General features: G+C 52.2%; 47 protein-coding genes and 1 CRISPR repeat array. Of the genes, 35 read left to right on the top strand and 12 right to left on the bottom strand.

Annotation, left to right across the window (positions count from 1 at the left end):
- Positions 1-25 precede the first annotated feature (25 nt).
- On the bottom strand, positions 26-1,219 hold the full coding sequence (locus BLV85_RS02240) for a pyridoxal phosphate-dependent aminotransferase (RefSeq protein ID WP_090411698.1): 1,194 nt from the start codon (positions 1,217-1,219) through the stop codon (positions 26-28).
- Between the two features lie 71 nt (positions 1,220-1,290).
- On the opposite strand from BLV85_RS02240, the gene uvrB reads away from it, so the two are divergent.
- Entirely contained in the window at positions 1,291-3,390 is a 2,100-nt protein-coding gene (uvrB, locus tag BLV85_RS02235; protein ID WP_090411742.1) for an excinuclease ABC subunit UvrB, read from the top strand.
- A gap of 190 nt (positions 3,391-3,580) precedes the next feature.
- Here the strand turns inward: uvrB and BLV85_RS02230 are convergent, their stop codons facing one another.
- Both BLV85_RS02230 and BLV85_RS02225 read right to left on the bottom strand, forming a co-directional pair.
- Entirely contained in the window at positions 3,581-3,925 is a 345-nt protein-coding gene (locus tag BLV85_RS02230) for an NrfJ (protein ID WP_245725046.1), read from the bottom strand.
- A gap of 45 nt (positions 3,926-3,970) precedes the next feature.
- A complete protein-coding gene (locus tag BLV85_RS02225) occupies positions 3,971-5,560 on the bottom strand; it encodes an alginate export family protein (protein ID WP_090411696.1) in 1,590 nt (529 codons plus the stop codon).
- Positions 5,561-5,859: 299 nt separating this feature from the next.
- Between BLV85_RS02225 and BLV85_RS02220 the strand changes: the two genes are divergently transcribed.
- The 15 genes from BLV85_RS02220 to cas2 all read left to right on the top strand — a co-directional run bounded on the left by BLV85_RS02220 (position 5,860) and on the right by cas2 (position 21,186).
- Positions 5,860-6,783, top strand: a complete 924-nt coding sequence (locus tag BLV85_RS02220; protein WP_090411694.1) for a carbohydrate kinase family protein — start codon at positions 5,860-5,862, stop codon at positions 6,781-6,783.
- A gap of 90 nt (positions 6,784-6,873) precedes the next feature.
- On the top strand, positions 6,874-9,045 hold the full coding sequence (locus BLV85_RS02215; RefSeq protein WP_090411691.1) for an HAD-IIB family hydrolase: 2,172 nt from the start codon (positions 6,874-6,876) through the stop codon (positions 9,043-9,045).
- A gap of 371 nt (positions 9,046-9,416) precedes the next feature.
- The gene (locus BLV85_RS02210) at positions 9,417-11,795 is read left to right on the top strand and encodes a sucrose synthase (RefSeq protein WP_090411689.1); all 2,379 of its coding nucleotides are present in this window, start codon (positions 9,417-9,419) and stop codon (positions 11,793-11,795) included.
- 122 nt (positions 11,796-11,917) lie between these two features.
- On the top strand, positions 11,918-12,109 hold the full coding sequence (locus tag BLV85_RS02205; protein WP_090411687.1) for a hypothetical protein: 192 nt from the start codon (positions 11,918-11,920) through the stop codon (positions 12,107-12,109).
- Positions 12,110-12,133: 24 nt separating this feature from the next.
- A complete protein-coding gene (locus BLV85_RS15065; RefSeq protein ID WP_176973896.1) occupies positions 12,134-12,388 on the top strand; it encodes a hypothetical protein in 255 nt (84 codons plus the stop codon).
- A gap of 33 nt (positions 12,389-12,421) precedes the next feature.
- Entirely contained in the window at positions 12,422-14,875 is a 2,454-nt protein-coding gene (locus BLV85_RS02200; RefSeq protein ID WP_090411685.1) for a CRISPR-associated helicase/endonuclease Cas3, read from the top strand.
- Positions 14,868-15,584, top strand: a complete 717-nt coding sequence (gene cas5c / locus BLV85_RS02195; protein ID WP_090411683.1) for a type I-C CRISPR-associated protein Cas5c — start codon at positions 14,868-14,870, stop codon at positions 15,582-15,584. The genes BLV85_RS02200 and cas5c overlap by 8 nt, the downstream gene beginning before the upstream one ends.
- A gap of 1 nt (position 15,585) precedes the next feature.
- Positions 15,586-17,472 (top strand): type I-C CRISPR-associated protein Cas8c/Csd1, encoded by a 1,887-nt coding sequence (gene cas8c, locus BLV85_RS02190; protein ID WP_090411681.1) that lies wholly within the window; start codon positions 15,586-15,588, stop codon positions 17,470-17,472.
- A 21-nt stretch (positions 17,473-17,493) separates the two neighbouring features.
- Complete coding sequence (cas7c, locus tag BLV85_RS02185; RefSeq protein ID WP_090411679.1) at positions 17,494-18,396, top strand: type I-C CRISPR-associated protein Cas7/Csd2; 903 nt, start codon at positions 17,494-17,496, stop codon at positions 18,394-18,396.
- 28 nt (positions 18,397-18,424) lie between these two features.
- The gene (locus BLV85_RS02180) at positions 18,425-18,592 is read left to right on the top strand and encodes a DUF433 domain-containing protein (protein ID WP_090411677.1); all 168 of its coding nucleotides are present in this window, start codon (positions 18,425-18,427) and stop codon (positions 18,590-18,592) included.
- 175 nt (positions 18,593-18,767) lie between these two features.
- Positions 18,768-18,974 carry a 2-oxoisovalerate dehydrogenase gene (locus tag BLV85_RS02175; RefSeq protein WP_090411675.1) on the top strand — a complete coding sequence of 69 codons (207 nt, stop codon included), beginning with the start codon at positions 18,768-18,770 and terminating at the stop codon, positions 18,972-18,974.
- The gene (locus tag BLV85_RS02170; RefSeq protein ID WP_090411673.1) at positions 18,971-19,219 is read left to right on the top strand and encodes a type II toxin-antitoxin system HicA family toxin; all 249 of its coding nucleotides are present in this window, start codon (positions 18,971-18,973) and stop codon (positions 19,217-19,219) included. Before BLV85_RS02175 ends, BLV85_RS02170 begins: the two co-directional genes overlap by 4 nt.
- Complete coding sequence (gene cas4, locus BLV85_RS02165) at positions 19,219-19,845, top strand: CRISPR-associated protein Cas4 (RefSeq protein ID WP_090411671.1); 627 nt, start codon at positions 19,219-19,221, stop codon at positions 19,843-19,845. The genes BLV85_RS02170 and cas4 overlap by 1 nt, the downstream gene beginning before the upstream one ends.
- A 13-nt stretch (positions 19,846-19,858) precedes the next feature.
- Positions 19,859-20,893: a type I-C CRISPR-associated endonuclease Cas1c gene (gene cas1c, locus BLV85_RS02160; protein ID WP_090411669.1), complete on the top strand. Its 1,035-nt coding sequence runs from the start codon at positions 19,859-19,861 to the stop codon at positions 20,891-20,893.
- A gap of 2 nt (positions 20,894-20,895) precedes the next feature.
- Complete coding sequence (cas2, locus tag BLV85_RS02155; protein ID WP_090411667.1) at positions 20,896-21,186, top strand: CRISPR-associated endonuclease Cas2; 291 nt, start codon at positions 20,896-20,898, stop codon at positions 21,184-21,186.
- Positions 21,187-21,366: 180 nt separating this feature from the next.
- A CRISPR array of direct repeats spans positions 21,367-25,782; the repeat unit is 37 nt; unit sequence GTAGCGCCCGGCCATTCGGCTGGGCGAGGATTGAAAC.
- Positions 25,783-26,182: 400 nt separating this feature from the next.
- Here cas2 and BLV85_RS02150 read toward each other — a convergent pair.
- On the bottom strand, positions 26,183-26,860 hold the full coding sequence (locus tag BLV85_RS02150; RefSeq protein ID WP_090411665.1) for an alpha/beta hydrolase: 678 nt from the start codon (positions 26,858-26,860) through the stop codon (positions 26,183-26,185).
- A gap of 89 nt (positions 26,861-26,949) precedes the next feature.
- Between BLV85_RS02150 and BLV85_RS02145 the strand changes: the two genes are divergently transcribed.
- Complete coding sequence (locus BLV85_RS02145; RefSeq protein ID WP_090411663.1) at positions 26,950-28,059, top strand: transglutaminase-like domain-containing protein; 1,110 nt, start codon at positions 26,950-26,952, stop codon at positions 28,057-28,059.
- Positions 28,060-28,426: 367 nt separating this feature from the next.
- On the opposite strand, the gene cysB is transcribed toward BLV85_RS02145, so the two are convergent.
- Positions 28,427-29,368, bottom strand: coding sequence for an HTH-type transcriptional regulator CysB (gene cysB / locus BLV85_RS02140; protein WP_090411661.1), 942 nt, complete (start codon positions 29,366-29,368; stop codon positions 28,427-28,429).
- A 394-nt stretch (positions 29,369-29,762) separates the two neighbouring features.
- Between cysB and BLV85_RS02135 the strand changes: the two genes are divergently transcribed.
- The 8 genes from BLV85_RS02135 (at position 29,763) to BLV85_RS02100 (ending at position 41,699) form a co-directional block, all read left to right on the top strand.
- Positions 29,763-31,862 carry a nitrite/sulfite reductase gene (locus BLV85_RS02135; RefSeq protein WP_090411659.1) on the top strand — a complete coding sequence of 700 codons (2,100 nt, stop codon included), beginning with the start codon at positions 29,763-29,765 and terminating at the stop codon, positions 31,860-31,862.
- A gap of 29 nt (positions 31,863-31,891) precedes the next feature.
- The gene (locus BLV85_RS02130; RefSeq protein ID WP_090411657.1) at positions 31,892-32,584 is read left to right on the top strand and encodes a phosphoadenylyl-sulfate reductase; all 693 of its coding nucleotides are present in this window, start codon (positions 31,892-31,894) and stop codon (positions 32,582-32,584) included.
- A gap of 32 nt (positions 32,585-32,616) precedes the next feature.
- Positions 32,617-33,522, top strand: a complete 906-nt coding sequence (gene cysD, locus BLV85_RS02125) for a sulfate adenylyltransferase subunit CysD (RefSeq protein ID WP_090411655.1) — start codon at positions 32,617-32,619, stop codon at positions 33,520-33,522.
- A 59-nt stretch (positions 33,523-33,581) separates the two neighbouring features.
- Positions 33,582-34,865 carry a sulfate adenylyltransferase subunit CysN gene (gene cysN, locus BLV85_RS02120; RefSeq protein WP_090411653.1) on the top strand — a complete coding sequence of 428 codons (1,284 nt, stop codon included), beginning with the start codon at positions 33,582-33,584 and terminating at the stop codon, positions 34,863-34,865.
- Between the two features lie 145 nt (positions 34,866-35,010).
- Positions 35,011-38,565, top strand: coding sequence for an FAD-dependent oxidoreductase (locus tag BLV85_RS02115; protein WP_090411651.1), 3,555 nt, complete (start codon positions 35,011-35,013; stop codon positions 38,563-38,565).
- Positions 38,566-38,831: 266 nt separating this feature from the next.
- Positions 38,832-39,953: a Re/Si-specific NAD(P)(+) transhydrogenase subunit alpha gene (locus BLV85_RS02110; RefSeq protein WP_090411649.1), complete on the top strand. Its 1,122-nt coding sequence runs from the start codon at positions 38,832-38,834 to the stop codon at positions 39,951-39,953.
- Between the two features lie 57 nt (positions 39,954-40,010).
- Positions 40,011-40,319 (top strand): NAD(P) transhydrogenase subunit alpha part 2, encoded by a 309-nt coding sequence (locus BLV85_RS02105; RefSeq protein ID WP_090411647.1) that lies wholly within the window; start codon positions 40,011-40,013, stop codon positions 40,317-40,319.
- On the top strand, positions 40,320-41,699 hold the full coding sequence (locus BLV85_RS02100; protein WP_090411645.1) for an NAD(P)(+) transhydrogenase (Re/Si-specific) subunit beta: 1,380 nt from the start codon (positions 40,320-40,322) through the stop codon (positions 41,697-41,699).
- A 63-nt stretch (positions 41,700-41,762) separates the two neighbouring features.
- On the opposite strand, the gene BLV85_RS02095 is transcribed toward BLV85_RS02100, so the two are convergent.
- The 3 genes from BLV85_RS02095 to BLV85_RS02080 all read right to left on the bottom strand — a co-directional run bounded on the left by BLV85_RS02095 (position 41,763) and on the right by BLV85_RS02080 (position 43,948).
- Positions 41,763-42,542 carry a tetratricopeptide repeat protein gene (locus BLV85_RS02095; protein WP_090411643.1) on the bottom strand — a complete coding sequence of 260 codons (780 nt, stop codon included), beginning with the start codon at positions 42,540-42,542 and terminating at the stop codon, positions 41,763-41,765.
- Between the two features lie 684 nt (positions 42,543-43,226).
- Positions 43,227-43,691 carry a bacterioferritin gene (gene bfr / locus BLV85_RS02085; protein WP_090411639.1) on the bottom strand — a complete coding sequence of 155 codons (465 nt, stop codon included), beginning with the start codon at positions 43,689-43,691 and terminating at the stop codon, positions 43,227-43,229.
- A 59-nt stretch (positions 43,692-43,750) separates the two neighbouring features.
- Positions 43,751-43,948: a (2Fe-2S)-binding protein gene (locus BLV85_RS02080; protein ID WP_090411637.1), complete on the bottom strand. Its 198-nt coding sequence runs from the start codon at positions 43,946-43,948 to the stop codon at positions 43,751-43,753.
- Positions 43,949-44,478: 530 nt separating this feature from the next.
- Here BLV85_RS02080 and BLV85_RS02075 point away from each other — a divergent pair.
- Positions 44,479-45,507 carry a hypothetical protein gene (locus tag BLV85_RS02075; protein ID WP_090411635.1) on the top strand — a complete coding sequence of 343 codons (1,029 nt, stop codon included), beginning with the start codon at positions 44,479-44,481 and terminating at the stop codon, positions 45,505-45,507.
- Positions 45,508-45,612: 105 nt separating this feature from the next.
- Here the strand turns inward: BLV85_RS02075 and BLV85_RS02070 are convergent, their stop codons facing one another.
- From BLV85_RS02070 to purE, 3 genes are read right to left on the bottom strand one after another with little or no spacing between them, the layout of a single operon-like run.
- On the bottom strand, positions 45,613-46,497 hold the full coding sequence (locus BLV85_RS02070) for a phosphoribosylaminoimidazolesuccinocarboxamide synthase (protein ID WP_090411633.1): 885 nt from the start codon (positions 46,495-46,497) through the stop codon (positions 45,613-45,615).
- 24 nt (positions 46,498-46,521) lie between these two features.
- Positions 46,522-47,658, bottom strand: a complete 1,137-nt coding sequence (locus BLV85_RS02065; protein WP_090411631.1) for a 5-(carboxyamino)imidazole ribonucleotide synthase — start codon at positions 47,656-47,658, stop codon at positions 46,522-46,524.
- Entirely contained in the window at positions 47,655-48,146 is a 492-nt protein-coding gene (gene purE, locus BLV85_RS02060) for a 5-(carboxyamino)imidazole ribonucleotide mutase (protein WP_218132757.1), read from the bottom strand. Before purE ends, BLV85_RS02065 begins: the two co-directional genes overlap by 4 nt.
- A 197-nt stretch (positions 48,147-48,343) precedes the next feature.
- Between purE and BLV85_RS02055 the strand changes: the two genes are divergently transcribed.
- From BLV85_RS02055 to purD, 9 genes are all read left to right on the top strand, one after another.
- Positions 48,344-48,775, top strand: coding sequence for an ExbD/TolR family protein (locus tag BLV85_RS02055; RefSeq protein WP_090411627.1), 432 nt, complete (start codon positions 48,344-48,346; stop codon positions 48,773-48,775).
- A gap of 66 nt (positions 48,776-48,841) precedes the next feature.
- The gene (locus tag BLV85_RS02050; RefSeq protein WP_090411625.1) at positions 48,842-49,480 is read left to right on the top strand and encodes a superoxide dismutase; all 639 of its coding nucleotides are present in this window, start codon (positions 48,842-48,844) and stop codon (positions 49,478-49,480) included.
- 9 nt (positions 49,481-49,489) lie between these two features.
- Complete coding sequence (gene hisG, locus BLV85_RS02045; protein ID WP_090411623.1) at positions 49,490-50,140, top strand: ATP phosphoribosyltransferase; 651 nt, start codon at positions 49,490-49,492, stop codon at positions 50,138-50,140.
- A gap of 22 nt (positions 50,141-50,162) precedes the next feature.
- The gene (hisD, locus tag BLV85_RS02040) at positions 50,163-51,464 is read left to right on the top strand and encodes a histidinol dehydrogenase (protein WP_090411621.1); all 1,302 of its coding nucleotides are present in this window, start codon (positions 50,163-50,165) and stop codon (positions 51,462-51,464) included.
- 108 nt (positions 51,465-51,572) lie between these two features.
- The gene (locus tag BLV85_RS02035) at positions 51,573-52,748 is read left to right on the top strand and encodes an FAD-dependent monooxygenase (RefSeq protein WP_090411619.1); all 1,176 of its coding nucleotides are present in this window, start codon (positions 51,573-51,575) and stop codon (positions 52,746-52,748) included.
- A gap of 153 nt (positions 52,749-52,901) precedes the next feature.
- Entirely contained in the window at positions 52,902-53,915 is a 1,014-nt protein-coding gene (gene dusB / locus BLV85_RS02030; RefSeq protein ID WP_090411617.1) for a tRNA dihydrouridine synthase DusB, read from the top strand.
- Positions 53,912-54,154: a helix-turn-helix domain-containing protein gene (locus BLV85_RS02025; RefSeq protein WP_090411615.1), complete on the top strand. Its 243-nt coding sequence runs from the start codon at positions 53,912-53,914 to the stop codon at positions 54,152-54,154. The genes dusB and BLV85_RS02025 overlap by 4 nt, the downstream gene beginning before the upstream one ends.
- A 13-nt stretch (positions 54,155-54,167) precedes the next feature.
- Positions 54,168-55,727 carry a bifunctional phosphoribosylaminoimidazolecarboxamide formyltransferase/IMP cyclohydrolase gene (purH, locus tag BLV85_RS02020; protein ID WP_090411611.1) on the top strand — a complete coding sequence of 520 codons (1,560 nt, stop codon included), beginning with the start codon at positions 54,168-54,170 and terminating at the stop codon, positions 55,725-55,727.
- 67 nt (positions 55,728-55,794) lie between these two features.
- Positions 55,795-57,105, top strand: coding sequence for a phosphoribosylamine--glycine ligase (gene purD / locus BLV85_RS02015; RefSeq protein ID WP_090411609.1), 1,311 nt, complete (start codon positions 55,795-55,797; stop codon positions 57,103-57,105).
- A gap of 233 nt (positions 57,106-57,338) precedes the next feature.
- Here the strand turns inward: purD and BLV85_RS02010 are convergent.
- On the bottom strand, positions 57,339-57,671 hold a 333-nt coding region (locus BLV85_RS02010), incomplete at its 5' end, for a helicase C-terminal domain-containing protein (protein WP_281245705.1).

The raw sequence follows: 57,671 nt of genomic DNA, 5'->3' as shown, positions 1-57,671 counted from the left end.
ATCTGGATTGGGTGATGTTGAAAGTTCAATTCAGCAAATTACCCAGACGCTCAATCGCTTTGCGCAGATTATCCATAGAAGTCGCAAAAGATAGCCGTACGTAGCCATCTGAACCGAAGGCCGAACCGGGAACCACGGCCACACCCGCCTTCTCCAGCAAATAAGCGCTGAAAGCAATGTCGCTATGATCAGGTAACAGTTGTTGAACGGTTAGCTTGTCGATTGCCTGGCGAACATCGGCGAAGGCATAAAAAGCGCCCTGAGACAGCAGGCAATGTATGCCCGGTATGGTATTCAGGCTGTCGGTCAGAAATTGATTGCGCTCTTTAAAGGCGGTGATCATGGGGATCATGCAGGATTGATCGCCATTCAGTGCGGCTTCGGCCGCCATCTGGGCAATGGAATTAGGGTTGGATGTGCTCTGCGACTGGATATTTTCCATGGCAGTAATGATCGCTGCCGGCCCGCCGCAATAGCCGATCCGCCAGCCGGTCATGGCATAGGCCTTGGAGACTCCATTGAGTACAATAGTGCGCGGTTTCAAATCCGGGCAGGCATCCAGAATATTGACGAAGCGATCGCCGGTCAGCAGGATATGCTCGTACATGTCATCGGTGGCGATCAGGATTTGGGGATGTTTGTGCAATATCTCGCCCAGCGCCTGCAGCTCTTGCACGCTGTAAACGCTGCCTGAAGGGTTGCTGGGGCTATTGATGACAAACATCCGGGTGTTGGGTGTGATCGCTTTTTCCAGCTGCGCCGGGGAAATCTTGAAATTATCCTCGATCCCGGTTTGAATAAAGACCGGTTTGCCTTGAGCGATCAGGACGATGTCGGGATAGGAGACCCAGTAAGGGGCTGGGATGATGACTTCATCGCCGGGATCGATGGTGGCCAGCACCAGATTGAAGAAACTTTGCTTGCCGCCAGAAGACACCAGAATTTCTCCTGGGGTGAAGTCCAGTGAATTGTCACGCTTGAACTTGGCAATGACTGCCTGTTTCAATGAGGCAGTGCCACCGACGGCCGTATATTTGGTAAATCCATTCTGAATGGCCGTCATCGCAGCATCCTTGATATGCTGCGGAGTGTCGAAATCGGGTTCACCCGCGCCAAGACCGATGATATCCTTTCCTTCTGCCTTGAGTTTGGCGGCTTTGGCGGTGACTGCCAGAGTAGGCGAGGGCTTGATGGCTTGAACACGTTGCGAGAGTTTCACGAGATGGCTCCTGAAGTTTGCGGTTTCCGCATGTTAAAATCAATTGTATAAATTTTGTGGCAATCAAACCCGTGATTATTACCTTTCCCGGCAGCCCTTACAAGCTCAATCAAGCATTTCAGCCCGCAGGCGATCAACCGGAGGCAATTGCCAGACTGGTGGACGGTGTGGAAGCGGGCTTGTCCTTCCAAACCCTGTTGGGCGTAACCGGTTCCGGCAAAACGTTCACGATTGCAAACATGCTGGCCCGCCTGGGGCGGCCAGCCATTATCATGGCGCCCAATAAAACCCTGGCTGCCCAGCTTTATGCAGAAATGCGCGAATTCTTTCCGGAAAACGCGGTGGAATACTTTGTTTCCTATTACGACTATTATCAACCGGAAGCCTATGTACCTGCCCGTGACTTGTTCATAGAAAAGGATTCAAGCATCAACGAGCATATCGAGCAAATGCGCTTGTCCGCCACCAAATCCCTGCTCGAGCGGGAAGACGCGATCATCGTTGCAACCGTATCCTGCATTTATGGGATCGGTGATCCGGTCGATTATCACGGCATGATTCTGCATGTGCGCGAACATGAAAAAATCAGCCAGCGCGAGATCATCCAACGGCTGGTAGAAATGCAATACCAGCGCAACGAGTTTGAATTTGCCCGTGGAACTTTTCGCGTGCGGGGAGATGTCCTGGATGTCTTTCCGGCGGAAAATTCCGAAACCGCGCTGCGTATCGACTTGTTCGATGACGAGGTGGAGGGACTGGCGCTGTTTGACCCCTTGACTGGCCGTGTGCTGCAAAAAGTGTCCCGCTATACGGTATATCCCTCCAGTCATTATGTGACGCCGCGCAGCACCACCCTGCGTGCAATCGAAACCATCAAAGCGGAATTGGCCGGGCGGATGGACTATTTCTATGAAAACCATAAACTGGTGGAAGCTCAGCGTCTCGAGCAACGGACCCGTTTCGATCTGGAAATGCTGAACGAACTGGGTTTTTGTAAAGGCATCGAGAATTATTCACGCCACCTTTCTGGCCGCAGCCCTGGCGATCCGCCACCGACATTGATCGATTATTTGCCGGACAACGCTTTGATGATTATCGATGAAAGCCACGTGACCGTGCCCCAGGTTGGCGGAATGTACAAAGGGGACCGTTCAAGGAAGGAGAATCTGGTTGCCTATGGCTTCAGACTGCCTTCGGCGCTTGACAACCGGCCGCTCAAGTTCGAGGAGTTTGAGAAATTGATGCCGCAAACGATTTTTGTTTCGGCCACCCCTGCGGATTATGAAATACAGCGCAGCGGCCAAATTGTGGAACAGGTGGTGCGGCCTACCGGCCTGGTGGACCCGACCATCATTGTGCGGCCCATTGCCACGCAGGTGGATGATTTGATGTCGGAGGTTTCAATCCGTGCCGCCAAGGGAGAGCGGGTGCTGGTCACCACGCTGACCAAACGCATGGCGGAAGACTTGACCGACTACTTTTCCGACCATGGTGTCCGGGTGCGCTATCTGCATTCCGATATCGATACGGTCGAACGGGTTGAAATCATCCGGGATCTGCGCCTGGGCAAATTTGATGTGCTGGTCGGCATCAATCTGCTGCGGGAAGGGCTGGATATACCGGAGGTGTCACTGGTCGGCATTCTGGATGCGGACAAGGAAGGGTTCTTGCGTTCGGAACGCTCGCTGATCCAGACCATGGGCCGGGCCGCGCGCCATGTCAACGGCACGGTGATTCTCTATGCAGACCGGATCACTAATTCGATGCGACGCGCCATGGACGAAACAGAGCGGCGGCGCGGTAAACAGACGTTATTCAATCAGCAGAACGGCATTGTACCGCGTGGCATCAACAAGCGTATCAAGGATTTGATCGACGGCGTATACGACAGCGAGAATGCTGAAACACATCGCAAGGTGGCACAAATTCAGGCGCGTTATGCTGCCATGAGCGAGACCCAGCTTGCGAAAGAAATTCAGTCGCTGGAGAAACGCATGCTGGAAGCGGCAAAAAATCTTGAATTTGAACTGGCCGCTCAGTGCCGCGATGAAATCAAAAACCTCAAGAACAAGTTGTTTATAGGCATGGTCGATCCGGAAGCGAGCGGGGCAATACCGGAAACTGCCGCCAAAAAGCCCAGCAGGAAATCGAGTAAACGATTGCGAGCCTAAGGAGTCGCTCATAAATAACTGCAACACTTGGATCGCATCTGGCGGGCGCACTGCGGCGTTACTCGTCGTCGCCATAGCCTTGCTATGACTCCTCCTCTCGCCTTGCATTGCATCCCACCAGACGCGCCCAATTGTCACACTTATTCCTTCACGGCTCCTAAGCGGTTTTGGCGGACTTGTTGGGGGTGGCTTATTGCGCGACTTTGACCTGTGTGGACGTGACAAAGATCAATTTGTCAAAGGTCCGGTTCAGCGTTTTACTGGTGAAGTTGTGCATGGTCATGTTTTCCACGAAACGGATGTGGTCGCCATTTTTGACTTTGGTGGCCGGTGCGGCAATCCAGAATTTTTTCGCGCCATTGGATAGCTCGATATAGGTATAGCCGGTGGTGTCCATGGAGGAAACGACGATTCCTTCATTCGAGGGCAGGGCGGCAGCGTTCGCCGAGTGGTTGTCGGCGTGTGCCACGAGCGGGTTCAGGCTCGCAAGAAAAGTGACCAATGCCGTAGCAAGTATCATTCGAAGCAATTTCATAGTTTTCCTTTGTTGATTGAATATAAAGACCCGATTTGACCGTGCCTAAAAGCGGAAATTGTATTGCGCGTAGAACAGATCGGGAGACACGCCGGGCCGCTGGTTTTTGACGAATTTTCCGGTAAAAAGTTTGGAATAACCCAATAATAGGTCTTGATGGCGGCTTACGTGAAAGTTGATTCTAAAATCGATTTCATCGCCGACATGGCTGCCTGATTGACCGGTGATATCGCGCAGCGTTCCGGCACCTGCCGCGTTGTAAAGATAATCGCGCTTGTTGGCCAGGTAGAAACGGTGGTACTGCCCGATGAATGTAAACCATGGCTGTGGATGCAGGGTCAGCTGGGCATTGAAATCATGAATGTTCTGCCGGCCTACCCGATCCATGAATCCCAGATAGTAATGACCAAATGGGAACAGATGATGAAAAGTGGTGCTGCGCCCATCCTGATGGTTCCTGTCACCCGAGGCAAAATCATAGCGCAACCAAAGCTGTGGATTCATCGGCCAGGTGAAATGATATCCCAGACCGGAGGCGATGGAAAATGCCGAGATGTCGAGCCCGGAACGCTTACCGAACTGATACATGCCTTCCAGCTCGTAGCGATAGCGTTGATATTCACCCGCCCAGCGTCCGCCGAGGGTATGCAACTCCGAATCACCATTCAGAATGTTGCCTTGCTGGATATTTGCCGGTGAGACGGTGCGGTTATCGATCAGGCTGAGATAATAGAGATCGAGCGTCTGGCCCTGCAAGGCTTTGTAGGTTCCCCACAAACCGAAGAAGTTGCGATCTGTGTCCCAGTTGTCGAATTGGTTGGGCTCGGTGATCATCGGACGAACCCAGAAAGCGTCGACATTGAAGACCGGGTTGTGCCAGAAAGTTTTGACGCCCTGAAAGGTGCGGCGCGTGTTTGCCCAGTCCAGTGTCGAGATCAGCCGCTGCGATCCGTATAGCAATTCCTGGCGGCCGACCCGCAAGTAAGCGGGGCCGTTCTGGAATTGTCCCAGTTTGACATCCGCGAACAGGTTGAGCATGTCGGTATGATTCTTGTCGATCCCGAGCGCTGGCAGATCCAGCCCCAGTGCGCGTGCGTCCAGAAATTCCGCAAACAATCTGAAACGATCCTGATACCACAAATCGGCATGAATGCGGGTGCGCAGCAAGTGATGATTGTTGTTGACGCCCGCAGCATTCAGACGGCTGTCCGTTTCGTGCATGTATCGATACCAGAAACTGCCACCGAATGAGAGCAGCCAGTCGTCACCCAGATGGATGCGTTTGATAGCGTCGAAAAAGTCCGGTTCATAACCGGGCTGTTCCAGGTAGCGAAAATCGATATCAAAGGCCGAAGTGGGCAGCAGTGCAAACGGGGCATAAGGCGCAAGTGGCGGTTTTTCACGCTTGTTTCCCGTCAACATGTCCCATACCGAATAATAGCCGGGCCCTGTGGGGGGCTTGAAGAAGATGCCAACCCGGGGCAACGGGGTGACAGGCGGGACTTTGGACCAGTCAAATGACGTCTCGCCGCTGTTCGGATGTTCGCTGGCGAATATCTGGTGGGCCCATCCAAATGTGATAACGATTATGCTTATGGCTGCCAGCTTCAGCAGAAACAGGATAGATTTATGCATTTTGAGTAATAAATGGGGAGCGGGGTTGCTTGGTGTTTATCGAAAAAATCAGTTATTTTAGCAAATAGGGTTGCGATTCTGGAAGATTAGAAATTCAATCTTGTGTCAGCAAATTTTGCTTATAGCCGTCATCCATGCCAGAATAAAAGACATATCGTCATAAAAGCGTGCTTGCTGAAGTAACTTTGCACTGCTTGGACCATGGAGACTTTGGCTTGCCGGTTGCGAGCCGGAATCCGTGACCCGTGTGATTCATAAATATGGGTAAATGACCATCACAGATAGGAGTCTTACAGAGAATGCCTACTGATCTTGATAAACCCGCTAAAGACATCATTTTGTTTGGCGAGGCATTGGTCGATGTTTTTCCTGATGGTGCGGTCGTGGGAGGGGCGCCTTTCAATGTGGCGCGCCATCTGCAGGCCTTCGGTCTGCATCCGGTTCTGATTACGAGAACTGGCGATGACCAATACCGAGATAAGCTCATCCAGCTGATGGATGCGTTTGCCATGTCCACAGCGGGTATACAATGCGATGCCCATTATCCGACTGGCCAGGTCAGAGTGGAATTTGGCGAAAATGGCCATACCTTCGAAATTCTCCCCGACCAGGCCTATGACTTCATCGACCCGGCCGCTGCCGCCGAAGTCGCTTCATCCATCCAGCCCGATTTAGTGTATTTCGGTACCCTCGCACAACGCCATGAGACCTCCCGGGCTGCCCTGCGAGAAATCCTGCATCACTCCCGACCAAGCCCACGGTTGCTCGATATCAATCTGAGAGAGCCGTGGTACACCCCGCAAATCGTTCGGGATTCCCTGCTGCATGCCGATTATGTCAAAGTCAATGAAGATGAATTGACCGCGTTACCGGGTTTGACTGGTCTGCCTGCCATGCATGATGCGCGCGATATCGCTCAACGCTTGCTTGAGGAATTTCAGTTGCAGGCCGTGTTGGTGACATGCGGAGGAGAGGGCGCATGGCTGCTCGATCGTTCGGGTGCCATGGCACATACGGGGGGTATTGAGAATGTATCGATCAAGGATACGGTTGGCGCAGGTGATGGCTTTTCCGCCGTATTCATATTCGGAATGCTGTCCGGCTGGCCGGAAGCATTGCTGCTGAAGCGGGCAAACCAATTTGCTGCTACCCTGTGTGGCATACGGGGTGCGATACCTGATTCATCAGAGTTTTACCAGCCTTTTATCGATGCCTGGAAATAATTGATGAGGACTGAGCGTAGTGCTTATCTCGTCGTTTCGATAAACACCCGGCGGCTGTGACCGCTCACCTTTAAGGTTGTAACGATACCCATGTTAGACCAAAAACTCTATATCTTGATGATCAGTGTGCACGGCCTGATTCGTGGCGATGACATGGAACTGGGGCGTGATGCCGATACCGGCGGGCAGATTACCTATGTGGTTGAATTGGCGCGTGCGCTGGGTCGGCATGACAATGTCGCCCAGGTGGATTTGTTGACCCGGCAAATCGAAGATCCTCATGTTTCGTCCGACTACGCGGAGCGGATCGAGGAACTCGGTTTGCATGCGCGCATAGTCCGGCTACCCTGCGGTCCCAAGAAATACCTGCGCAAGGAATTGCTATGGCCGCATCTCGACCAGATAGTCGACCGATGCCTGCACTATCTGCGCCAGCAAGGCCGCTTGCCGGATCTGATCCATACCCATTATGCGGATGCCGGCTATGTGGGCCATCATCTGTCCAATCTGCTGGGTATCCCGCAAATTCATACCGGCCACTCGCTCGGCCGCCCGAAACGTGAACGCCTGCTTGCTTCGGGACGCAAAGAGCAGACAATTGAGCGCCAGTTCAATTTATCCCAGCGCATCGCTGCCGAAGAAGATACGTTGATTCATGCCTCGCTGGTGGTGACGAGCACCTGGCAGGAGATCGAGGACCAGTACGGCATGTATGAGAATACCGATCCCCGGCGTTGTCGCGTTATTCCGCCTGGCACCGATACCTCACGTTTTTCACCTCCGGGGCGCAAAGCGATCGTGCCATCCGTCCAGACCAGCATCGACAGGTTTCTGAACGAACCGGGCAAACCGATGATACTGGCCATTTGCCGGCCGGATACGCGCAAGAATCTGCATGGCCTGGTGCAGGCCTATGGCGGTGATAAATCCTTGCAGGACATGGCCAACCTGGTAATAGTTGCCGGATCACGCGAAGATATCCGGGATATGGAAGACTCTCAGCGCAAGGTCATGAGCGATATGCTGTTCGATATCGATCGCTACGACTTGTGGGGCAAAGTGGCCATTCCCAAGCATTTTACCGGGGAAGACGTGCCGGAACTGTACCGCCTGGCCACGCGCCGGCGCGGTGTGTTCGTCAACCCCGCGCTGACCGAACCTTTCGGATTGACACTGATCGAAGCTGCTGCCAGTGGATTGCCGATTATCGCGCCGGAAGATGGCGGCCCCCGCGATATCATTGCCAATTGCCGTAACGGGCTGCTCGTCAATACCTTGAATCACTCAGATATCGCCGCCGCGCTCAAGGAAGCTTTTGCCGACAAGAAGCGCTGGCGCGACTGGTCCAAAAATGGCGTGCTCAATGTCAGGCGGCATTACACCTGGGATGCGCATGTCGCCAAATACCTCAAGGAAGTCGACAAACTGCTGCACAAGGAGCGCAAGCGTTTGCGCCGCCAGCATGCAGCGACCTTGCATTATGGCCAGGCGCCAATGCCACTGGCCCAGAAAGTGGTGATTTGTGATATCGACAATACATTGCTGGGTGACGAACAAGGGCTGGCCGAGTTACTGCAATGGCTGCGTGCGCATGCCAAGACCATTTCGTTCGGGGTGGCGACAGGCAGAACAGTTGAGAGTGCGATCAAGGTACTCAAGAAATGGCGCGTGCCCATGCCTGATCTTCTGATCACCTCGGTCGGCAGCGAAATCAATTATTGGCCCTCGCTGCGGCCGGATAAAGGTTGGATCAATCATATCCGGCACCAATGGAGACGGGATACGTTGGCCGAGGTGTTAAAAGAAGTGCCAGGCCTGACGCTGCAGGCGGCCGAGAACCAGCGTGAGTTTAAGTTGAGTTATGTGGTGTCGCCCGAAGACATGCCGCCGCTGGAGCAGCTCTACCAGTATTTGCATCAACAGAACTTGCATGCCAAACTGATTTATTCGCATGAAGCATTTCTGGATGTATTGCCCGTGCGCGCTTCCAAGGGTCAGGCCGTGCGCTATCTTGCCTATAAGTGGGGGTTGTCGCTTAAAAGCTTCCTAGTGGCCGGGGACTCGGGCAATGACGAGGAAATGCTGGTCGGCGACACGCTGGGCGTGGTGGTGGGCAACCATAGCCCTGAATTGGAAACATTGCGGGGCCTGGAGCAAATTTACTTTGCTAGCAAACCTTATGCCCATGGGATTCTCGAAGGGTTGGCACACTATGGATTCATGCAAGCCGACTCGCATGGCGATCCACACGCCTCGCGCTAGGAGGCCGTCCGAGATTAGACTGATCTACTGCGGACGAACCTGCCAGGCTATATTTTTCGATCCTTTTCGTTGAATAGAACAACTATTCGCCTCAAAGGATCGAAAAATCCCGCTTAGCCAGCTTCGCCCTTGCTACGATCGCTATCCCCGGCCGATTGGGTTGCGCCGGTGAAGCGCTGAATTGAGCGCTGCGCTTGGGCGCCTGCAATCAGCCGGCAGGGATGGCTGCAGCAACGGCTGTCTCACTCTTTCGTTCCCCGGGGCGAATGCCTGATTGATTCGGGATGCCCGCCAGGGCGTCTCTTCCTGCGCAAACCGAAAAAAGCCTGTTTCACTTTGATAACCAGTGATAGAACCAGGAGGACCTTACCATGATTGATGCGCTGATCACCTATACCCAACAAAACCGCGACGTTGTCTACACCTTGTTGCGGCGTTATTTTGCACTGAACCGTACCTTGCTATTGCAATCCGATCTGCGGCACGAAATACAGCTGATGGAAAAAGCATTTGACCGCTCGGATGCGCTCTATAACTTTGTGCATCGTTTGCAGGAGGGGGTATTCTGTTCCCCCTGGGCGTATTTTGTGCTGCGCCCCGATGTCGCCGAATGGGTATTCGTGCGCATTCATCAGGATTATCTTTATCCGGAAAAAATAACAGTCAGCGAATTTCTCCGTTTTAAAGAAACAGTTGTCAAGGGTGTATGCGCCGAGTCGGTGCTGGAAATCGATTTCGATCCATTTGGGCGCGGATTTCCTAAATTGAAGGAAACCCGCTCGATTGGACAGGGCGTTATCTTTCTTAACCGGCAACTATCCAGTGAAATGTTCACCCGGATTGAAAAGGGAGGCGAGAAGTTATTGCATTTCCTCGGGGTGCATGCGATTGATGGCCAGCAACTGATGTTCACTAGCAATTCGCGCGATACTTATACCATTCGCGGCCAGTTGCGCCAGGCACTGGAAACGCTGGAAAAACACGATAGCGCGGCGCCATGGTCTGAGCTGGAGCAGGAAATGAACCGGTTCGGGTTTGCGCCGGGCTGGGGGCATGATGCAGCCAGAGTGAGCGAAACCATGAATATGCTGATGGATATTCTGGAGGCGCCTTCTCCGGCTGCGCTCGAGGCCTTTCTGGCGCGGATACCGATGATTTCACGGTTGTTGATTCTGTCCCCGCATGGTTATTTCGGGCAGGACAACGTGCTTGGCCTGCCGGATACCGGCGGCCAGGTCGTATACATTCTCGACCAGGTCCGGGCGTTGGAGAAGGAAATGCACGATCGCCTGCTGTTGCAAGGCGTGCATGTGCAGCCCAAGATATTGATTGTCAGCCGTTTGATACCCGATGCTGGCGATACCACCTGCAACCAGCGCCTGGAAAAAGTCAGCGGCTGCGAGAATACCTGGATTCTGCGTGTCCCATTTCACAAGAGCAATGGAGAAATCATTCCTCACTGGATTTCGCGCTTCGAAATCTGGCCACATCTGGAAGATTTCGCGCGGGATGTCGAGCGGGAGGCGTTGGCCGAATTGGGCGGCCGTCCCGATCTGATCATTGGCAATTATTCGGATGGCAATCTGGTGGCCACCTTGCTGAGCAAGCGGCTGGGTGTGACGCAATGCAATATTGCCCATGCACTCGAGAAGACCAAATACCTGCATTCGGACCTCTACTGGCAGGAGAATGAGGAAAAATATCATTTTTCCTGCCAATACACCGCCGACTTGCTGGCAATGAACGCCGCCGACTTCATCGTGACCAGCACCTATCAGGAAATTGCCGGAACTCGGGAAGCAGAAGGCCAGTACGAGAGTTACCGGGCCTTTTCCATGCCGGGCCTTTATCGCGTGGTCAATGGTATCGATTTGTTCGACCCGAAATTCAATATTGTCTCGCCGGGGGCGAATGCCGATGTCTATTTCGCCTACACCGACCAGGACCGGCGCTTGCGCAGCCTGATCCCGGAAATCGATTCCATGATTTTTGGCGATGACGCGTGCTTTCCGGCGCGGGGCGCATTGCGGGATCCCGACAAACCGTTGATTTTTACCATGGCGCGCCTGGACCGGATCAAGAACATCACCGGCCTGGTGGAGTGGTATGGCACTTCGCAACGGCTGCGTTCACTTGCCAATCTGGTCGTGGTGGGCGGGAAAATCGACCCGCAGCAATCTTCCGACCATGAAGAGCAGGAACAAATCCACCGCATGCATCAATTGATGGATGAATTCGGACTCGACCAGCAGGTGCGCTGGCTGGGCATGCGTCTGGATAAAAACCTGGCCGGTGAGCTCTACCGTCACATTGCCGACCAGCGCGGCATATTCGTGCAACCGGCATTGTTTGAAGCATTCGGCTTGACGATCATCGAAGCCATGGCATCCGGTTTGCCGACTTTTGCCACCCGCTATGGCGGGCCGCTGGAAATCATCCAGCATAATCGCTCCGGCTTTCACATCGACCCGACAGAAGGTGCCGAATCTGCAGACCTGATCGCCGATTTCCTCGAACGCAGCCAGGAAAACCCCGGGGAATGGGAACGCATTTCGCATGGCGCGCTTGATCGCGTAGCCAGCCGCTACACCTGGAAGCTGTATGCGGAACGCATGATGACACTGTCACGCATTTACGGCTTCTGGAAATTTGTCAGCGGGTTCGATCGTGAGGAAATGGATCGTTACCTCAACATGTTCTACCATCTTCAGTTCCGGCCGCTGGCAAACAAACTGACAAAAGACGTATAGTTTGTCCTGTCCCCCACTGTGGGGAGATACGAGGTGGCGCCAGCCGGCACTATGCTACCGGCTCGGCACACACAGGATGCATTCGCGTACCACGGCATGATCAGATTCGTTCAAATTCCTGTATGGCCGCACTGTCAAATACACCTGGCTATCATCAGCAAGCCGGTGCACAAGTGCACCCGGGCTACGTGCGCAAAGACGGCGCTGGCAGTTGGCGAAGGGAAGGGGTGCGCTTGCGCACTATTGATCGCGAATTAAAGGATAAAACCCGGTGTCACGCTTATTTTGATCCAGAACTGGTTATGCTGGAATGATAGGAGACAAACGGCATAATCAAAATGGATCGCCTGCAGTGCAGTTACCAATTACAGCAAATATTCTTCTCCACACACTCTCCCGTTACAAGATGGCAGCTTGAGAAAAGATTCAAGTGCTCGACCGCCATGAGCAAGCAAATGATTGAAGAAGCGAATGTTGAACCGTGCGGGTTCTTATTCAGCACTGGCAGGAAGTCATCAAACAGTTATGTGCAGCACTGGAGAAATATTGCTGGATCAGGTTCTGATCTTTTGGGCGTGTGGTTAATTACTTGAAGTAATGAGCTATAAGGTTGATATGGAGACAATATGGCATATATAGCGCATAAAAATCATACGCTGGAACAACATTTAATAGGCGTGGCTGATAAAGCCAAAAGGTTTGCCGCCAAAATAAGTTTGGATGAACAGGGAGAGTTAATTGGGTTGTTACATGATTTGGGCAAATATAGTGATGAATTCCAAACCTATATTCAGTCAGCTATCGGGCTTATTAACGAAGATGAAGATGATTATGTTGATTCACAAGGCAAAAAAGGAAAGATAGATCACTCGACAGCAGGTGCTCAGCTTGTTTGGCGTGAGTTATCAAAGCAAGGGGAATTAGGAGCAATCGTCGGTCAAATCTTGTCATTATGTATTGCATCCCATCATTCAGGTGCGATTGATTGCCTGTCGTCTGATACGAACAGCCTTGGCGAAAATGTATACGGAAAGCGAATGAGGAAGAGCAACGAACGTACTCACCTACAAGAAGTGCTAGCCAAAGCGGATGTTTCAATCCTTTCTCGCGCTAAAAAGCTCGTCAGTAACCCGAACATACTCCAGGCGATGCGAATAGCCCTCGCAAAGATTGTACAGGCGGCACCAATCAAGGATGATAAAAGTGTAGTGGCTCAATTGCAGATTGGTTTATTGGTTCGATTTCTATTCAGCTGTTTAATTGATGCTGATCGCATTGATTCCGCCGATTCCGAGAATCCCAAAGCAGCAAAGTTAAGAATGCATGGTCTGTATTCGGAATGGTATATCTTGTGTGATCGGATAGAAAAGTACCTTGCAGAACTGAAGCCTAGCAAGCCAATTGATCCTCTCCGTTGCGATATTTCCAGTCATTGCCATAATGCCGCATCCCGCGATAAAGGAATTTATACCCTGACCGTTCCAACGGGCGGAGGCAAGACTCTTGCCAGTCTGCGTTTTGCATTGCATCACGCGAAGAAACACAAGATGGATCGAGTGATTTATGTCATCCCGTTTACTTCCATCATTGACCAGAATGCTGAAGTCGCAAGGAGTATTTTGGAACCCAAAGGAACAAAACCAAGCAGCGTGGTTCTCGAACACCATTCTAACCTCACCCCAGAAGAACAAAGTTGGCGCGGGAAAATTCTGGCTGAAAACTGGGATGCGCCGGTTGTCTATACCACAAGTGTGCAACTCTTGGAGGCGCTCTTTGGTGCTGGAACGCGCGGCGCACGGCGGATGCATCAATTAGCGAATGCCGTACTAATATTCGATGAAATTCAAACGCTGCCAATAAACTGCGTTCATCTGTTTAATAACGCCATCAATTTCTTGGTTGAACAGTGCGGAAGCACGGTCGTCTTGTGTACTGCTACTCAGCCACTTCTTCATCAGGTCGAATCGAAGAAAGGCGCGCTCAGAATACCAGCGGGTAATGAACTGATGCCGGATATAAAAAGACTGTTCGATGATCTGAAGCGAGTCGAAGTAATTAACCGCAGAAAACCCGGAGGTTGGTCGAATGATGAAATTGCGACACTTGCTTTGGGAGAGGCGCATCGCACAGGAAGTTGCTTGGTAATCGTTAATACCAAAAATGCTGCGCAAACCCTGTACCGTTTGTGCAAAGAGGTCAATAGCATGCCGGTTTACCATCTGAGCACAAACATGTGCCCGGCACATCGAAGAGCAATTCTGAGTGAGATTCGAGATAGGCTAGAGAAAAAATTACCTACACTTTGCTGTAGCACTCAACTAATCGAAGCCGGGGTAGATGTCGATTTCAGTGCGGTCATTCGCTATACGGCGGGATTGGATTCAATCGCCCAAGCAGCAGGGCGATGCAATCGGAATGGTCGCACAGAAATGGGGTATGTTCAGGTTATCAACCCAAAAGATGAAAATTTAGACTTGCTGGAAGATATTCGTGTTGGACGAGAGAAGACCGAACGCGTACTGGACGAATATGAGGGCGATCCAACGCTATTTGGTAATGACCGAATTGGTCTTGAAGCAATGAAGCGTTATTACATGTACTACTTTTTTGATCGGCAGAATGAAATGGATTATCCGCTTTCAGCCAAATCCATCGGGCACGACGACACCCTGCTTAACTTGCTATCCAGCAATTCAGTGGCGGTATCTGAGCATAATAAGCGAGCAGGTCAAGCGCCCAATATCTACCTGCGCCAATCTTTTATGTCAGCAGCAAAAGCTTTCAGGGCTATTGATGCGCCGACGCGCGGCGTCATTGTCCAGCATGGCAAGGAGGGACAAGCTATCGTCGCTGATCTTTGCGCAGCCTATCTACCTGACAAAGAGTTCGACATGCTACGCCGTGCGCAGCAATTTACCGTCAACATATTCCCAAATGTTTTAGAACGATTAGAGAAAGAAAATGCTGTCAAAGAAATACAAGAAGGAACGGGCATTCTGTATCTTGATTACCGTTATTACAGTGATGAGTATGGCCTAAGTGAAACACCCGTGAGAAATATGGAGGTACTGAATGCTTGAACGAAACAGCGTTGAATTTAAAGTCTGGGGACGGCATGCCCTGTTTACCGATCCACTGACCCGTATCGGTGGTGAGAAATGTTCTTATCAAGTTCCCACCTACGAGGCGCTTAAAGGCATTGCCAAGTCCATTTACTGGAAGCCAACATTTATCTGGGTCATTGATGAAGTGCGGGTAATGAAGCGAATCCGCACGCAAACAAAAGGAACCAAACCTTTACAGATGAGCGGAGGAAACACTTTGGCTATTTACACTTTTCTGGCTGATGTGGAATATCAGGTGCGTGCGCATTTTGAGTGGAATGAGTATCGCCCTGAATTGGCTGATGATCAGAATGAAGCCAAACATCACATTGTCGCCAAACGCATGTTGGATCGTGGCGGGCGGCAGGATATTTTTCTAGGAACGCGAGATTGCCAAGGGTATGTCGAACCATGCAAATTCGGTTCAGGAACCAGCCCTTACGAGGGTGAAGGCGAGATAGCTTTTGGCTTGATGTTTCACGGTTTTGACTACCCGGATGAAATCGGTGAGGACAGACTTCATGCCCGATTTACCCGCCCAACGATGATCAATGGGAAAATCGTGTTTGAGCGCCCACAAGATTGCTCGGTGAAAAAATTCGTTCGCGATATGAGCAAAAAAACGTTCTCAAAAGATCGCAATCTGCTCGACGTTGAAACTGAAATAGCCCGGCTAGAGGTTTGATATGAGCTGGATTCAGAAACTCTATGAGACCTATGAGCAGTGTGAGAGCACAATGGATGTGCCAGCCGAGAAGCTTTGGCCTTTATCTCATTTAGTAAAAAGAGCCCATGTTGAAATCATCATTGACGAACGAGGGAGTTTCCGCCGAGCAAGAACACTTGGTAGAACGGAAGCTTCAACACTTATTCCCGTCACAGAATCCTCCGCAGGCAGAACTGCTGGAGCTGCGCCGCATCCCCTTTGTGAGGAGATAAGTTACTGCGCCGCTGATTATCCAGAAATAAGTTCAGAAAGATTTGAGGAATACGAACAACAATTAGCGAAATGGTGTAGATCTGAAAATACGCACCCAAAAATATCAGCCATCTTGGCATATATAAGAAGTAAGCGACTTTGGAAAGATCTATGCAACGAGCAAATTTTCCCTATAACAACTGAAGATGCCAAAGGTAAGAAGACAAAAGTCAGCGATTCAAAAGTATTTGTGCGTTGGCGAGTGGAATATGCGGGAAACCCTGTTTCCGGCACTTGGGAAGATAGCGATTTGATTATGGCATGGATAGCTTTTGATCGATCGCAAAATAGTAAAACTGGTTTTTGCATGATAACCGGGGAATTTACACGTTTATGCCAGAATCATCCAAGATTTCTTCGAGGATCAGATGATGGCGCAAAACTAATTTCTGCAAATGATTTTAATGGTTACACCTTCAAAGGAAGATTTACTGATACTAAGAAAGATTATGAAAAGCAAACTTGCAGTGTAGGCTACGAAGTCAGCCTGAAAGCGCATAATGCGTTGCGCTGGTTGATTGGGCGGCAAGCATATCGTAGTGGCGATTTGGTAATCGTGACTTGGTCGATTGCAGGAAAGCCGGTACCCGATCCCTTCAAGGATTCTCTATCACTCATACTCGGTATTGAAGGCTCTGCTCACGAAGCTGCAGAAATTGAACAACCGGATGTCGGCGACATAGGTCAAGCCTTTGCGATTCGTTTGCGTAAAGCGATTGCAGGTTATAGCGCTAAGTTGAATCCCACGGATGATATTGTCGTCATGGGTTTGGATTCAGCCACACCAGGGCGAATGGCGATTACATTTTACCGTGAACTGAAAAGCTCTGATTTCTTGAATCGTGTTAAAAATTGGCATGAACAATACGCATGGCCGCAAAACTTTGGCAAAGATTCAAAGTTCATCGGTGCACCTGCTCCGCGGGACATTGCCGAAGCTGCTTACGGTCGCCGTCTCGACGATAGTTTGCGCAAAGCTACAGTGGAGAGGATGTTGCCCTGCATCATTGATGGGCAAGCGCTGCCACGAGATTTGGTTGAATCGGTTATCCGCAGAACCAGCAATCGTGTTTCCTTTGAAAAAGATAAAAATGGAAGGCAGTGGGAATGGGAAAAAATTCTGGGCATTGCTTGTGCCCTGTTTAAAGGTTCTTGCAAAAAAAGGGGATATCAAATGGTATTGGAAAACGACAGAACATCAAGGGATTATCTTTATGGACGACTATTGTCCATTGCAGAGCATATTGAAGATCGAGCGTTATATGTTAGCGGTGAGAAGCGCGACACGACTGCCGCCAAGCTGATGCAACGATTTGCAGATCGGCCCAACAGTACGTGGCGAACTATAGAGCTCGCACTTACGCCTTACAGAACACGCCTACGGGCAAAAAGTCCTGCTTTTTTGCATAATATGGAAATGCTACTCGATGAGGTCGTCGCAAATTTTGAAAGGGATGAATTTGTGAGTGATCGAAAACTTTCCGGTGAATTCCTACTGGGCTACCACTGTCAGCGCTTATTGCTAAACCTACCAAAACAAGACAAAACAGATGGTTCTGCATCTGATAACGATAGCATCAATAATGACAACTAACTGACCCAAGGAGATCACAATATGAATACGCTGCAAAATAAGATCGATTTCGCCGTAATTCTCCGCGTTAAAAATGCAAATCCGAATGGTGATCCGCTTAACAGTAACCGTCCACGCACCAGTTATGAGAACTTTGGGGAGATTACCGATGTCTGCATCAAGCGGAAAATTCGTGACCGTTTGGTTGAACGATTCGTAAAACTAGGTGGAAAAGAAGGAAAAGCAGAGGCAAAAGGCCAGGCTGTGTTTGTTCAATCCGATGACCGGAAAGTTGATGGTGCAACAAGCCTGCGCGACAGAGCTGAGAAATTCTTCAATTCCATTGGAAAAACATTAGGAGCGGGCGAAACCGTCAATCTTACTTGTTCGGAGTGGATTGATGTTCGTACTTTCGGGCAACTTTTCGCACTTTCCAAAAAGAAAGGCAAAAAGAAAGAGGATGGCAGCGACGGAGAAGGTGATACCGGAATTTCAATTGGAATCCGTGGACCCGTGACTGTGCAATCTGCATTTAGCCTGGAGCCTATTGACATCACCAGCACTCAAATTACCAAGAGTGTAAGTGGCGAAGGCGACGGTAGTAAACGTGGTTCCGATACAATGGGAATGAAGCATCGCGTAGATCATGGTGTCTATGTCTTTTTCGGTAGTATGAATCCACAGCTTGCCGAAAAAACTGGATTCAGCGACGAAGATGCATTGGTTATTAAAAAGATATTGCCTAAATTATTTGAAAACGATGAATCAAGTGCACGTCCAGCAGGGAGTATGCAAATATTAAATTTCATTTGGTGGAAACATAATTGCAAATCAGGGCAATATTCTTCTGCTAAGGTTCACAGCTCTCTTACAGTAAATCCAGATGGAGGTTATGAGATCAATTCCTTACCTGGATTGGAGCCAGAAATAATTGCTGGATTTTGAGTTTCTAGCATTTTCAGGATGTATCGGTATGAACTGGCAAGATCGCATCGTTTCGGATCCGGATACGTTGTTTAGCAAGCTGCGTATACGTGGAACCCGTATTGAAGATGAGTTTATTCTTGGTCTGTTCGTTTATGGTTGGGATGAAGTACGGATGCTTGAAAGTTACCCATACCTGATTCCGGCAGATTTGTGAATGATGGAGAAACCCAAGGCTACTGCTGGATGATTCTGAAGTTATTGGCTATTGGGAATTTTCCTTTCCTGGCTATCCAAAGTTTCATCGAAGGGTTGACCATGTTTTTTCAACTAAACGTTCAGGGAATGACTGCCAGCCATGGAAAAGGATGGACTGGAAGGAGTGAATTGCCATGAATGAAATAATTTTCCTCGTCGAAGAAGCGCCGGAAGGGGGATATACCGCTCGTGCACTGGGTGAATCGATTTTTACCGAAGCAGACGATCTTGCTAGCCTGCGTCAACAAGTGCGTGATGCCGTACATTGTCATTTCGATGAAGGTGAGGTGCCCGAAATGATTCGTTTGCATTTCGTGCGTGAGGAAGTCATTCAGGCATGAAAATGCCACGCAATGTATCCGGTCAGCAGTTGATTAAAGCATTGGGCCGACTTGGGTATGAAACAACCCGGCAAACCGGTAGTCATGTGCGGCTGGAATGCCATCTGCCAAAGAGGCATCATTTGACGATTCCGTTGCACGATCCATTACGCATAGGAACGCTGGCGTCCATATTGAGTGAGGTAGCAAAGCATCATTCCTTATCAAGAGAGAATGTGATTTTGAAATTATTTGGAAATGATTGATGGTAAAGGGTGAAGCGGACGATCCCATCATGCTTTCGGCTTTGCAGCATTACAGCTATTGCCCCCGGCAATGTGCGCTGATTCATATGGAGCAGGTTTTTGACGAAAATGTGCATACTATGCGGGGTAATGCGGTGCATGAGCGGGTTGATCAACCTGGGCTGGAATCATTTGAGGGTGTGCGCACGGAATATGCCTTGCCGGTCTGGTCTGATCGTTTGGGCTTGATCGGGAAATGCGATGTGGTTGAGTTTTATCCGGATGGGCGCATTTATCCGGTGGAATATAAGCATGGAAAGAAACGCGCTAAAGTACATGATGACTTGCAACTGGCAGCACAGGCACTCTGCCTGGAGGAAATGCTTGGTATGCCGGTTACGCATGGCGCGATTTATCACCACTCTTCTCGCCGCCGACGCGAGATTGTCATCACAGATTCGTTACGTCAGCAAGTGGAAGAAACCGTGAAAGCTGTACGGTCAATGCTGGTGTCGCAGAAACTGCCACCCCCTGCAAACGATGCGCGATGCAAGGAATGCTCCTTGATGGAAATCTGCCAACCGCAAGCCATGGCTGATAAGGCCGGGCAAAGTAAAGCACGCGAGAGTTTGTTCGAACCCGACTGATAGCAGGAATTGTATGTATCAAATGCTCAATACATTGTACGTCATGACACCAAGCGCTTATGTGCATTTGGAAAATAATACGTTGCGTATAGATGTGGAACGGGAAAAGCGTCTGCAGGTGCCATTGCACCATTTGGGGTCTGTGGTTTGCTTTGGCAATATCATGATATCGCCAGCATTGATGCATCGTTGTGCCGATGAAGGCATCAACTTTGTTCTGCTTGACGGAAACGGGCGCTTCAAGGCCAGGCTGGAGGGGGCTGTCAGTGGCAATATTTTGTTGCGCCAGGCGCAGCATCGCATGGCGGCCAATGTTTCGTTTGCATTGACGATAGCCAAGGCTGCGATTACTGGAAAATTACGCAACTGCCGCCAGGTATTATTGCGAGGAGCGCGAGAAGCATCGGATGAAAATGATCAGCAGGCGTTAAGTGTGGCAGCGCAATCCCTTGCTGTTTCGATTCGTAATTTGCCGTTTGCGGATAACCTGGATAGTGTGCGCGGCATTGAAGGGGATGCGGCAAAGACCTATTTCTCAGCCATGCCTTGTCTGGTACGTCGTGATATACGCGAATTTTTCACCATGAATGGGCGAACACGCAGGCCGCCGCGTGATCGCTTCAATGCGTTGCTGTCGTTTCTCTATTCCATGGTGATGAATGATTGCCGTTCGGCGGTTGAAAGCGTGGGACTCGATCCCCAGTTGGGTTTTCTGCATAGTGTTCGTCCTGGCAGAGCCGCGCTGGCACTGGATCTGATGGAGGAGTTTCGCCCGATTCTGGCAGATCGTCTCGCTCTGACATTGATCAACCGGGGGCAGATTTCTGAGCGGGATGTGCAGGAACGAGAGGGCGGGGCGGTTTATCTGCAGGATGATGCAAGGAAAATAGTGGTGACGGCCTATCAGGAGCGCAAGCAAGAGGAAATCACGCATCCCTTGCTTGATTCCAAAGTACCATTTGGATTGTTGCCACAGCTGCAGGCACGATTTTTATCCCGCACCATCCGGGGTGAAATGGATGGTTATATTCCTTTTCTTGTGAGGTGATCATGTTGATTATCGTGACCTACGATGTTTCGACAGAAACCAGAGAAGGCCGGAAAAGGTTGAGACGTGTGGCCAAGGTTTGTGAGGGACACGGTCAGAGAGTGCAAAAGTCGGTATTTGAATGCAAGGTCAATTTGATGCAATTCGAGGAATTGGAGCGACGGTTATTGGCCGAGATTGATGAAAAGGAAGATAGTCTTCGGCTTTATCGTTTAAAGGAGCCATTCGAATTGCATGTGAAAGAATATGGTAATTTCAAGGCTGTAGATTTTGAAGGCCCTCTTGTTATCTGATTTGCGCGGATGTCAAGCAACCGTAAAAATACAGGGATATTCGCGCTTCTGTTATCTATATGAAAAATAGACACATTCCATCAGGAAATCAAAATTCCTGCTCTCCTAAAAAGCTGATGCATATGGGTTCGCGCATTGGCTACAATTTTATTTGCTGTATGATGGAGTTGTAGTTGTACTGTAGCGCCCGGCCATTCGGCTGGGCGAGGATTGAAACGAATGGGAATTTCTGAACGAACCGGCCTGGCGCTGGTAGCGCCCGGCCATTCGGCTGGGCGAGGATTGAAACTTAAAAACGGTCTTACTGACGGCACTTTTTGCATGTAGCGCCCGGCCATTCGGCTGGGCGAGGATTGAAACAGCGCTGCGCCCACTGGCAACTATTACATTGAGCGTAGCGCCCGGCCATTCGGCTGGGCGAGGATTGAAACTCCAGAGTGTGCGTAACGGTAGGCTCTGCTTGCTTGTAGCGCCCGGCCATTCGGCTGGGCGAGGATTGAAACATTTTATATACCCTTGGCGCGTAGGTGTTTTTTTGTAGCGCCCGGCCATTCGGCTGGGCGAGGATTGAAACAACTTGCTTGCGCCTTCGGCAAAGATACCGCCGCGTAGCGCCCGGCCATTCGGCTGGGCGAGGATTGAAACATGTTAATGTATTAGCGTTGATAACTGTATTGGCGTAGCGCCCGGCCATTCGGCTGGGCGAGGATTGAAACACCGGCCTTCTTGCCGAGAGCTACAATCGGCAGGTAGCGCCCGGCCATTCGGCTGGGCGAGGATTGAAACACTTTGAATGTCCTCATCCTGGATGACTCCGGCCGGTAGCGCCCGGCCATTCGGCTGGGCGAGGATTGAAACCACCGCCCCGGCCCGTTTGCTGCAGCTCGAAGTGGGGTAGCGCCCGGCCATTCGGCTGGGCGAGGATTGAAACCAGCTTTTGCGCGCAAGTGTATTTGCGTTGGCCTGTAGCGCCCGGCCATTCGGCTGGGCGAGGATTGAAACCGGTGTAGGCGTAGTGCGGGTCTGATTTCATGGTGTAGCGCCCGGCCATTCGGCTGGGCGAGGATTGAAACCACGATTTTCCCGGTGATCACTGTCTGCAGTTGCGGTAGCGCCCGGCCATTCGGCTGGGCGAGGATTGAAACTGACTCTAGCGAGGATTTCCGGGCATCGAGACCTGGTAGCGCCCGGCCATTCGGCTGGGCGAGGATTGAAACAAAAAGCGATGGAGACAGCCAGATGATGGGTCCTTGTAGCGCCCGGCCATTCGGCTGGGCGAGGATTGAAACCGTTTATCATTTATCGCTCCTGGCATCGCTCCTGGCGTAGCGCCCGGCCATTCGGCTGGGCGAGGATTGAAACCGTTTATCATTTATCGCTCCTGGCATCGCTCCTGGCGTAGCGCCCGGCCATTCGGCTGGGCGAGGATTGAAACCGTTTATCATTTATCGCTCCTGGCATCGCTCCTGGCGTAGCGCCCGGCCATTCGGCTGGGCGAGGATTGAAACCGTTTATCATTTATCGCTCCTGGCATCGCTCCTGGCGTAGCGCCCGGCCATTCGGCTGGGCGAGGATTGAAACTGTTACTGTTACTGTTCTGATAGCATCAACAGCGGCGGTAGCGCCCGGCCATTCGGCTGGGCGAGGATTGAAACAGCCGTCCGGTTGCGTTCGTGTCCGGCAATAACGGTAGCGCCCGGCCATTCGGCTGGGCGAGGATTGAAACATAGACATGACCATCCGATCCACCCATGAAGGCCCGTAGCGCCCGGCCATTCGGCTGGGCGAGGATTGAAACTGGTTCCTGTTGTCTTTGAACCACTCAATAACAATGGTAGCGCCCGGCCATTCGGCTGGGCGAGGATTGAAACTTTATCGCGTTACGAGGCGAGCTGACCGAGTTTATGTAGCGCCCGGCCATTCGGCTGGGCGAGGATTGAAACAGCCAGTTATGAGCGGTGGATTATTGGAGGACCCGGTAGCGCCCGGCCATTCGGCTGGGCGAGGATTGAAACCAGCTTTTGCGCGCAAGTGTATTTGCGTTGGCCTAGTAGCGCCCGGCCATTCGGCTGGGCGAGGATTGAAACGTACCGGTAGGCTCTGCTTGCTTCCCGCTTGGCTGGTAGCGCCCGGCCATTCGGCTGGGCGAGGATTGAAACCTGGCTGGCGAGTGTTGCTCCCAGGTTGGATCCGGTAGCGCCCGGCCATTCGGCTGGGCGAGGATTGAAACAGGGGACGCGGTGTCTATCTCGGCAAAAAATCCTGTAGCGCCCGGCCATTCGGCTGGGCGAGGATTGAAACAAAGGTCGGGGGGTGTCTGCAGAGATCCCCCCGAGTAGCGCCCGGCCATTCGGCTGGGCGAGGATTGAAACCAGGTGATGTTTAAGTACTGCTCTCCAACCGCCGGTAGCGCCCGGCCATTCGGCTGGGCGAGGATTGAAACGCGTAGAAAACGATACCACATCGGCTATAAATGGTAGCGCCCGGCCATTCGGCTGGGCGAGGATTGAAACGAATCATTTATTGCCAAAGGTTCGACGCTGCCCGGTAGCGCCCGGCCATTCGGCTGGGCGAGGATTGAAACGCCACCATCCTGTAGTACCATTGCCACCAGCGCGACGTAGCGCCCGGCCATTCGGCTGGGCGAGGATTGAAACCAGGTGACATTTAGGTACTGTTCGCCGACTGCTGGGTAGCGCCCGGCCATTCGGCTGGGCGAGGATTGAAACGTACATGCCATAGTGCCGCATGGCCCGGTAGACAATGTAGCGCCCGGCCATTCGGCTGGGCGAGGATTGAAACTGGTAATGCTTCTCCTATTGTTGCTGATACTGAAGTAGCGCCCGGCCATTCGGCTGGGCGAGGATTGAAACTTCCAGTGGAATCCCGGCCGCCGAGGCCACGCGTGGTAGCGCCCGGCCATTCGGCTGGGCGAGGATTGAAACATGAATAAGGGGTGCCGAGGCTAGATCCGTTGAGGTAGCGCCCGGCCATTCGGCTGGGCGAGGATTGAAACTTGAAACGCAAGCCGGAGCTGTTAAAGCAGATTCGTAGCGCCCGGCCATTCGGCTGGGCGAGGATTGAAACCTGGCTGGCGAGTGTTGCTCCCAGGTTGGATCCGGTAGCGCCCGGCCATTCGGCTGGGCGAGGATTGAAACAAATCGATTGATCTTGAGTGATTCCGTGCCGCTGGTAGCGCCCGGCCATTCGGCTGGGCGAGGATTGAAACGAGTCGTTTATCGCTAAAGGGTCCACTTTACCCGGTAGCGCCCGGCCATTCGGCTGGGCGAGGATTGAAACTCTCACCGCGCTCCCACTGTTGCCAAGAGCGACGGGTAGCGCCCGGCCATTCGGCTGGGCGAGGATTGAAACGCACAGGTCGCTGATTTCAGCGGTAGCCGCTTTGAGGTAGCGCCCGGCCATTCGGCTGGGCGAGGATTGAAACAGCTTGCACCGTCCCGGAGGAACCGGGATTCCTGGTAGCGCCCGGCCATTCGGCTGGGCGAGGATTGAAACATGCTAATATTATTGTGGATGGTGATGGAGACAAGTAGCGCCCGGCCATTCGGCTGGGCGAGGATTGAAACTTGTAATAATCCTGGTAATGGAAACCCACCACATGTAGCGCCCGGCCATTCGGCTGGGCGAGGATTGAAACTGCTGTAGCTGAAGCTGTTTATAGAGAAATCACGGTAGCGCCCGGCCATTCGGCTGGGCGAGGATTGAAACGTTTGTGTCCGGGTTGACTGATGGTGTCAAATCCGGGTAGCGCCCGGCCATTCGGCTGGGCGAGGATTGAAACAGTAACACATCAACTCCAACTGCTATCCTACCCGGTAGCGCCCGGCCATTCGGCTGGGCGAGGATTGAAACATGCCGGGTACGCCCTCATCGTTTGCCGGTGGCGGGGTAGCGCCCGGCCATTCGGCTGGGCGAGGATTGAAACGTGAAAGTTTTACCCCATGGATTTTGGCGTCCAGGTAGCGCCCGGCCATTCGGCTGGGCGAGGATTGAAACCAGCAGTTTATTTAGTTCCGGCGCGCAGAAAACGCCGTAGCGCCCGGCCATTCGGCTGGGCGAGGATTGAAACCCGGCTAATCCAGGTGATCGGATTGAGGGTATGATGTAGCGCCCGGCCATTCGGCTGGGCGAGGATTGAAACGCACGCAAGGCACAACTGACATTCCCACTCCTGAGTAGCGCCCGGCCATTCGGCTGGGCGAGGATTGAAACCTCTTATAGGGTCGTAATCCAGACCGATCTTATTAGGTAGCGCCCGGCCATTCGGCTGGGCGAGGATTGAAACAGCAGCCGCTCCTGGTTCAGGGCAACGTTGTCCGTGGTAGCGCCCGGCCATTCGGCTGGGCGAGGATTGAAACTACGCGTATTTCCGTATAGCCCGCGATGTTAAAAGGTAGCGCCCGGCCATTCGGCTGGGCGAGGATTGAAACATTCGGTTGTATCGGGACGAGGCGCGCAACAGCGCGGTAGCGCCCGGCCATTCGGCTGGGCGAGGATTGAAACCTCCGAGGCGCTCAATCGTCTGGTTGATGGCGTGGGTAGCGCCCGGCCATTCGGCTGGGCGAGGATTGAAACATTACCTGCGCCTCATGCATTGTTCGCCCCTTTGCGGTAGCGCCCGGCCATTATGTCGAACGTATCAATAAACACTCGGAATCCCGTTCTGACCGGGTTTGTTTTTACGCCATACCGGGTTTACACTACTTATCCTAAAGGTTGGGCTGTGGTAGCTCGGAGTCTACGAGCTTGGTCTTCAGTGATCCTGAATGAAGGGATGTCCGGCTTCTCAGCTTTTCCGTTTCAATTCTCTCGTGGGATCGTGAGATAGGTTGTCAGTAAATTGATCTCGATGGCTGCTGAATGCTGCTTACTTATTACTTATCGATGGATGTGATTTCACACTTTTTTGAGGCGGTTGGGTACTTGGCTGCCTTGGCGGTTATCCGGGCCGATCAGATGAGCCGGGTTGAGGCAATCATTGAAGAACTTTTCTCAGCCAGCGTGAGATGTCGGCTAATTCAGGGTCGCAAACAGCATGTGCCATGGGGTATTCATGCCATTCCACTGAATGGCGATGCTCGCGCAGGTGTTGTTGCGAGGTGTTGGCAAGTGCGATGGGTACAACGGGGTCTTGAGTGCCATGTGCCATGAATATGGGTGTCGAAATGTTGGCGGAGTGGGCTTCCCGCGCCAAATGATGAGGCAGTGGCAGGTAGCCGGACAGGACCATGATGCCGGCCAGTTTGTGCGGAAGGCGTAGGCCGGTTTGCAGCGCCATGGCGCCGCCTTGGGAGAAACCGGCCAGCACGATTCTTTCGGCTGGCACGCCTTGCTGGATTTCATGTTCGATTAGCGCGGTGATCGCGCGCTGTGAGTTGCGTATCCCGGTTTCATCTTCCTGCCAACTTAAATCGTTATGTTTGATGTCATACCAGGCGCGCATTTTCCATCCGCCATTGATGGTGACAGGCTGGATGGGGGCGTGTGGAAATAAAAAACGGATGGGCGTCGCAGGGGGCAAATCGAGTGCCTGTACAATGGGCACGAAGTCGTTGCCGTCGGCGCCCAGCCCGTGCATCCATAAGATTGTGTGGGTGGGATTGGGGCCGGTTGTGATTTTGATTGCGGGGAGTAAGGATTGTGTGTCGAGCATGAATATAGGAATTGACTGAAGTAGCTGGCAGCGCTAGATTTGCTGTTTCTGACCGTATTTATTTTATACCAACACTGTTCAGGAGTCGTATGAAACGTAGGGATTTTTTCAAACTGATTGGCACCGGTGCGGCAGGCGCTGTGTTGTATCCTTCTATCTCGTCATCGGTGTTTGCGCAATCTTCGGCCCCGGCTAAATGGCGGAGTTATCGTTTGTCTTATGAGGTGGTCTTGCCATCTGCAGGAAAGGTTGCGCGTTTGTGGCTGCCTTTGCCGGATACCAACGATACGGATTATCAGTTTACGCAGGGCAGCAACTGGAATGGGAGTACGACTGCTGGTGGGTTCAGTGTTGTGCCTGATACGCGTTTTCCGATGTTTCACGCAACCTGGCAGGGCAGTGGTGAACGAAGCATGAAAGTCAGCAGCATTATCAAGACCGCTGATCGCTCTATTGATCTGCAGCATTATCGTGCACCGGCCTCGGCTGCCATACCGCAGGCGGTGAAACAATATTTGAAACCGAGCAAGCAAATTCCTATTGATGGCATCGTCAAGAAAACTGCGCTTGCAATTGCTCAACAGGCGGGTGCGAAAACGCCGCTGCAGCAGGCGCGAGCTATTTATGACTGGGTGATTGACAACGCGACTTTTGATAACAATCGGCGCGGGCAAGGCTGGGGGGATGTCCAGAATATGCTGGCGAAGGATGACCTCAATGGTAAATGTGTCGATATTCATGCGCTGTTTGTGGGGCTGGCGCGCGCCAGTGGCATTCCCGCCAGGCAGAAGTATGGGATCCGGATTAATGATTCGGTGCTCAATAAGCACCTGGGCAAATTTGGTGATGTCAGTCGCGCACAGCATTGCCGGGCTGAATTCTATCTGGCCGGCTTTGGCTGGGTGCCGGTAGATCCGGCTGACGTGAACGAGGTCATGGCATTGGATATGCTGCCCCGCAATCACGAATTGATTGCGCAATTGAGAGAGAAATTGTTCGGTTCCTGGGAGATGAACTGGGTGGCTTTCAATGACAGCGAGAATGTTGGCCTGGGCAAGACCAGTGCTGCGGGTAGGCTGCCGTTTTTCCTTTATCCGCATGCTGAAATCGACGGGCGGCAACAGGATAGCCTCGAACCGGAAACGTTTTCCTATAAAATCACGTCGGCTGCGTTGGTGGGTACAGGGGCCAAGTTGTAAAAATTTTCCACGGCAGTGACCGCAAAGCATCTGGGTGGCTGCCATGTTGTGTTACTGCCGGCTTTGTCAGGCAGCCGCAGCCACGAATGGATCTAATGCACTCGAATTGTTGAGTATGCTTCAATACAATTTCCAGTGGGCAGCGCCAGCAAATCGTTTTGCACGACAAAAATCGGTGCACAAGTGCACCCTACGCTACTAATTTGAGTTGTGTCATGCGGCTGGCTGGTCTGGTTGCGGGTGGCAATGCGGCCCCGAAGTCATTTTGCAATATTAATGTATTAGTGTGCATTGGTGTTCATTAGTGGTTGATCATTTCTTCCGTTTCATACTGGCCCCATGAGTGTTTCAAAAAGTATCTCTAGCTTCAGGCTGGTTCTTGTCGTTGTGGATGGACCAATGCCTGCTTGATGGTTTCCGTGTTCAAGTGGGGAGCGAACATTTCGATGAAGTCGTAGATGTAGCTGCGGATGTAGCAACTGCGGCTGATGCCGATCCGGGTGGTGCTTGGTTCGAAGAGATGGGCGGCATCGATGGCGCGCAGACCTTTATCGCGTACGGGGTCGAAGGCCATTTGCGCGAGAATCCCTACACCCAGCCCGATTTCAACATAGGTCTTGATTACGTCGGCATCGATGGCGGTCAGGACGACGTTGGGCTGCAGGCCCCTGGACTCAAAAGCTTGGTTGATTTTTGAGCGCCCGGTGAAGGCAAAATCATAGGTGATGATGGTGTATTGTGCGAGAGATTCCAGGGTCAATTTTTCCTGTTCCAGTAACGGGTGTTGGGGGGGTACCACGATGCAGCGGTTCCATTGGTAGCAGGGAAGCATGATCAGCTCGTCGAACAGCTCTATCGCTTCGGTTGCGATAGCCAGATCCGCCTCGCCTGAAGCAACCCAGGTGGATATTTCGGTGGGACTGCCTTGGCGCAGGGTGAGCCTGATTTTTGGATAGCGCTCGATGAATCGTTTGATGATGGGTGGCAGGGCGTACCGGGCCTGGGTGTGAGTGGTTGCAATGACGAGCGAGCCGCTTTCCTTGTCGTTGAATTCTTCTCCGACTCTTCTCAGATTATCCGCATCCTGGAGCATTCTTCTTGCGATTTCGAGAATGGCCTGCCCTGGCGGCGTGATTTTGGTGATGCGCTTGCCATTGCGTATGAAAATTTCCACCCCCAGTTCCTGTTCCAGTAATTGAATTTGTCGGCTGATGCCAGGTTGTGAAGTGTGCAGGGCTTCGGCGGCTTTGGAAAGATTGAGCTGTTGCCTGGCGATCTCGGAGAGATAGCGTAATTGCTGAAGTTTCATGGATATTATTAGCGCGGGTTATATGCTTGTAAAATAATATTATTTTATATTATATAAGATTTTTGTTATTCTGTTAGAAATACGAGAAGTTTATTCTGCGTAGCAGTGCATGATATTGCATCTGCAAGCATATCGCTGCGAGCGGTATATTGGTAAGTTGGATGAGGGACTTATTTTCTGCCGCTATCACCCGCTGGAAATCGCTGATCGATCTTGAGTGCGTATGATGCTGGCTCAATGAGGCTTTTTTTACAGCTTGACCCTGAATTTTCTGACTATTTTCTGACAATGACGTTACGCAGCGGGCGGTTATCGGATAAAATAGCATGTTTTGGCTGTTGAAAATTATTCCGTGGATATATGCATAATGCCATGGAAGCTATGGAGAGATGGAATGGATTATTTGACTGATCTTGCTGACAACGAGGAAATCGACGCCTACGAACAAGCCTTGCAAGGTTTCTTGAATGGCCAGATCGATGCAGACCGTTTTACGGCCACCCGTTTGCAAATGGGCATCTACGGCCAGCGTCAGGAAGGCGTGAACATGGTACGCGTCAAGATCCCCGGCGGACGTCTGGTCGGGACGCAACTCGATGCAATTGCCGATGTCGTTGAACATCACACGCAACGTGGCGAAGCGCATATTACAACGCGCCAGGATATACAACTGCATTATGTGCCACTGACGGATACGTCAGTTGTCATGCGCAAGTTGTCAAAAGGTGGATTGACGACGCGCGAAGCCTGCGGCAATACGATTCGCAATATTACGGCCTGTCCGCTGACCGGGGTATGTCCACGTGAACATACCGATATTACCCAGCATCTCAATGGCACGGTACGGCATTTTCTGCGCAAGCCGCTCAATCAGTTGATGCCGCGCAAATTCAAAATCAGCTTTTCGGGTTGTGAATCGGATTGTGCGCAAGCGATGATCCATGATTTGGGGGTGGTGGCTGTCAAAAACGAGGATGGGCGTTTCGGCTTCAAGGTGCTGGTCGGCGGTGGCCTCGGGCATAAACCCCATGAAGCGATTGTTGTTGAGTCGTTCGTCGAGGAAAAGGACCTGTTCCTGGTGATCGAGGCGGTGCTGACCGTGCACAACAAGTATTCCGACCGGGTCAAGCGCGCCAAGTCACGCATCAAGTTCCTGGTGGACCGGTTCGGTGAGGCGGGCTTCGTCGAAAAATATCAGGAGGAATTGGCTCGCGTCAAAGAAGCCTTGCAGAATCAAGGCTACCCCAAAGGCGAATGGACAACTGGCAGAACCGATGTCGCGGCCCCGGGACAAGGTGCACCACGTGAAATTTACGAACAGAAACAGGCTGGATTGCATGTGCTGCCAATCAGCGTGCGGCTTGGGCAGTTGACGGTGCCACAAATGCGGGGGCTTTCCGGGCTATTGAAGCGGTTCGATTTAGCGGAAATTCGCACCACCCAGGATCAGAATCTGATGCTGGTCAATGTGCCGCAGGCCCAGCTGGCGGATATTCAGGCGGTACTGGCCGATTTGGGACTGGGCTTGCCCAAGGCCGGTGACGATGTCGTGGCCTGCCCGGGTACTTCCACTTGCCGTTTGGGTATTACATCGAGCCCGACGGTAGGGGGTAAGCTGTCCGGGGGTGAGCATGATCTCCGTATCCGTGTGTCGGGATGCCACAATGGTTGTGCGCAGCCGGAAGCGGGTGATATTGGCATCTATGGCGAGGGCAAACGCATGCACGGCAAGCTGGTGCCACATTACCAAATGTATTTTGGTGGCAACGGCATGGCTGCAGGCGGACTGGCTTTCAAAGGGCCATCGGTGCCGAGTGCCCGTATTGAATCGGCCATCGACCGAGTTCAGGCTGCCTATGCTGCTGATCGCGCCGATAGCGAATCATTTTTTAATTGGACACGCCGCAAGGGTAAGGACTATTTCGTGGAGTTGATGGCCGACCTGATGGCTGTCAATGCTGAGGAAGTGCTGTCGGTCGTGCGCGATCATGGTCACACTGACGATTTCAGGGTGTTGCAACTGGGCGGTGGCGAATGCGCAGGCGCCAAGCAGGTACAGATCGGTACCACATTCTTTGATGCTGCAAACGAGCGAAATTACCGGAATGCCTTGAAGTTCCAGCGCAAGTTTGAGGAATCTGCGAAATGTGCCGAGGCAATCGCCTGGCTGATTGGCCAAGGATTGACCCAGCTGGTTGGCGGGCGCAAATGCGACACGCTGGCCGAGCAGGCGGAGGAATTGCTGCAAGTGTTGCCCGCCAAACCGGCTTTGGCCAAATCGCTGGCAAACTTTGCGCACTATTTCTCAAAACCTGCGGAAGAGTTGAATGATCAGTTGCTGACCGAGTGGTACGCTGAAATGGACGGCTGGACGAATGATGTTGCGGCATTCTGTATGGATTTTGACCGTCAGCTGGATTTGGCCGGTGCACTGCCCCAAACTGGAGCAGCTTCATCAAGCCGGCAGGAAACCCAGTCAGCTTCAGTGGCCTGATTGCGTAGGCTTGGTCTGATCGAACGCGCATGAGTCAACAGGATTTGCAACAGAAGGTTGAGCAGTTGTGCAGTGTGCTGGAGGATATCCAGCAAAACTATGCACCAGCGGTGTTCGCCAATAGTTTCGGTGCCGAAGACATGGTGCTGACAGACCTGATTGCGCGTCACTATCCGCAGATTGTGATCTTTACGCTTGATACCGGCCGTTTGCCGCAAGAAACCTACGATCTGATGCAGGCAGTGAAGGACCGTTACGCTGTTTCCATCCGGGCCTATTGCCCGGATGCGGCGTCGACTGAAGACTATGTCGCGCAGCATGGCCCGAACGGTTTCTACAAGAGCATCGCCTTGCGGAAAAGTTGCTGCTATTTGCGCAAGGTCGAGCCTCTGAAGCGGGCGCTGGCAGGGAAAAAGGCCTGGATTACAGGAATGCGGCGTGAACAGGCCGTGACACGTGACAGCCTGGAAATCTCGGCCTATGACAGCGAACACGGCTTGCATAAATTCAATCCGCTGTGTCACTGGACCCATCAGAATGTGTGGGATTACATCAAACAGCATGATGTGCCCTACAATGCATTGCACGATCGGTTCTACCCCAGCATTGGTTGCGCGCCTTGCACCCGGGCGATCACGCCGGGTGAAGATGTCCGGTCGGGGCGCTGGTGGTGGGAAAATCCGGATTCCAAGGAATGCGGCCTGCATGTCGAAAAAAAGTAATCTACACTTAAGGTGTTATCAAATAAATCAAAATGAATCATCGAGCTTTTACACATTTGGATGCCCTGGAAAGTGAGGCGGTCCATATCATGCGGGAAGTGGCGGCAGAATGCGCGAATCCGGTATTGCTGTTTTCGGGTGGCAAGGATTCAGTGGTCTTGTTGCGGCTGGCAGAGAAGGCTTTCCGGCCAGGCCGTTTCCCGTTCCCTTTGATGCATATCGATACTGGCCATAATTTCCCGGAAGTTATCGAGTTTCGTGATTACCGGGCCAAGGAGCTGGGTGAACGTCTGATTGTTCGCAGCATGGAGGATTCCATTCAGCGCGGGCGGGTGGTCCTGCGTTCCGAAAACCAGAGCCGCAACCCGTTTCAATCAATCACTTTGCTGGATGCGATTGCGGAATTTGGATTCGATGCCTGTATCGGTGGTGCACGCCGGGATGAGGAAAAGGCGCGTGCAAAAGAACGCATTTTCTCGTTCCGAGATGAATTCGGCCAATGGGATCCAAAAAATCAGCGCCCGGAGTTATGGAGCCTGTTCAACACGCGTACTCACCCCGGGGAAAATATCCGGGTGTTTCCTATCAGCAACTGGACAGAACTGGATGTGTGGGAATATATCGGGCGCGAACGCCTGGAGGTGCCATCCATTTATTTCGCACATCAGCGGGAGGTCATTCCGCGGAACAGCGGATTGTTGCCGGTCTCGAGCTTGGTTCAACCTGGAGCGGACGAGCATGTGGAGAGCATGATGGTGCGGTTCCGCACGGTTGGAGATATGAGCTGTACTTGTCCAGTGGCGTCTCAAGCCAGCAATGTCGAGGAAATCATTGCCGAGACCGTGCTGACCCGTATCACTGAACGTGGCGCGACGCGCATGGATGATCAGACATCCGAAGCGTCGATGGAATTGCGCAAACGGGAAGGCTATTTCTAATCCAAAGTTTAATCATTCCCCATCTTAATTTTACTTTTCTTCAAAGGTTCATCTAGTACATGTCAGTCGTTGAAAATGTCGGACTCGATCGTGCCGAGTTGCTTCGATTTATTACTGCCGGAAGCGTGGATGATGGGAAAAGCACCCTGATCGGGCGCTTGCTGCATGATTCGAAATCCATATTCGAGGATCAGCTGAGTTCCATTGCCCATACTTCCAGCAAGCGTGGTATGGAAAAAGTCGACCTCTCTTTGCTGACGGATGGTCTGCAGGCAGAGCGGGAGCAGGGAATTACCATCGATGTGGCCTACCGTTATTTCACCACTCCTAAACGTAAATTCATTATCGCTGATACGCCCGGGCATGAGCAATATACCAGGAACATGGTGACGGGTGCTTCTACCGCCAACCTGGCTATTATCCTGATCGATGCGCGCAAGGGCGTACTGACACAATCGAGGCGGCATGCCTTCCTGGCCAGTTTGGTGGGTATTCCGCATTTGGTTGTGGCCGTCAACAAGATGGATCTTGTGGATTATTCCCAGGAAGTTTTCGAGCGCATCTGTGCCGATTTTGCTGCTTTTGCCCAAAGATTGGGGTTGCGTTCCATCGATTATATTCCCATGTCCGCTCTACTCGGGGATATGGTGGTGGAGCGGGGCGACCGGCTGGACTGGTATAGCGGCAAGCCTTTGCTGGAATTGCTGGAGACCATCGATATCGAGCATGATCTCAACACGAAAGATTTTCGTTTTCCGGTGCAGTGGGTCTGTCGCCCGCAAACGGAGGCGTTGCATGATTTCCGCGGCTATATGGGGCGTATCGAATCCGGTGTGGTGCGCAAGGGAGATGCGGTCACCGTGTTGCCTTCCGGTTTGACCTCGCACATTAAGGAAATCCTGTTCTATAACGATGCGCTGGAAAGTGCTTTCGCACCCCAGTCCGTAACGTTGACAATTGAAGACCACCTGGATATTTCGCGGGGCGACATGCTGGTCAATTCTGGCAAACCGCCCCGCACCATCCGTGAATTCGATGCCATGCTTTGCTGGCTGTCTGAGAGCGGATTTGATCCCAGGCGGAAATATATCGTCAAGCATACGACGCGTATGGTCAAGGGTTTGATTGCCCGGATCGATTACCGCGTGGATGTCAATACCATGAATCATGAAATGACCGATACGCTCAGCATGAACGATATCGCTCGTGTCGGGATGAAAGTGCAGCTGCCGCTGGTTGTGGACACCTATGTGAACAGTCACGGCACCGGCTGTTTTATTCTGATCGATGAGATTACCAATAACACGGTGGCCGCCGGCATGATCTGTGATTCGGAAGACTAAACCTGGAACTCCCGGTTAAGGCTTGGCGCTGTTTGATATAGCTATTATTGATACTCCTGGAAAGCCTGCAAATGATCCGGGTCTGCCGGGAGTATGAATCCAGCTATTTGTTCCCATTATCCTACGTAAAAATACCTGAATAAACATGATTGATTCACCCTCAACATCCGCCCATCCTTCGACAACTGCTTTGGCTACCCTCGCGCTTGGTTATGGCATGACTTTCAGAGAGTTATATGATCGTGAGGGTCTGGTCAAGCTGGATCAAATATTTCTGGATGTCCTCAAGGAAGGTGACGCGGCATTGCGAGTCCGCCTGGATCAAGCGCGTCAGCATCCTGAGTCACTGGCAACGAAAGACGAATCTGCCCTGCTGATAGAATTGGCGCCCTGGTTGGAGGACTTTATCGCGACTTTGTTCGGTATTGGCAATGAGGTGCGTGCCCTGGCCCAACGGCATCATGAGCTGGCGCCGCTTTATTTTTGTAAACGTCAATTCGTACAGCGGCGTGCCAAAACCAAGGTGAGTGAGCAGGTGCTGCAGACTATCGACGGATTGACACTGGAACAGAAACTGGTGGAAATATTCGGACAGCCTTTTTCCGAGTTGGCGTTTGCGAGGCATGTTGCTGACTGGATGGAAGATGAAGCCCAGTATGCCAATCAGATTGAGCTGGCCTTGCATTATGCCGCATGGGCGCTGCGCACGCCGGAAGGCCAGGCGCATACTCGGCAGGGTGTTTTGTTCAAGTCCCCGCGCAAGCTGAATCCACAGCATTTGCTGTCGCTGGTTACTGAAGACAGCGCGGGCTATACGATGCATCATCTCGATCATTTGCGTCACCGGGAAGGTTTTTCTCTGACCGATACTGGCACTGACCTGGTCGGTGCGTTGGACGAAGCCAATTATTGTATCTGGTGTCACGAGCAGGGCAAGGATTCCTGTTCGAAAGGGTATTTGCAAAAATCGAAGGATGCGCCCGAGAGCAAGGTGTTCAAGAAAAGCGATCTCGGCGCTTTGCTGGCAGGTTGTCCATTGGAGGAGCGTATCTCCGAGTTTCACAAACTCAAGACACAGGGCGTGGCGGTGGGCAGTCTGGCAATGATCGTGCTGGATAATCCAATGTGTGCCGGCACGGGGCACCGGATTTGCAATGATTGCATGAAATCCTGCATTTATCAGAAACAAGATCCTGTCAATATCCCGCAGGCGGAAACGCGGACGCTCAAGGATGTGCTCGAGCTGCCATGGGGATTTGAGATTTATAGCCTGTTGACGCGCTGGAATCCGCTTGATCTGCACCGGCCTTATCCCAAATCGCCCACTGGCAAAAAAGTACTGGTAGTGGGAATGGGCCCTGCGGGCTATACCTTGGCGCACCACCTGATGAATGATGGGCATACGGTCATCGGCGTGGATGGACTGAAAATAGAGCCCTTGGACGCCGGAATATCTGGTGTGGACATGAACGGTGTCCGTATGCCTTTTACGCCCATTCATGATGTCGAATCCTTGCGCGAGGATCTGAATGAGCGCCAGCCCATGGGTTTTGGGGGGGTTGCGGAGTATGGTATCACGGTCCGCTGGGACAAGAATTTTCTGAAACTGATCCGGCTTTTACTGGAACGGCGCGCCGAATTTGCGCTCTTTGGCGGGGTACGTTTTGGCGGTACATTGAGCGTTGAAGATGCCTGGAACATGGGTTTCGATCATATTGCGCTGGCCGCCGGTGCTGGGCGTCCGACTATTCTGGATTTACCCAATGGGTTGGCGCGCGGGGTGCGGGCAGCATCCGATTTTCTGATGGCACTGCAATTGACCGGGGCTGCGCAAAGCGATTCCATTGCCAATATGCAGTTGCGCTTGCCGGTGGTGGTGATTGGTGGTGGGTTGACTGCCATTGATGCGGCCACCGAGGCGCTTGCCTATTATCCCGTGCAAGTGGAGAAATTCCTGCATCGCTATGAAACATTGGTGGCCAAACAGGGTAAGGCGGTGGTAGAGGCTGGCTGGGATGATGAAGAGCGGGAAATTGCAGCTGAGTTCATGAATCATGCCCGCGCCATTCGGGAAGAGAAAGCACAGGCTGCTCAGGAGGGCCGCACGCCACGGATTGCGCAGTTGTTAAGATCCTGGGGAGGCGCGACGATCACGTATCGCAAACGTTTGATCGATAGCCCTTCTTACACGCTCAATCATGAAGAAGTAGAGAAAGCCCTGGAAGAAGGGATCTATTTTGCCGAAGGACTGACGCCTTTGCGGATTGATGTGGACCGCTGGGAGCATACCCAAACGATTCGGTTTGCGGTGCAGGCACTGGATGAGGAAGGTCGCTGGCACAAGACTCGGGAAGTGGATTTGCCCGCACGGGCAATTCTGGTGGCGGCCGGGACACAGCCCAATACCGTACTTGCGCGGGAAGATGCCGGTAACTTTAAGCTTAACGGACGTTATTTCGCATCCTGCGATGAACAAGGCCAGCCTGTTGACGTGATCAGAGGTAATCCAAAACCGGAAAAAGCAGTGGTTTTGCTCAGCCGTTCGGATGATGGGCGGTTCATCAGTTATTTCGGTGATCTGCATCCTTCTTACTCGGGCAATGTGGTCAAGGCTATGGCCAGTGCCAAGCAGGGTTATCCGGTCGTGAGCCGGGTGCTGGCGCAGATTGCACCGGCAGCAAGTACGCCGGTGCCGGATTTCATGGATGAACTCGGGTCTCTGTTGCGAGCAACAGTGCATAAGGTAGAGCGACTGACTGACACCATTATCGAGGTGGTTGTCCATGCGCCACTGGCTGCCCGTCATTTCCAGCCGGGGCAGTTTTACCGTTTCCAAAATTTTGCGGCGTTGTCCAAGGTTTCCGAGGAGACGCGCCTGGCAATGGAGGGCATTGCGCTGACTGGTGCGGCGGTAGATGTCTCGAAAGGGTTGGTATCGTTGATTGCGCTGGAAATGGGCGGCTCGGCAGATTTGTGTACATTGCTCCAGCCCGGTGAATCGGTGGTGTTGATGGGCCCGACAGGCACGCCAACCGAAATTGTGTCCAATGAAACGGTTGTGCTGGTTGGCGGTGGATTGGGCAATGCAGTATTGTTTTCGATCGGTGCAGCAGCGCGTGCGGCAGGCTGCAAGGTATTGTACTTCGCAGGCTACAAGAAATTGGTCGATCGGTATAAGGTCGCCGAGATCGAGGCGGCCGCCGATACCATCGTCTGGTGTTGCGATGAGGCGCCAGGCTTCGAGCCATCGCGGCCGGGCGATGCGAGTTATGTTGGCAATATCGTTCAGGCGATGGTTGCATATGCTCGTGGCGAGCTGGGGCAGCCTGCAATTGCTATGCAGGAAGCAGATCGTATCATCGCGATCGGTTCCGACCGGATGATGGCTGCAGTCGGCGCTGCCCGCCATCAGCAGCTGGCGCCCTACTTGAAGGCAGGCCATTTTGCGGTCGGTTCGATCAATTCACCGATGCAGTGCATGATGAAAGAAATTTGCGCGCAGTGCCTGCAGCCACAGAAGGATCCTGTCACGGGTGAGGTGTCATATGTCTTTTCTTGCTTTAATCAGGATCAGCCACTGGATTGGGTCGACTTTAGCGGGCTTGCTTCCCGCCTGCGGCAAAACAGTGTCCAGGAAAAACTGACGAGTCAATGGATTGATCACTGCTTGCATGCTGAAAGTCATACGGCTACATCTTGACAGGGGTTCGTAAGACCGGATTGGATTTCATCTGATCCAAATTGATTTATAATTCAGGGCTGACTTGAATCTGGGAGTCTGTAAAAAATGGCGTATGCATTTAACAGCAAGGGCCTGATGATGGGTGCGCAGCAGCCGAGTTTGTGAGAAGCGGTCAGGCAATCAGGATCATTGTTTTTGCCGTAACCAGAACGCGCATCTGCTTTGCAGACAATTAATATTTTGATTTTATTAACGAATTAGCAAGATAACAGGGGAGAGTATCCATGCACATAGGCATACCTGCCGAGACGCGTGCAGGTGAGACGCGTGTGGCGGCCACGCCCGAAACCGTCAAGAAATATACAGCCAAAGGATTGCACACAGTTTTGGTGCAAACTGGCGCGGGAGCGGGTGCCAGCATTCCGGATGCGGCGTATCAGGAAGCTGGCGCGACCATCGTTGCCGAAGCGTCGCAGTTATATGAGCAATCCCAAATTGTATTGAAAGTTCGCGGCCCGCAAGCTGATGAGCTTGCCCTGATGCGCAAGGACGCTGTCCTGATCGGTTTGCTGTCACCGCATCATGCCGAAGGCATTGAAGCAATGGCCAAGCATGGCCTGACCGGCTTTGCCATGGAGAAATTGCCGCGGATCTCCCGTGCGCAAAGCATGGATGTGTTGTCTTCTCAGGCCAATATTGGCGGGTATAAGGCCGTGATCATGGCAGCCAATGTTTACCAGAAATTCTTTCCCATGCTGATGACGGCGGCGGGCACGGTAAAAGCCGCGCGCGTATTGGTGCTGGGAGCTGGGGTGGCGGGATTGCAGGCAATTGCCACGGCCAAGCGGCTGGGCGCTGTGATTGAAGCTTTCGATGTGCGCCCAGCCGTTAAGGAGCAGGTCGAGAGTCTCGGTGCAAAATTTGTGGAAGTCCCATTGACCGATGAAGAAAAGGCAAATGCCGAAACGGCTGGCGGCTATGCTGCCGAGATGTCCGAGGATTATAAGCGCCGCCAGGGTGAGCTGATTCATGAACGTGCGGCGGCAGCGGATATCATCATTTCCACTGCCCTGATTCCTGGGCGCCCGGCGCCGGTTCTGATCAAGGAAGATACTGTCAAGGCAATGAAGCCGGGTTCGGTGATTGTCGACATGGCAGTAGAAGCCGGGGGGAATTGTCCCTTGTCGGAATTGAACAAGACTGTGGTGAAGCATGGCGTGCATCTGATTGGTATCGCCAATCTTCCCGGGTTGGTGGCAACTGATGCCAGCGCGCTCTATGCACGCAACCTCATGAATTTCCTGAATCTGATGCTTGACGCCGAAACAGGGGCGCTCAAGGTGGATCGGGAAGACGAAATTATCGCCGGTAGTCTGATTTGTGCAAATGGTGAAATCATCAGCTGAACATGAGTGGGTGTATTGCTGATTTTTGAAAATTTATGAATTTAGAAGGGAAAGAACATGATTGGCGAAATTGATCCAACGATCATTCATCTAACGGTGTTCGTTTTGGCCGTATTTGTTGGTTACCATGTGGTATGGAATGTGACGCCAGCCTTGCATACGCCACTGATGTCAGTGACGAATGCAATATCCAGCATTATTCTGGTCGGTGCGATGCTGGCTGCCGGAACCGCAGAGTCTGACTGGGGCGTCTGGTTGGGTGCGGTTGCGGTCGTTTTGGCTTCTGTCAATGTATTTGGTGGATTTCTCGTAACCCAGCGAATGCTGGAAATGTTCAAGAAAAAAGAAAAGAAAGGGAACGCCTAAATGTCCGCTAATTTCATTGCACTCGCTTATCTCGTCGCAGCGGTATTTTTTATACTCGCACTCAAAGGATTGAGTTCGCCGCTTTCAGCCCGGCGCGGCAATCTTTTCGGTATGCTGGGGATGACGATCGCTGTGGCGACCACGCTGACCATTACCGAGAACTGGGCATTGATTCTGGGCTGTATTGCTATCGGCGGCTTGATTGGTTCCATCGTGGCGCAACGTGTTCAGATGACGGCCATGCCGGAGCTGGTCGCATTCATGCATTCGCTCGTTGGTCTGGCGGCCGTATTCATTGCGATCGCCGCTGTCAACAATCCTGTTTCATTTGGTTTGCCTGAAGTGCTGCCGACCGGTAGCAAGCTGGAGCTTTTCTTGGGTACGTTCATTGGCGCCATGACCTGGTCGGGTTCTGTGATCGCGTTCTTGAAACTCTCCGGCCGTATGAGCGGCGCACCGATTGTTTTTAGCGGTCAACACCTGCTCAATCTGTTGTTGGCGATTGTCATGATAGGGTTCGGCCTGTGGTTCTTCTTCACTGAAACCACCAACTGGACTGCATTCTCCGCCATGACGGCCATCGCCTTCCTGCTGGGCTTCCTGATCATTGTTCCCATCGGCGGGGCGGATATGCCGGTTGTGATTTCCATGCTGAATTCTTATTCGGGATGGGCGGCGGCCGGTATTGGTTTCTCCCTCGGCAATCCGATGCTGATCATCGCAGGCTCGTTGGTGGGTAGTTCCGGTGCGATTCTGTCCTACATCATGTGCAAGGCGATGAATCGCCCATTCCTGTCGGTTATTCTGGGCGGCTTTGGCAGTGATGGGGGTGCCCAGGCTGCGGGTGACGGGACACAGAAAACCTATCGCAGCGGCAGTGCCGACGATGCGGCTTTCCTGATGGGTAATGCCGATAGCGTCATCATTGTGCCAGGCTATGGGCTGGCTGTGGCACGTGCCCAGCATGCTGTTAAAGAGCTTGCAGAAGCCCTGCTCAAGGCAGGTGTGAATGTGCGTTTTGCCATTCATCCGGTTGCAGGCCGTATGCCTGGCCATATGAATGTGCTGCTTGCCGAAGCAGAGATTCCCTATGAGCAGGTATTGGAGATGGATGAGATCAATAGTGATTTTTCCAATACAGATGTGGTGCTGGTGCTGGGTGCGAATGACGTCGTGAACCCGGCCGCCAATGTGCCAGGCAGTCCTATCTATGGCATGCCAATTCTGGATGCCTACAAGGCACGTACGGTGATGGTGGTCAAGCGCAGCATGGCCGCCGGCTATGCTGGCCTGGACAATGACCTGTTCTATATGGACAAAACCATGATGGTATTTGGTGATGCCAAGAAAGTCGTGGAGAATATGGTCAAGGCGCTATAGCGCATGCTTTGTTGAGCTTTGCAAACAGAGATGGCCGCGAATCCAGGAAGAATCAGAGTTGGATTACTTCCTGGACTCAAGCCACTCTCTGGCTGCTTTTTGTGCGTCTGTCAATTGTTTGGAGCTGAGTGAGCGCATGGCTTTGTCCCGCGCCAGCATTGCTTGTTCGACGCCTGCAGCAGCAGCCAGATTGAACCACATATAGCTTTTCTCAAGATCCATATCTACCCCCTGACCTACCTGATAGAGCAATCCAAGCTCATATTGTGCGAAAGGGTGATTCTGCTCAGCTGCCATCATGAACCACTTGGCCGCTTCTGAAAAATCCTGCAAAGTGCCTCTGCCGGCTAGATAAAGTAACCCCAGCTGGTATTGTGCATCGGGATTGCCTTTGTTGGCCTTTTCCAGAAAGAGATTTACGGTATAAAACCGATTGTCGCTCGGATCGGGCAAGCCGGATTTTTCATTTAAGGCCTGTGTGTCAATCTCCTGGCCACGTTCGACTGCTGCAGACAGAATGGGGTTTGAGGCAGGACCATTTGCAGCGGTGGATATAGCATCCTGCGCAGTTTCAGTGACGCTGGCTGGTGATTGAGAGGAAAGTCTTGCCGAACTGATCTCATCGGGCGATAAAGCCAGCCAGACAAATGTGCCAAATAGCAAAATCCCGCCTGCACTGAAGGCAGCCACAAAATATGCGCTGGTATTCCGTTCCCAAAAGCGAGCCTTGCAATCACGGCAGCGGAAGGGGGCAAGAAACAGGTTTGAAGCGGTTCGCTCACCGGGCCTGAAGCGTGATTGATGTACACGCTTGCTGCCGCATTGGGGGCAATTGTATGTCATGGCGAAATTGTTATAGTGTGAGGACGCATACCGTTAAGTTGGCTGCGTAGTAGATTCACAATAAGGACTCGTTAACAAATAACCTGAAAATAACTTGAGCATACGCCGGTCTGCGCCAGAAGCGACCCCAACCCGAAGGGTTGTTGCGTATTCGGGCATCTGCGGCGTTGCGAGGCTTGCCAATAGAACGACCATACGGCTTCGCCTCGCGCCTTGCATCTTTCCCGAATACGTAACCGTATACCCAAGTTATTCATTAACGAGCCCTAAGGGTAAATAGCCATTTTACCAATACCTTTTGCTGATCTGGCAATAAATGCATAGTCACCCTGTAAATTGCGTTTGGATGGGAAGCGGAGCGTATGCGTTGTTACGCTGCCATGCGACTGATAAGCCGTGCCATTCAGCTGGTAGCGCGATCGGCAATCGGGTTGGTTTGTAAATTGCGGCTTATTCAGCATAAAAGTATCCACAGGCAGGACCAAGGGGTTATGACCATGCTGAAGAGCGGTGTGCTGTAGGAAGTGTGTTGAGTAACTGCGTATCAGGGACCAGGGCAGGGATATGGCGTTAACCTATTATCTTGGCCCCTTAAGGGACATCCTGCGCCATCGCAATGATAGCGCTTGAATTGTCAGTTGGCATTGTTCTGATCCAACTGACAGCATGGTGTTGAGATTTCGGCTATATCTGACTTTGCAGCCAGTTATGGATACCTACTTTTTGTATCATGTCACGTTCCGTTTCGAGCCAGTCGATATGTTCTTCCGTATCTTCCAGGATGTGCTCGAAAATTTCGCGTGAAACATAATCTTGCGTGGATTCACAGGCGGCTATGGCACTGATCAGGGTTTCGCGGGCGGCCAGTTCGAGATCCAGATCGCAGGTCACGCACTCTTGTGCAGATTCTCCGATCAGTAGCTTATCAAGCTGCTGGAGATTGGGCAGGCCTTCGAGGAAAAGTATGCGTTCGATGAGCTTGTCTGCATGTTTCATCTCATCGATCGATTCATGGTATTCGTGTTCTGCCAGCTTATGGAATCCCCAGTTTTTATACATACGGGCATGTAAAAAATACTGGTTGATAGCGGTCAATTCGTGCTGAAGCTGACGATTGAGCCAACGAATGATATCTGCATTACCTTTCATGTTTGTCTCCTTGAGTATTAGGTAGCCGGCTCGCTCTGAGCGGTTTCCGGGCGAGCAGCCTAGGAACCGCCAGCGGGTTCGGGCGAAGGTGTCAGCTGTCGTGATTTGTCCAATGCCATTTTTACATGGCAGGCACACGCGCCGCACTCCCCGGCCACTCCCAGGCAAATTCTCAAATCACGCATTCTTTCAGCGCCTTGCTGAACAGCACTGTGAATATCGCGATCCGTGACGCCTTTGCAGACACAAATATACATGAAAGATAGCTCTTAGAGAATGAATTTTCCGATAATTGATTGGCTGTAGCCTACGTGCATTACCAGGTTCGATGGGTTGCTAATGAGAATGATTCGTAATTATATTCCATTCAGACTGATTTGCAAGCAATAAGTTCTTTGCCGAAACATATTCGGTTGTTAGGAGCCGAGAAGGAATAAGTGTGACGATTGGGCGCGTCTGGTGGGATGCAATGCAAGGCTATGGCGACGACGAGTAACGCCGCAGTGCGCCCGCCAGATGCGATCCAAGTGTTACAGTTATTTATGAGCGATTCCTTGGTTGCTGGTTGATGCGATTTCGAGGTACAGAGCAGCATTCTCACGCTCGGGAATAGCTGGTTAGATAGCTGGGTAATGTCTTGTCTTGTGTGAACCCACCCGCATGTCACCTGAGTGAAGGGTCCAGCCTGAATTGTGTCGATTGGTAGCGTTAGTTTTTGAGTGAATGGCTTTCGATTGGCTATTTATTTCGGTAATCTGTCAGGATTTTATTTCTACACATTCTTACTATGAATTTACATTTGGTCGTCCCGACCTTATTTTGGCCCGATCGCTCCCAGTCAGAGATTTATCATGGCTTGCCGTTACCTGCTTTGCAGACCATTTTGGCAAAAAGCCAATCCAATGAGGAGTCTGAGCATCAACTGGAGGCTTGGTTATGTTGGTTGTTTGGCGTGGATAAGCAACGGGATTGGCCCGTCTCGCCCATTATGTTGCAGCTGGATGGGGAAGGAATCGATATTGACGGGGCTTACTGGTTGCGGGCCGATCCCGTGCATTTGCGCATTGAGAATAATCATATTCTTCTGGCCGATAGCCAGATGCTGAATATTTCCCTGCAGGAGGCACAGGCGTTTGCTGCTTTCATCAACGCGCAACTCGTCAAAGACGGTCTGATGTTGTTACCGTTGCATGCCGACCGTTGGTATATGCGTGTGCATCCGTCTCCGGAGTTGAATACACATCTCCTGAGCGAGGTGGCAGGCAGAAACATCAATCATTTATTGCCGGGTGGCAGGGATGGAGTCGCCTGGAACAACCGAATCAATGAGATTCAGATGCTGTTGTACGACAGCCCGTTGAATCAGGCAAGGGAGGCCCGTGGGGAGCTGGCAATCAACAGTCTCTGGCTATGGGGCGGTGGAACCAGGCCGGAAAGCATACAGGCCCCTTGCCCAGAGATATGGAGCAATCATCCCTTTGTGCAGGCATTGAGTCAAGCAAGCGGGGCGGTTGGCCGCCATTTGCCGGCAAATGCGGAGGAGTGGCTTGGGGAGGCACGATCAGGCGATCAGATGATTGTGCTGGATCATTTGCAAAAATATGCTTTCTATAAGGATGCCTATGCCTGGCGCAATGAGCTGGTAAGCCTGGAGCAGCAGTGGTTTGTGCCGCTTTTGCAGGCATTGAAGGCAAAACAAATCAAGCGACTCGCATTGACTGCGATCGATGATCAGGCTGGCAGGCGCTTTACCCTCACGCCTAGCAGTTTGTGGAAATTCTGGGCAGCTGGCCGGCCGTTGCAGTCCTACGTCTGATCTTGCCTGCCTGAGTTCATGCAAATGAACAGCTTCCCAGTTGTTCAGGGAAGTGGCCGCGAAGGCGGCTTTTGATTCCGGGGCAGAAGAAGCGGGAAACCGATTTCAGTCGATCAGTAAGCGGCATGCTTCCCGATATTTTTCCATGGTTTGCGCCAGAATATCGTCCGGAATGGCCGGTGCTGGCGGCATCTTATTCCAGCTGATCTGTTCCAGCCAATCCCGGATAAATTGCTTGTCATAGCTGGGAGGGGTACGCCCGGCCCGGTAGCCATCAGCTGGCCAGAAGCGAGAGGAATCCGGTGTGAGCACTTCATCAATGAGATAGAGCTGGTTTGTATCATCCAGACCAAATTCGAATTTGGTATCGGCAATGATTATGCCCCGTTCAAGCGCGTACTTTGCCGCCTGGCTGTAAAGCGCGATGGTCTGTTTGCGTACCAGACGGGCAAGTGACGCGCCCAACAATTGTTCGCAAGTTGCATATGAAATATTTTCATCATGCTGGCCTGCTTCGGCCTTGGTGGAGGGCGTAAAAATGGCCCCGCCTGGTATCATGCCGGCTTCCTGCAAACCCTGGGGCAGAGTGATGCCACTGATTGCACCGCTCTGTTGGTAGTCTTTCCAGCCAGAACCTGAAATGTAGCCGCGTACGATGGCCTCGATCGGTAACGGTTTCAATTTTCTGACCACAAAGGCACGGCCAGCTACCTGGTCACGTTCATGAGGCGCGACCACTGATTCGGGGGCAATGCCGGTTAAATGATTGGGCAGGATGTGCGCCAGCTTGTCAAACCAGAATTGAGAAATCTTTGTCAGGATATGTCCTTTTTCTGGTACCGGGGTGGGTAGCACGACATCGAAAGCTGAGATGCGGTCGGTCTGTACGATCAGCAATCGGTCTTCATCCACGGTGTAAATGTCGCGCACCTTGCCCCGATGAAGCAGTGGCAGGCTGGATAGATCGGTTTCGAATAGGGCAGAGGTCATGGCAATGTTCGATTCTGTTGAGTGCTAGGGTTTGGGTTGCAGTGCATGCTTGATGGCTTGAGCATGGCTGAGCGCTTCGTCCGCTGTGGCAGCCAGTACAGTGAAATGACCCATTTTCCTGCCGGGTCTGGCTTCACGCTTGCCGTATAAATGCAATTTGGCGGTTGGATGGCACAATACCCGGTGCCAGTCTGGTTCGTTGTCTTGCCAGAGATCTCCCAGAAGATTGGTCATGACAGCCGCCTGGGTTAATTCCGTGCTGCCTTGGGGTGCGCCGCACAGAACCCTGACCTGCTGTTCAAACTGGGAGGTGATGCAGGCATCAAGCGAATAATGACCACTGTTGTGTGGACGAGGTGCTATTTCATTGATCAATATTTGACCGTCGGCCAGGATAAAGAATTCGATGCATAGCACGCCGATGTAGTTCAGGCAGGCAGCCACCTGTTGCGCAATTTCATAAGCCTGCCGAATGGTCTCTTGAGCGATTCTGGCAGGGATGATGCTCATATCCAGAATACCCTGGACATGGCGGTTTTCTGCAACTGGAAAATACGTGACCTGGCCATCATGGCCGCGTGCCAGAATGACTGAAATTTCAGAGTCAAGCGGTAGCATTTTTTCCAGTATACAAGACTCGTGCCGGAAGCTGGCGAATGCCTGTGAAAGTGCGTCGATCGATGCCACTTTCTGTTGCCCCTTGCCATCATAACCAAACCGGCTGACTTTCAGAATGCCGGGCAATAGCGATGCGTCCAGTTGGCTGGAAATATCCTGCTGGTGATGGATGACGGCAAATGGCGCGACTGCAAAACCATGCTTGGCAAGAAACTGTTTCTCGAGGATGCGGTTCTGGGCGATCGAAACACTTTCGGCTGTTGGGCTGACCATGCAATATTTCATTAGATAACGCAGCGCTTCGGCGGGCACATTTTCAAATTCCGTCGTGACACCCTCGCATGTCGAGCCGAGTATATCGAGTGCCTGATAATCGAGATAATCCGCACATAAGTGGCGTTCGGCAATATTGCCGGCAGGGCTGTCTTTAGTCGGGTCCAGGACTGTTACGCGATAGCCCATGCATTGTGCCGACATGGTAAACATGCGTCCGAGTTGCCCGCCACCGAGCAGGCCGATCATCGCTCCGGGTTTGATGTTCATGCTTCCGGCAGCGTCATCGATGTGACAGTCGCCGCTTGCTCTTTACGGAATTGATTGAGTTTCTCTGCCAGGGAGGCATCTTCCGTAGCCAATATGGCAATCGCATATAACGCCGCATTGGTCGCGCCTACATCGCCGATTGCGAATGTCGCGACGGGCACACCCTTGGGCATTTGCACAATTGACAGCAGTGAATCCACGCCCTGTAGGTGTTTGGATGTGACCGGGACACCTAGTACCGGTAGAATGGTTTTGGCGGCAATCATGCCGGGCAGGTGGGCTGCACCGCCCGCGCCGGCGATGATGCATTTGATTCCACGCGCACGTGCGGTTTCCGCATAGCCGAACATGCGGTCTGGTGTGCGGTGTGCTGAGATGATTAAGGTTTCATGCGGAATGCAGAAATTTTTTAAAACGTTTGCAGCATGCTGCATCACACCCCAATCGCTATTGCTGCCCATTACAATGCTGACTGATGGACGGTCCACACAAGATCCTTATACTAAATTCAGAAATAAATCAATAAACACCGAAGCATGGTGAAAGTGGTAATAATAAACTAGAATAGGTCCATTGACCGGGAAGTTTTTTATGGATTGGGCTGCGGCGTTCGTATGCTGGTTTCAACTGGGCCGGTGTATTACAATCGTTTGATCTGTTAATCGAGTATCGGGAATCGAATCCAATGAATTTTCAGCGCGGGCAGAAGAAAGAAGAGCCGGAGATTAATCTCGTGCCCATGATTGATGTATTGCTGGTCATACTCATCTTTCTGGTCATCACGACCACCTATTCCAAATTCTCGGAATTGGAAATTACTTTGCCGCAGGCAATTGCTGAAACGGATAAGAAATCCGATGCGCCTCAAGTCATTGACGTGTCAGTAAGTGCAAAGGGCGACTATACAATTGATCTCGTGCCAATCAAATTCACTAGTATTGAAGGCTTGCGTGACGCGCTGCGGGCGGCTTCTAAAAATCAGGAGAATCCGGCCGTTATCATCAGCGCCGATGCGAAGGCAACACATCAGTCAGTGATTACGGTTATGGAAGCCGCAAGATTGGCGGGATACAATCAAGTGACGTTTACGACCGAAGTGTCGAATAACAATCAATAACATTCTTTTGACATAATACTCGACCTCATGACTTCATTATTCAACTTCATTTTTAAAGGAAAGAAAATGAGCAATAATCTGGATAATTTTTCCAAGGCAGCGCTGGCTGGTGGTACCTACGTATTGGCGCCTCTTCCTTATGCCGACAATGCGCTCGAGCCCGTGATTTCCGCCCACACACTGAGCTTTCACTATGGCAAGCATCATAAAACCTATGTGGATAATCTGAACAAGCTCGTGGCGGGCACTCCGTATGCGGGGCAGTCACTGGAGCAGATCATTGCCGCCACGGCTGGCCAGGCGGATAAGGCCGGCATTTTCAACAATGCCGCTCAGATCTGGAATCATATGTTCTATTGGCACAGTCTCAGCCCGCAAGGCGGCGGAGAGCCGCCGGCGGCATTGAAACAAAAAATAGAAGCGGCATTTGGCGATGTCGAGACTTGCAAGCGTGAATTCGCCAATGCGGCGGTCACCCAATTTGGAAGTGGCTGGGCCTGGTTGGCGCAGGATGGAGACAAACTGACGATTGTTAAAACCGGCAACGCCGATTCGCCGCTCACGCACAACCTTCGTCCACTGTTGACCATCGATGTTTGGGAACACGCCTATTATCTGGATTTCCAGAACCGGCGGCCTGACTATGTCAATACAGTCCTCGACAAATTGATTAACTGGGAGTTTGCTGCGGCCAATCTCGGGTAACCTTCATTTATGTCGGATATTACCATTGCGCTTTCAAAAGGGCGCATCTATGAAGATACCGTTCCATTCCTGAAAGCGGCCGGGATTGTCGCGCAGGATGATCCCGATGCTTCGCGCAAGTTGATCATTGCAACCAACCAGCCGCAGGTGCGGCTGATCATGGTGCGTGCGACTGATGTACCAACCTATGTGCAATACGGCGCGGCGGATTTGGGTGTGGCTGGAAAGGATGTGCTGCTGGAGCACGGTGGCGCTGGCCTATATCAGCCGCTGGATCTGAAAATCGCCCGCTGTCGCATGATGGTGGCGGTCAGGAACGATTTCGATTATGCCGCGACGGTTTTCCAGGGTGCCCGCCTGCGGGTGGCCACCAAATATGTCAAAACGGCTCGTGATCATTTTGCGGCAAAAGGCATGCATGTGGATTTGATCAAACTGTATGGCTCGATGGAATTGGCGCCACTGGTGGGCCTGGCCGATGCGATTGTCGATCTGGTTTCGACCGGCAGTACTCTGAAAGCCAATCAGTTGCAAGCCGTCGAGGAGATTATGCCGATTTCAGCCCGCCTGATTGTCAATCAGGCGGCACTCAAATTGAAAAACAATACGATCCAGCCTTTGCTGGAAGCCTTCAGCGCGGCAATCCCCGCTAACCTATAGTTCAAACGAACTGGAAAATCTCATGGTTGATATCACACGCCTATCTTCCTCCGATATGCATTTTGAGCAAGCACTCGATAACCTGCTGATGTTCGAAGCGACCCAGGATGCCACCATCGATCAGGCCGTGCTCCAGATTCTTGCGGCGGTGCGCGAGCGTGGCGACCAGGCGCTGATCGAATATACGCGTCGCTTCGATAAACTAGAGGTGGCGAGTATCGAACAAATCGAGTTGTCGCGGGATCGCTTGCAGTCCGCTTTACAATCGCTCGATGCCAGCGAACGCTCTGCATTGGAATTGGCGGCTACTCGTATTCGCTCTTATCATGAAAAACAGGTATCGGAATCCTGGCATTATGTTGAGGCGGATGGCACCTTGCTTGGCCAAAAGATTACGGCGCTGGACCGCGTGGGCATGTATGTGCCGGGCGGTAAGGCGGCCTATCCTTCATCGGTTTTGATGAATGCGATTCCGGCCAAAGTGGCCGGTGTGCAAGAACTTGTCATGGTGACACCCACCCCAGCGGGAGAACTCAATCAGTTGGTACTGGCGGCAGCCGCTATCTGTGATGTGGACCGGGTTTTTACCATCGGGGGTGCCCAGGCAATCGGCGCACTGGCTTTTGGTACGGGAACTGTCCCCAAAGTCGACAAAATTGTTGGACCGGGCAATGCTTATGTGGCTGCAGCCAAGCGTCATGTTTTTGGTTTGGTGGGCATTGATATGCTGGCTGGGCCGTCAGAGATTCTGGTGATATGTGATGGGAGAACTGATCCGGAATGGATTGCCATGGATTTGTTCTCTCAGGCTGAGCACGATGAACAGGCGCAATCTATTCTGCTTTGTCCGGAGTCTGCCTTCCTGGATGCAGTGATGGAGAGCATCAATCGACTGATAACGACTATGCCGCGTCAGCATGTCATTCGTGCTTCGCTGGAGAATCGCGGTGCCTTGATCAAGGTGCGTGATCTGGAAGAAGCTTGCACCATCGCCAACCGGATTGCGCCCGAGCATCTTGAGCTGTCGGTGGCGCAGCCAGAACAATGGGTTAAACGCATCCGGCATGCAGGTGCAATTTTTCTTGGGCGGTATACCTGTGAGGCACTTGGGGATTATTGTGCCGGCCCCAACCATGTATTGCCGACTTCCGGGACGGCACGCTTTTCTTCGCCACTGGGTGTCTACGATTTCCAGAAACGCACCAGCCTGATCCAGGCTTCCCCGGCAGGTGCGGCCGAGCTTGGCCGTGTGGCAGCGATCCTGGCGAAAGGGGAAGGGTTGGCGGCGCATGCGCTGTCTGCCGAGTACCGTTGCACCAAGTGACAAAATGGGTATGCCGGGATCGAGGCCAACCAAGTGAAAACCAGCATTTTCTCTGTAAAATGGGCACGAATGTCACGTGCCTTCTAAAAAACCAGACCGGGAGGAGCTATGACCGATCAGCAGTTTGATGTCGTCATTGCTGGCGGTGGGCCGGTAGGGATGGCGCTGGCGCTTGCCTTAACGGAATATGAGTTTTCGGTGTTGCTGCTTGAAGCGCGCAAATTGCCGGAAAATGTGAGCGATCCCCGTCCGTTGGCGCTATCATATGGCAGTCATTTGCTATTGCAGCGCCTGGGCGTCTGGGAAAAATTAACCCAAGCCACACCAATCACGACTATTCATATCTCCAATCGAGGCCATTTTGGGCATGCTGTGCTGACGGCAGACGAAGCAGGTGTTCCCGCGCTGGGCTATGTCGTGAACTACCATGCTCTTTACGAGTCGATGCGTGGACTCTTGCAAGCACGCCAGGTCAATTATCAGACGGGTGCCCAAGTTTCCAGCATACAGACGAATCCAAGTCAGGCTCAAGTGACCTATCAGCAGGATGCATCGAACAAATGGGCGCAGTCCAGTTTATTGGTGTTGGCTGATGGAGGGCGGCTTGCGGAACAGGTCGAAGGAATCCACTATCATGTGCACGACTACCAACAGTGGGCAGTCGTGAGTAATGTCCGGGTCGAGGCGCCTGAGCGAGGCGCCGCCTTCGAGCGTTTTACCCTGGATGGGCCATTGGCGCTGCTGCCATCTGGCGATGATTATGCGCTGGTTTGGACGATGCCGGTGGCGAAGGCGGAGGCGATTTTGCAGTTGGATGACCAGTCATTTCTGACATGCCTGCATGACCACTTTGGGGACCGCATGGGCAGCTTTATCCGGGCGGGTAAACGTTCGGGCTTTCCGCTGGCACTCAAATATGCATCAGCTGTGACTTCACAGCGGACCGTATTGATAGGCAATGCTGCACAAACACTCCATCCGGTCGCTGGTCAGGGTTTCAATCTCGGTCTGCGGGATGCATGGGAGTTGGTCGATGAAATTCGCCATGTGCCAGCGGGGGCGGCAGGCGAACCGGGTTCGGCCAGAATGCTCGCAATGTACAATCAGCGTCGCCGGTATGACAAGCAAGCGGGAAGGTTGTTTACTGATTCCTTGGTGAAGCTGTTTACTACGGATATTCCACTGTGCCAGACATTTGCTGGCTTGGGGTTGACCGCGCTGGACTGTTTGCCGCCCGTCAAGCGTTTCGTTGCACGGCGCATGATCTTTGGTGCACGCGGTTAGTCTATTGGATAATCTCGGTGGCTGCTGCTCTTCACCAGCACATCGGATCTGTTTTTTTCTTCCAATGAATGGTCCCTGAATGGGAGAAGAATGATCAGGGATACTCAACCATTGTTGATTTTTAAAACTTTTAGCCACAGTTAACCATTTCTCATGCAAATTGGTTCATATACGCTCAAAAATAAATTGATTGTTGCGCCGATGGCGGGGGTGACGGACCGTCCTTTCCGGCAATTGTGCAAACGGATGGGCGCAGCGATGGCGGTATCTGAAATGGTTTCCAGCAATTCCCTGCTGTGGGGTTCGGAAAAAACCCGGCGGCGTGCCAGCCATGATGGCGAGGTCAAGCCCATCTCGGTGCAGATAGCGGGCGCGGATCCCGTTATGATGGCAAAGGCTGCCCAATACAATGCTGCGCAGGGCGCCGAGATCATTGATATCAATATGGGGTGTCCCGCCAAAAAGATCTGCAATGTCATGGCCGGCTCGGCTTTGCTGAAGGATGAAGCGCTGGTCGGGAAAATTCTCGATGCGGTGGTCAGGGCGGTGGATGTGCCAGTGACTTTGAAGATCAGAACGGGGTGGGATATACAAAACAAGAATGCGGTCCATGTTGCGCATATTGCAGAAGACGCTGGAGTGCAGGCCTTGGCCATTCATGGACGTACCCGTGCCTGTGCTTATCAAGGGCAGGCCGAATACGATACCATCGCAATGGTAAAGGCTGCCGTCAGGATTCCGGTGATTGCAAATGGTGATATCGATACGCCAGAAAAGGCCAAGCAGGTTCTGGACTACACGCATGCCGACGCGGTCATGATCGGGCGTGCAGCACAAGGCAGGCCATGGATTTTTCGTGAGATTGATCATTTTCTCGCCACCGGCAAACGATTGCCTCCTCCTGAGGTAACGGAAATTCATCATGTGCTGATGCATCACTTGCATGAATTGTATGCGTTCTACGGGGAATATTCCGGCGTGCGCATTGCCCGCAAACATATTTCCTGGTACACGCGCGGACTCGTCGGCTCTGCCGCTTTTCGTCATGCGATGAATCAACTTCAGACCATAGAAGCACAACTGTCTGCCACCCATACATTTTTTGAGCAACTTGCTGACCAGGGTCGCAGGCTTGCATATATTCAAGACGAGGTAATCGCGGTATGAGCGTTATTGATGAAAATGAAATCGCGTTCTGTATCCGTAAATCAGTGGAAGCCTATTTTCATGACCTGGATGGTGAAAAACCCTGTCCGATTTATGAAATGGTGATAAGCAGTGTCGAGAAACCGCTGATTGAAATCGCCATGCATCACGCTCAGGGCAACCAAAGCAAGGCCGCTGAGCTACTTGGTATCAACCGTAATACTTTACGTAATCGTTTGCTTAAGCATCAGATCAAATAATTAATTCTCTGAAATGACCATAAAACAAGCTCTTATCAGTGTTTCTGACAAAACCGGTATTATCGAACTCGCTACTGCCCTGCAAAAACTTAAAGTGGTGATCATTTCAACGGGTGGCACCGCAAAACTATTGCAGGAAGCGGGAATCAGCGTCACGGAAGCCAGTGATTATACGGGTTTTCCAGAAATGCTCGATGGACGTGTCAAGACCCTGCATCCCCGGATCCATGCAGGCATCCTGGCCAGAATGGATTTGCCTGCGCATCGGCAAGCCATGGAGGAAGTGCAGATTCCGACCATAGATCTGGTGATCATCAATTTGTACCCGTTTACGCAAACGATAGCCCGGCCGGATTGTTCGCTGGAAGAGGCGATCGAGAACATCGATATCGGCGGACCGACCTTGATCCGGGCGGCCGCCAAGAATTTTGAGCGTGTGACAGTTGTCACCGATCCACAGGACTACACGGCGCTGCTCACACAAATGCAAGCCAGCAATGGATCGGTCAATGCCGAGCAGCGTTTTCAGTTTGCACAAAAGGCTTTCTCGCATACTGCACGTTACGATGCAGCGATCAGCAACTACCTGACCGCATTGGATCCGGCCGGGCAGCGCAAACCCTTTCCGGATCAACTCAATCTTAATTTCTCGCTGGCGCAGCCACTGCGCTACGGCGAGAATCCGCATCAACAGGCCGCTTTTTACCGTGAAGTGCTCGATATATCAGGCAGTCTGGCCAATTATGATCAAATTCAGGGCAAAGCACTGTCCTACAACAATATCGCGGATACCGATGCCGCCTGGGCGTGCGTGCAAACCTTCGACAAACCGGCTTGTGTGATTGTCAAGCATGCCAATCCATGCGGTGTGGCGATTGCCGATACATTGTTGGCTGCGTATGAGAAAGCATTTGCAACCGATCCGGTATCGGCATTCGGCGGGATTATTGCGCTCAACCGCGTGGTTGAGGCTGATTTAGCCAAGGCGATACTGAATCAGTTTGTAGAAGTCATCATTGCGCCAGAATTCACTCCTGAGGCCAGGCTTGCATTGGCTGCCAAACCGAATATACGGGTGCTGACCGTTCTCCAGGGCACGCATGCCAATCACTATGATCTGAAGCGGGTCGATGGCGGCTTGCTTGTGCAGACCCCGGATAATTTCAATCTTGCTATTGACCAGCTGCAATGTGTCACACAGCTTCAACCCACTCCACTGCAGATCGCAGACTGCTTGTTTGCGTGGCGCGTTGCGAAGTTTGTCAAATCGAATACGATCGTATTTTGTGCCAATGGTCAAACACTCGGTATCGGTGCGGGCCAGATGAGCCGCGTGGACAGTGCGCGGATTGCTTCCATCAAGGCCGAACAAGCGCGTCTTGATCTGCAGGGATCCGTGGTTGCCTCGGATGCTTTCTTCCCATTCAGGGATGGCTTGGATGTGTTGGCCCAGGCCGGTGCCAAGGTTGTGATTCAGCCGGGGGGAAGTATCCGGGATGATGAAGTCATTGCAGCTGCCGATGAGCAGGGTATAGCCATGCTGTTTACAGGTATCAGGCATTTCAGGCATTAGCAGAGGCTGGATTCTTTCTGTCATTTGCCGTATTACACTTGGTCACATAATCCATTCGAATAATAAAATGAAACTACTCGTTGTTGGCGGTGGTGGCAGAGAACATGCCCTGGCATGGAAACTCGTCCAATCCCCACGTGCAGAAAAAATCTTCGTCGCACCTGGTAATGCCGGTACAGCACTGGAGCCCGGTCTGGAAAACGTCGCAATTACTGCCATTCCAGACCTGATTGCTTTCGTGCAGCGCGAAAAAATAGAATTGACAGTGGTGGGCCCTGAAGCCCCCTTGACGGAAGGGATTGTCGATGCATTTCAGGCGGCTGGCCTGAAGATATTCGGCCCGAGCCAGGCTGCCGCCCGGCTCGAATCATCCAAATCCTTTGCCAAGACATTCATGCACACGCAAGGAATTCCGACAGCGGCCAGTGAATGTTTCCACGATGCGGCGATGGCCCGCGAATATATTGCGCAGCATTCACTGCCGGTTGTGATCAAGGCCGATGGCTTGGCGGCTGGCAAAGGGGTGGTGATCGCACATACCGTGAGTGAAGCACATGCGGCGGTCGATGCCATGTTGGTCGAAGACAGGCTGGGCGAGGCTGGTGCCTCTATTCTGATCGAGGATTACCTGGAAGGCGAGGAGGCCAGCTTTATTGTTTTGTCCGATGGGCGCAACGTTTTGCCACTTGCCACCAGCCAGGATCACAAACGCTTGCTGGATGACGACCAGGGCCCCAATACCGGCGGTATGGGTGCTTATTCACCTGCACCAATCATTACGCCCACATTGCATGCCAAAGTCATGCGCGAGATTATCATTCCCGCGATCAATGGCATGGCACAGGCGGGGCAACCCTATATCGGGTTTTTGTATGCGGGTCTGATGATTTCGCGCCAGGGCGATATCAAGGTGCTGGAATTCAATTGCCGCCTGGGCGACCCTGAAACCCAGGCGATTATGCTGCGATTGAAAACCGATCTGGTGGGTTTGATCGAGCATGCCGTCAACGGTACGCTGGATCAGGCCGAAATTGAATGGGACCGGCGGGTCGCATTGTGTGTGGTGATGGCGGCACAAGGCTATCCCGATAAGCCAAACAAGCATGACGTTATCCATGGTCTGAATGCCGTTATGGCCAGCCAGCATGCAACGGGTGAATATCATGTATTCCATGCCGGCACCGCTCTCGGTGGTCAGGATCAAGAGGAAATCCTAACGGCCGGTGGTCGCGTGCTGGGTGTGACAGCGCTGGGTGAGAATCTGAAATTGGCACAGCAACGGGCCTATGAGATTGCTGGCAATATTCGCTTCAAAGGCTGTCAGATGCGCAAGGATATCGGATCCAGGGGTTTGGCCAATCATCACTCCGCTGGTTAGAGCTCGTTAATGAATACTTGAGCATACGCCGGTATGCGCCAAAAGCGACCCCAGCCCGAAGGGTTGTTGCGTAATCGGACATCTGCGGCGTTGCGAGGCTTGCGGATGGAACGACCATTCGGCTTCACCTCGCGCCTTACATCTTTCCCGAATACGTAGCAACGTATGCCCAAGTTATTCATTAACGAGCCCTTGGGGATGCGAATCATTTTCCACCCTTTTTTGCGACAAAGCTACAAAGTAGATTTCAGGAAATACAGGGCTTCCGCCTGATCTCGTGTGCGTTTCATTGGTGGCAGGCTTTGCCAGATGCGTTTGCCATACGGTTTGGTGACCAGACGGGGGTCGCAGATCATGAGTACCCCCCGGTCATGCTCGTCGCGAATCAAGCGTCCGGCACCTTGCTTCAGACTGATGATGGCATGTGGCAACTGGTATTCCATGAAGGCATTGTGGCCTTCCTGTTTGAATTTTTGGCTCCTCGGCAGAATTTGTGGGTAACCGAAAGCGCCTTTTGTAAGACCATGGCCGGTGATAGTGGAGCACCCCGCCCAATCTCTGAGAAG

Origin of the sequence: Nitrosomonas halophila, assembly GCF_900107165.1 — a bacterium.
Lineage (GTDB): Bacteria > Pseudomonadota > Gammaproteobacteria > Burkholderiales > Nitrosomonadaceae > Nitrosomonas > Nitrosomonas halophila.
The sequence above is the reverse complement of the archived record's forward strand: the minus strand, read 5'-3'. Positions and strand labels throughout refer to the sequence as shown.

Bases quoted from the DNA above. Each gene is read 5' to 3' on its own strand.
- BLV85_RS02075 (WP_090411635.1), top strand. From the start codon at position 44,479: ATGAATTTACATTTGGTCGTCCCGACCTTATTTTGGCCCGATCGCTCC.
- BLV85_RS02200 (WP_090411685.1), top strand. From the start codon at position 12,422: ATGGCATATATAGCGCATAAAAATCATACGCTGGAACAACATTTAATA.
- cas5c (WP_090411683.1), top strand. From the start codon at position 14,868: ATGCTTGAACGAAACAGCGTTGAATTTAAAGTCTGGGGACGGCATGCC.
- cas8c (WP_090411681.1), top strand. From the start codon at position 15,586: ATGAGCTGGATTCAGAAACTCTATGAGACCTATGAGCAGTGTGAGAGC.
- BLV85_RS02230 (WP_245725046.1), bottom strand. From the start codon at position 3,925: ATGAAATTGCTTCGAATGATACTTGCTACGGCATTGGTCACTTTTCTT.
- BLV85_RS02145 (WP_090411663.1), top strand. From the start codon at position 26,950: ATGAAACGTAGGGATTTTTTCAAACTGATTGGCACCGGTGCGGCAGGC.
- BLV85_RS02025 (WP_090411615.1), top strand. From the start codon at position 53,912: ATGAGCGTTATTGATGAAAATGAAATCGCGTTCTGTATCCGTAAATCA.
- cas1c (WP_090411669.1), top strand. From the start codon at position 19,859: ATGTATCAAATGCTCAATACATTGTACGTCATGACACCAAGCGCTTAT.
- BLV85_RS02055 (WP_090411627.1), top strand. From the start codon at position 48,344: ATGAATTTTCAGCGCGGGCAGAAGAAAGAAGAGCCGGAGATTAATCTC.
- cas4 (WP_090411671.1), top strand. From the start codon at position 19,219: ATGGTAAAGGGTGAAGCGGACGATCCCATCATGCTTTCGGCTTTGCAG.
- cysD (WP_090411655.1), top strand. From the start codon at position 32,617: ATGAATCATCGAGCTTTTACACATTTGGATGCCCTGGAAAGTGAGGCG.
- BLV85_RS02220 (WP_090411694.1), top strand. From the start codon at position 5,860: ATGCCTACTGATCTTGATAAACCCGCTAAAGACATCATTTTGTTTGGC.
- cas7c (WP_090411679.1), top strand. From the start codon at position 17,494: ATGAATACGCTGCAAAATAAGATCGATTTCGCCGTAATTCTCCGCGTT.
- BLV85_RS02130 (WP_090411657.1), top strand. From the start codon at position 31,892: ATGAGTCAACAGGATTTGCAACAGAAGGTTGAGCAGTTGTGCAGTGTG.
- cysN (WP_090411653.1), top strand. From the start codon at position 33,582: ATGTCAGTCGTTGAAAATGTCGGACTCGATCGTGCCGAGTTGCTTCGA.
- BLV85_RS02095 (WP_090411643.1), bottom strand. From the start codon at position 42,542: ATGACATACAATTGCCCCCAATGCGGCAGCAAGCGTGTACATCAATCA.
- purD (WP_090411609.1), top strand. From the start codon at position 55,795: ATGAAACTACTCGTTGTTGGCGGTGGTGGCAGAGAACATGCCCTGGCA.
- BLV85_RS02110 (WP_090411649.1), top strand. From the start codon at position 38,832: ATGCACATAGGCATACCTGCCGAGACGCGTGCAGGTGAGACGCGTGTG.
- purH (WP_090411611.1), top strand. From the start codon at position 54,168: ATGACCATAAAACAAGCTCTTATCAGTGTTTCTGACAAAACCGGTATT.
- BLV85_RS02065 (WP_090411631.1), bottom strand. From the start codon at position 47,658: ATGAACATCAAACCCGGAGCGATGATCGGCCTGCTCGGTGGCGGGCAA.
- BLV85_RS02215 (WP_090411691.1), top strand. From the start codon at position 6,874: ATGTTAGACCAAAAACTCTATATCTTGATGATCAGTGTGCACGGCCTG.
- BLV85_RS02180 (WP_090411677.1), top strand. From the start codon at position 18,425: ATGAACTGGCAAGATCGCATCGTTTCGGATCCGGATACGTTGTTTAGC.
- BLV85_RS02100 (WP_090411645.1), top strand. From the start codon at position 40,320: ATGTCCGCTAATTTCATTGCACTCGCTTATCTCGTCGCAGCGGTATTT.
- BLV85_RS02205 (WP_090411687.1), top strand. From the start codon at position 11,918: ATGGCCGCACTGTCAAATACACCTGGCTATCATCAGCAAGCCGGTGCA.
- BLV85_RS02105 (WP_090411647.1), top strand. From the start codon at position 40,011: ATGATTGGCGAAATTGATCCAACGATCATTCATCTAACGGTGTTCGTT.
- BLV85_RS02070 (WP_090411633.1), bottom strand. From the start codon at position 46,497: ATGACCTCTGCCCTATTCGAAACCGATCTATCCAGCCTGCCACTGCTT.
- BLV85_RS02135 (WP_090411659.1), top strand. From the start codon at position 29,763: ATGGATTATTTGACTGATCTTGCTGACAACGAGGAAATCGACGCCTAC.
- BLV85_RS15065 (WP_176973896.1), top strand. From the start codon at position 12,134: ATGGATCGCCTGCAGTGCAGTTACCAATTACAGCAAATATTCTTCTCC.
- BLV85_RS02080 (WP_090411637.1), bottom strand. From the start codon at position 43,948: ATGTATATTTGTGTCTGCAAAGGCGTCACGGATCGCGATATTCACAGT.
- BLV85_RS02050 (WP_090411625.1), top strand. From the start codon at position 48,842: ATGAGCAATAATCTGGATAATTTTTCCAAGGCAGCGCTGGCTGGTGGT.
- cas2 (WP_090411667.1), top strand. From the start codon at position 20,896: ATGTTGATTATCGTGACCTACGATGTTTCGACAGAAACCAGAGAAGGC.
- BLV85_RS02210 (WP_090411689.1), top strand. From the start codon at position 9,417: ATGATTGATGCGCTGATCACCTATACCCAACAAAACCGCGACGTTGTC.
- bfr (WP_090411639.1), bottom strand. From the start codon at position 43,691: ATGAAAGGTAATGCAGATATCATTCGTTGGCTCAATCGTCAGCTTCAG.
- cysB (WP_090411661.1), bottom strand. From the start codon at position 29,368: ATGAAACTTCAGCAATTACGCTATCTCTCCGAGATCGCCAGGCAACAG.
- BLV85_RS02175 (WP_090411675.1), top strand. From the start codon at position 18,768: ATGAATGAAATAATTTTCCTCGTCGAAGAAGCGCCGGAAGGGGGATAT.
- hisD (WP_090411621.1), top strand. From the start codon at position 50,163: ATGGTTGATATCACACGCCTATCTTCCTCCGATATGCATTTTGAGCAA.
- BLV85_RS02170 (WP_090411673.1), top strand. From the start codon at position 18,971: ATGAAAATGCCACGCAATGTATCCGGTCAGCAGTTGATTAAAGCATTG.
- dusB (WP_090411617.1), top strand. From the start codon at position 52,902: ATGCAAATTGGTTCATATACGCTCAAAAATAAATTGATTGTTGCGCCG.
- BLV85_RS02115 (WP_090411651.1), top strand. From the start codon at position 35,011: ATGATTGATTCACCCTCAACATCCGCCCATCCTTCGACAACTGCTTTG.
- hisG (WP_090411623.1), top strand. From the start codon at position 49,490: ATGTCGGATATTACCATTGCGCTTTCAAAAGGGCGCATCTATGAAGAT.
- BLV85_RS02035 (WP_090411619.1), top strand. From the start codon at position 51,573: ATGACCGATCAGCAGTTTGATGTCGTCATTGCTGGCGGTGGGCCGGTA.
- BLV85_RS02150 (WP_090411665.1), bottom strand. From the start codon at position 26,860: ATGCTCGACACACAATCCTTACTCCCCGCAATCAAAATCACAACCGGC.
- BLV85_RS02225 (WP_090411696.1), bottom strand. From the start codon at position 5,560: ATGCATAAATCTATCCTGTTTCTGCTGAAGCTGGCAGCCATAAGCATA.